Source organism: Pseudomonas sp. IT-P12 (assembly GCF_949767465.1).
Taxonomy (GTDB): Bacteria; Pseudomonadota; Gammaproteobacteria; order Pseudomonadales; family Pseudomonadaceae; genus Aquipseudomonas.
In genome coordinates, this window is sequence record NZ_CATKPY010000028.1 from 57672 (window position 1) to 114001 (window position 56330).

Here is a 56330-nt window from a genome sequence, read left to right on the forward strand (position 1 = left end):
GACGCCAGCGGCTTGAGCGCCTTGCCTGAATACCGCGAAGTGACGGAGGCCAAGGAATACATGGCCGGGACTGAGTCGGGCACCAAGACGGCCTGGGGTGCGGGTGGATCACTGTTGGGAGGCGCGGTCGGCTTTTTTTTCGGGGGCGTGCCTGGCGCGATTCTCGGCGCATCCATTGGCAGTGCTTCCAGCATGGCCGGTCGCAGCGCCAAGGCACGTTACGAAACCCATCAAGTGGTGGTGGGCGACAACCTGGAGGAGCAGCGCCAAGCCGCCCTCGATGCCTATGCCAATGCCGTCCCCACGTTGCTCGCCGAGCACGTCATGGGCCTGTACGAACCGGTACGCGCCGGCATGCAACGCTACTGCGAAGGACTCGTTACCGAGAGCAACCGCTTGAACGAACGACTCGATTACCTCGTTGAGACTCAACAGTCATGACTCAGCAACCTCCGATGTCCCACGTCCTGTCGCTCTACGACGACGTGGACGAACTGTGCGCCCTCTACAACCCCCAGGCCGTGCCGGCCATCCGCAAGATGGTCGCGGCCAGAAAAGCCAGCGCTGCGGCGACCATCATGGTCTACGGCGTGTACAACGCCGGCAAAAGCACCCTGATCAATGCGTTGCTCGGATCCGAGCAGGCGACGGTCGCCGACACGCCGGAAACCTACAAGATCCAGGGGTATCGCTGGGGTGACTTCGAGATCCTCGATACGCCGGGCATCGACGCCCCACAGGCCCATGAGCAGGTCACCCGCGAGCAGTTGTATGGCGCGGACGTGGTGATCTTCGTGGTCAACCCGCTGGGCGTCGTCGAAGAAGAAGCCACGCTGTCGGCGTTGCTCGAATTGGTCGAGCGCAACAAGCAGATCTTCCTGGTGCTGAACCGCAAAAACCCTTTGGAGCCACTGGAAGCCGAGCGGATCAAGGACCAGTTGCGTGAACGCCTCCAGCAAATGGCCCAGGCACGCGGTTTGCCGCAGGTGTTGCAGGCCATTCCGATTCTCGAGGTCAACGCCCGCTCAGCGCTCAAGGCCAAACTCGAGCACAAGGAAAACCTGTTGCAGAACTCGGGGTTTCCCAAGTTCGAAAGCGAGCTCAACCGCTTCTTTGCGTCGATCGAACAGCGCCAGATCGTTTCCGGTGTCGCCACTGACCTGAGCGGTTTTTTGAACGAAACCGTGGCATTGCTCGATCAACAATCCGACCAGGCGTCCGGCGCTCGCATCGACGCGTTCTATGCGCAGATTGCCCGGCGGGAGATCGACCTTCGCTCGCTGCTCAAAGCCTCGGTACAAGCCAGGGCGGCCGCTGTGGCCAAGGGCGCAGTGATGGCGATGAACCAGGACCCCGAAAACGCCCAGAGCAAAATCGACGGCCTCATCCGGCGCGCCAACGAACAGGTGTGTGGCGAACTGGATGATGAGCTCAAACGCCTGGCACTGGATGCGGCGCAATTGCTCGAAGAGATGCTCGAGTACATACAGGTCCAGCAGCCTGCCGGCTCCCGCGCCGACGCCTTGAACATTCCCGACGCCGGCGAGGGTGCGCCATCCGAAGTGCCAGGCAGTGCGGTCGACATGAGCCTGCTCGAAGCCGGGGTACGCCAGGCGGGCGGTGCGCTGAAGACCGAACACGTGGTCACCGTCATGAAGCTGGGCAAGGAATGGCTGCCGGCGCTGTTCAAGGGCATTGGCCCGGTGACCATGGGCAAAGTCGCCGAGCAGGTCGTTGGCAAGGTCCTGCCTGCTATCGGTGTCGTTTATCAGGTCGGCAAAATGCTTTACACCGCTTTCGCGGGCGACCCGGAGCAGCAGCGCCTGGAAGAGCAAGCCCGCCAGGAGCAGCAGGCGCGCGAGCGTCGCGACCAGGCGATCAAAAGCCTGGGCGACGACATTGCGTGGGAGTTCTCCCGGGCGTTGACCGAGGTGGTGGAAACCAACATCAAACACAACTTTGCCCAGGTCAACGACAGGCTCAAGGTGCTGCGCGGCAGCCTGAGCCAGACCGAACGCAAACTCAGCGAAGACCGCGAGCTGCTGGTGCAGTGCCAGGTCGCCCTGGACACCTATGTCTGACACCCGGCGGCCATTTCCCTGCAACCGCTGCATGCAGTGCTGCAAGCGCGTCAATCTGCTGCTGCAGACCGCAGGGATGGACCGCGGGGACGGGGTGTGCCGGCACCTGGACGAAGTCGAAGGTGGCTGTCGCATCTACGCCAGCCGCCCGGACATCTGCCGCATCGACCGGCAATACGAACTGATTTATCAACGAACGATGACCTGGGAAGCGTTCGTGGACGTAAACGTGGCGGCATGCAAGCAGCTGCAGACAATCTGAAGTGTTGACCTATTGAATCGTTAAGGAGGCTGTAATGGTGGAAGTAGCTGATCGGCAACAGGACGCAATCGAAGACGTCATTCGTGATGCGGTGCGCGGTGCCGGCAAGGTCAATATCGTCGTCGCCGGCAAGACCGGTGTGGGCAAAAGCACCCTGATCAACACCGTGTTTCGCGGGCAACTGGCGAAGACCGGTTCGGGTACGCCCGTAACGCAACAGATCGAGGAGATCACCAAGGAAGGTCACCCGATCACGATCATCGACAGCAAAGGTCTGGAGTTGAAAGACTACACGACCATTCTCAAGGACCTGGAAGACTTCCTGGCAGAGCGCGCTGGGCATCACGACGAGAACAAGCACATCCACGCCGCCTGGATTTGCATTCAGGAAGGTGGGGATCGGGTTGAACAGGCGGAGATCGATCTCTGCCGCGTGTTGATCGATCAGTCCATTCCAGTGGTGGCCGTTGTCACCAAAAGCATGTTCGCCAAGGACGTCGACTTCCACCTCAAGGTCAAGGAAATGCTTCCCGGTGCCTCGGCCGTCGTCCGCGTACGCGCAGAAGCTCAAGAGATCGAAGACGACGAAGGCAACGTGTTCAAATTCGGCATCAAAGGTGTTGACGAACTGATCACCGAGTCCGCGAAGTTGGTCCCCGAAGCAAAAAAGCGCGCATTCGCCAATGCATTGAGTTCGCGTCACCAAGCTTCCATGAAAATCAAAATCGAGCAGGCTGAAAAGGAAGTATTGGTCGCCAGCGGCCTGGCAGCGGCGGCCGGCGCAACGCCCATCCCGTTCTCCGACTCGTTCGTATTGGTCCCGATCCAGGTCGGCATGCTGGCCAAGATCGGCGTGACCTTCGGCATGGAAGTCAGCGCCAGCGCACTGACCACCCTGGTGGTCTCCGCCCTGGGCTCCAGCGCAGCCAGCCTGGTCGGACGAGCGCTCGTCACCGGCCTGCTGAAAATGGTTCCAGGCGTGGGCAGCGCCGTCGGCGGCACCATCGCAGCGACCACAGCGGCGACACTGACGAAAGGATTGGGCGCAGCTTACATCTCGGTGTTGACAGACTTCTGCAATAACAATCCGGGCAAGGAGCTGAACATTGCTTTGATTGGAGAGGAGTTGAAGAAGAAGCTCTCGTTCAATTAAGGGCCTGATCGACCTGCCGGCAGAGACTGGTAGGTTGAGAGCCGTGCTTGTCAGTCGCCCAACAAGTGCGGCCATCGCTTCCCCTCAAGAAGCCCCGAAATCTCGGGGCTTTCTCATTGACTGTTAGCGGCCGGTCTTCAGCGGCGGCCAACGACTCAACACCTTCTGCACATCATCGATCACCGCCTTGCTCATCGACGTCAAATGATGCGCCGCCCAGGCGTGACGGTCGCTGTCCCTGGAGTAAGCGGCATCGACGGTCAAAAGCCTGGCCAGGAAGAGCAGGTCTGAGACTTGTTCCAGGGCGTCTGCTACGGGTACGCCGCGATTTACTCGGAAGAGGGGTTCGTTGTTGCAGTAGTGGAAAGGGGTTAGGCCGATGGTGGTTAGGGGGTCGTCGGTGTTTTCGGGGGGTGAGGATGGATTGGTTTCAGGTGAATCGGGTGCTTGCTTGTGCATAGATAAAACTCCAAGTCAGAGAAACGGAGCCATCACACTCGCTACCAAACGAAGGGTGGCGGCCATACGCGGGTTGGTAGACCGGAGACTTGGAAACCGGCGCGCCCGAAAGCGCCCCACGCATGACCACCTCTGAAGACTCAAGCCAAGGCTTGGATCAGGTGATGCTATGCACGCAAGCCAGCCGGGCTACCAAACCCGATCGCTGTTTTTCAGCGACTGGGAAACGATAGGGCTCGGGTGAAATGTGGGCAAGCCGGCGGATTCTGGAGTGGGTGTAGGGGATGGCGCAAGGGGTTGTGGCTTTCGGGAAGTGTTTGAGGGGGCGGTTAAACATTGGTGTTTATGCGTTGGCGGGTAATTCGAGATCTATTGAAAATTTGCTGCGGACACGTAACTTTTGCGCCTGTAACCTTGGCGCGAGTGACTAGCACATCTGCATCTGCTGAACACTTGGTATTCGCTACATTTGAGAAACAAAGAAAGGCGCCGATCGACGTATTTGGATGACGAATCTTGAGCATGGGGTTTCACATCATGCTGACGAGGCTGGTGCCTGCGAGCAATGAGCGCATTGTGCGCACTGCTTGAAGATGGCCAACATGGAAGAGAAGTGAATATGGCGATTCCGGATTTTCAAAGCGTGATGCGCCCCGTGCTGAGCACAGTGCAGAACGGTACGCCGCTGCCGCTCAATGAGTTGCGCGAGCGAGTAGCCGATCAGTTTCAATTGGGCGAAGAGGAGCGGAAGGTGCGTCTGCCCTCGGGCCATCAGACGGTGATCAACAACCGCGTGGGTTGGGCCCGCACCTATTTGAACAAGGCTGGGCTCCTGACAATCCCTGCCAAGGGCATGGTGCAAATCACACCACGCGGCCTCGACGCGTTGGCGACTGGTCCGGAGCGCATCACGGTGAGCTGGTTGAAGCGGTTTCCTGAGTTTGCGGACTTCCATACCGCCAAATCGCAATCCGTTGACGAACCCGCCGGTTTGAACGTTGAGGTTGCCGCAACCACCCCGGATGAGCAGTTGGCCGAGGCGCATCAGGCGTTGGTGCAATCCCTCGCAGACGAACTGCTGGCGCAAGTCAGGGCAGCCTCGCCCAGCTTCTTTGAACAGTTGGTGGTCGATCTGATGATCGCCATGGGTTACGGCGGCTCACGCAAAGAAGCCGGTAAGGCGACCCAGGCGACCAATGATGGCGGCGTCGACGGCATCATCAAAGAGGACAAGCTCGGCCTCGACGTGATCTACCTTCAGGCGAAGCGTTGGGCCAACACGGTGCATCGTCCGGAGATCGATAAGTTCATCGGCGCACTGACTCGCCAGCGTGCACGCAAGGGCGTGTTTATCACCACTTCAGATTTCTCCGATGGTGCACGTACGGCAGCGCTTGGGTTGGATATCAAGGTGGTATTGATTGACGGTGTGGAGCTGGCGCGGTTGATGGTAGAGAACAACCTGGGCGTGAGCGTCAAGCAGGTTTACGAGGTGAAGCAGCTGGACAGTGATTACTTTGCTGGGGAGTGAGTGGTAATGCTTCCAGCCCACATGCCTTCGGTTTGTTTTGTAGTGGCTTGCCCGGAGGCAGGCTTAATCCCAGCCGCAAAAAAAGACGTCCGTGGACGTCTTTAGATGATGAAATGGTGGAGCCGGGGGGATTTGAACCCCCGTCCGCCAGTACTCCGCTGTCGGTACTACATGCGTAGCCGTGTCTATTAAGTTAACCCTCAGCGACCCGACGGGCAGGGTGCTTTGGGCGAGTTGTGTAAGTTTTAGCCGCTTCGTCCACAACGTACTGCACGGCGATTCTGTTCTATATGACAATCACTTTGGGTTTACAGACATCCCCTGGTGATTGCTGGACCCGAAGGTACCAGAAGCTCAGGGCTAAGGCTGCTTACGCAGCGAGAGCGTATTCCTGGCCGTAGGTTTCGTCATTGGCAACTATAAGAAGTTGCAACAGTGGATTTACGAGTTCTGTTACCAACTCGGCATGCACCTAAAGTTTCGCAACCGGCGTCGAATCCTAAACGGCCCCGAGCCTGATGCTCGGTGAATCATGTGAGCAACAGGCCTGTGCAGTGTACGCCAAAGCGGCCCGGAAGGCCAACCCGAAGGTTGGCCTGCGCGCCAGGTCAGCTGCTTTTGCCGTCTTTGTTGGTTTTCTGCAGTTCGGTGAGGGTCTGCTCGGTCTCGGTGATGCATTGCTTGATGCTGGTGTCATCACCTTTGTTCAGCAACGCCTTGGCTTTGTTGAGCGAGACTTCAATCTGCCCCTGCATGTCCGGCTTGACCTGTGCCTTGTTGTTCTCGATGGTTTTGATATTGGTTTCACACAGATTATCCGTCTTGCTCGCCGCAAACGAAGTGGACGCCATCATGGAAGCTGTAACGAACAGACCTAACAGTACAGAACGTTTCATGTGTATCTCCTTGAACTGAGGGTCCAGGCATTTGCTGGCCGTCAGCACGGGCTGCCGAGTTTGGGTATGGCCCGGCAATGTCCGGGCTTATTCGATGGACTACAGCAGCGCGTCAGGGTTCTATTTTTCTTCAGATGGCCCTCGCCCGGGTGACGCGATCCACGAGGTAGACCAGGCCGTGGTAGTCGATGCCGCCGTGTTGGGTCAGGCCGATTTCGCAGGTGCGGCTGGTGGAAATCCCTTCGCTGCAGGTCTGCACGGCGTCCTTGAGTGTGCGCAGCGAGTGGGCGTTCAGTTCCGGTGTGGTGAAGCCCTTGTCGCCGGCAAACCCGCAGCAATGAATCCCTTCGGGAATCACCACGTTTTTGCTGCATTGGCGGGCCAGGTCGATCAGCGCCTGGCTTTCGCCCAGGTGTTGGGTGCTGCAGGTGACGTGGACCGCGATCGGGGCTTCCTGGGGCATGAATTCGAGCCGGTCCATCAGGTGCGTACGGATGAAGCGCACCGGGTCGTACAGGTCGAGTCGGACATCGCCCAGGTCCTGGACCAGGCGCAGGGTGCAGGGGCTGGTGTCGCAGTAGATCGGATCGAGGCCGCCACGGCTGGCGTGCAGCAGGGCGCCCAGCATTTCCTGGCGCTTGTGTTCGGCCTGCTCGGCATAGCCTTTTGAGGCGAACGGCTGGCCGCAGCACAGGCTGTCGAGGTTGTCCGGAAGGACGACCTGGTAGCCGGCTTTTTCCAGCAGGCCACGGGTCTTTTCGTACAGCGACGTTTGCTCTTTGTCACCGGCCGCGGGCCCCATCACTCGCGAGACGCAAGCCGCCAGGTACACCACGCGCGGACGGGCGTCCGATACGCTCGGGCTGAAGCGAATGGCTTTCTCCGGCTGCGGCATGGCGTTGGTCCATTGAGGGACCTGGCCCTTGGACACCTTCGTCAGGGTCGCCGACAGTTTGGCCAGGCGTGGCGCCCCCAGCAGCATGCGCGCGCCGTTGGCCACGTGCAGGGTGAAGCGTGCGCCTTGCAGGGCGGTGGCGAAATTGCCTTCAAACCAGTTGGCGGTTTTCGTATGGGTGGCTGTACGGCCGCGCAGCTTTTTCACCAGGTCGCCGGTGTTGATGCCGACCGGGCAACGCTGGGCGCACAACCCGGTGGCGGCGCAGGTCTCGAGGCCGTGGTACTCATACGCGGCTTCCAGTTCGCGGGTGTCCACGCCGGCACGCTTTTTCGCCTGGATGTCACGCCAGATCACGATGCGCTGGCGCGGGCTCAGGGTCAGGCCTTTGGAGGGGCACACCGGTTCGCAGAATCCGCACTCGATGCACTTGTCGACGATCTCGTCGGCGGCTGGCAGCGGTTTCAGGTGCTTGAGGTGAATCTGCGAATCTTCGCTGAGCACCACGTCCGGGTTGAGAATGCCGTGGGGGTCTAGAAGGCGTTTGAGTTGCCACATCAACTGATAGGCGTCGCTGCCCCATTCCAGTTCGACGAAGGGCGCCATGTTGCGGCCGGTGCCGTGCTCGGCCTTCAGCGAGCCGCCAAACTCCACGGCGACCAATTGCGCGACGTCATCCATGAACGCCTGGTAGCGTGCGACTTCTTCCGGGTTGTTGAAGCCTTGGGTGAAGACGAAATGCAGATTGCCTTCCAGGGCGTGTCCGAAAAGGATTGCTTCGTCGTAGTGATGTTTGTCGAACAGCTCGATCAGGCGGTTCACGCCAATCGCCAGTTGTTCCACCGGGAAGGTCACGTCCTCGATGATCACTGTCGTGCCGGTTTTACGCACGGCGCCAACGGCGGGGAAGGTGTCCTTGCGGATGGCCCAGAGGCGGGCGTTTTCCACCGGGTTCTCGGTGAAGTCGACCTGTTTCTCCACTGGGAACGAGACCAGCGACGCCATGATCTGCGCCAGTTGTTCGTGCAGCAGGGTGGAGGATGCGGCGCGGGATTCGATCAACAGCGCGCAGGCATTGTCGGACAGGTGTTGTACGAAATCCGGCATGCCGGGCTTGTTCTGCACCGAGCGCAGGCTGCGCCGGTCGAGCAGTTCCACGGCCGACACCGGCTGGCTCTTCAACACGCTGACGGCGTTGCAGCAGGTCTCCACATCGGGGAACACGATCAGCGCCGAGGCTTTGTTCGGGTGGTCGATCACGGTGTCGTAGGTGACCGCGCTGATGAAGCCCAGCGTGCCTTCCGAGCCCACCAGCAGGTGGCTCAAGATATCCACAGGCTCGTCGAAATCCACCAGGGCATTGAGTGACAGGCCGGTGGTATTTTTCAGGCGATACTTGTGGCGGATCTTCGCGGCCAGCTCGCTGTTGGCGCGGGTTTCGCGGCCCAGCTGCGCCAGGCGATCCAGCAGTGCGCCGTGGCTTTGGCGAAACACCGCGACACTCGCCGCATCTTCGGTGTCGAGTCGGCTGCCGTCGGCCAGCACCAGGCGAATCCCGGCCAGCGTGTGGTAGGTGTTTTGCGCCGTGCCGCAGCACATGCCGCTGGCATTGTTGGCGACGATGCCGCCGATCTTGCAGGCGTTGATCGAGGCTGGGTCCGGGCCGATCTTGCGTCCGAACGGTGCCAGCCATGCGTTGGCCTGGGCGCCGATCACGCCCGGCTGCAGGCGGATTTGCGTGCCCTGGCCACGAATCTCGCGGCCGTTCCAGTTATCCCCCAGCACGATCAGCACCGAGCCGCTGATGGCCTGGCCGGACAGGCTGGTGCCGGCGGCGCGGAACGTCACCGGGACCTGATCCCGTTGTGCCAGCTTGAGCAGGGCAATCACCTCGTCCTCGGATTCGACGCGGATCACCAGTTTCGGAATCAACCGATAGAAACTGGCGTCGGTGCCGAAGGCCAATGTCGACAGCGGGTCGTCGAAACGGCGCTCTGGGGGGATCAGTTGCTGCGCATCTCGCAGGAAAGCGGCCGGTAGACTCATTGGTCCTCCAGAATCAAAACCACCAGGTCTTTCGGACCGTGGGCCCCATAAGCCAGGACTTGTTCGATGTCGGCGGTCTTCGACGGGCCGGACACCAGCAGCGCGTTGGTCGGCATGCCCTGGGCCCAGTTGAACTCCTGCTGCACCTGATAGAAGTTGTCGCGGATTTCACTGGCCTTGAGCAGGGCGAAATGCACCGAAGGCGCCAGGCTCATCAAGCGCGGCTCTTCCCGCGTCGGCCAGAGAATCAGGCTGCCTGTCGCCGCGATGGCCCCGAGCGTGCCGGTCAGGCTGGCCGGAGTGTCGTTGAACAACTCGGCTTTCCATTCCTCCACCGGACGGTCGTAGGATTTGAGTGCCGGCAACCCCGGATTGTTCGCCCAGTGCTGAGTGAGCTGTTGACCGTGAGCAGTCGTCGGCGCGATCAGCAGACTCGGCAACTGGCGCTCGCCGAGCAATTGCGCGAGCAACGCCGGCCAGCCTTCGCCCGAGGTCAGATGGATTTCCGTGTGCACCGCTTCCATCAGTTTGCGCAGTTGCGCAATGCGCTGTTCCGGCGCGTAGGTGTAGGGCGCAGTCACCAGTTCGACATCGAAGTTGTCGGGCACGGGTGTGGTGCCGGTCAGGCTTTTGCGCAATTTGCCGAGGATGTTTTGCTTGGCGCTCATCAGCGGTCTCCCTGTTTGCCCAGGTGTTCGCGGGCCATGTCGTGCAGTGAGCGGGCAGCGGGTTTCGGCGCGCTGTGGTTTTGCGTCCAGGGGCCGACGTTGCTCGGTGCGAGCGCACGCAGGCGCGTGGCGAGAAAGCCGAACAGACGGTACAGCGTCGGCGAGCTGTTGAGCCGCGCCCAGGCGTTCCAGATCAGGCGTTCCTTGCGCGAATACTTGCTGCCCTGGCCGCGCATGATCTGATGCGGGCTGTCCGGCGCCTTGACGTTCTCTTCCCGCAGGCGGCGCAGCAACGCGGGGATCGGGATCTTGACCGGGCACACCTCACCGCAGGCCCCGCACAGCGACGAGGCGCTGGGATGGTTCGGCACTTTCGCCAGGCCGACCATGTGCGGCGTGATGATTTTTCCGATAGGGCCGGGGTACACCTCCCCATAGGCGTGGCCGCCGATTCGGGTGTAGACCGGGCAATGATTCATGCAGGCGCCGCAGCGGATGCAATTCAGGGTCTGGCGTAACTCGCTGTCGGCAAAGGCCTGGCTGCGACCGTTGTCCAGCAACACCAGGTGCACTTCCTGCGGGCCGTCGAGCTCGTGTTCCTTGCGCGGGCCGGAGATCATGTTGACGTAGGTGGTGATCGGGATGCCCAGTGCGGAGCGGGTCAGCAACGACAGCAGCGGCACCACATCGCGCAGGTTTTCCACGACTTTCTCGATGCCGGTGACGGCGATGTGCACCGGCGGCACGGTGGTGGTCATGCGCCCGTTGCCTTCGTTTTCCACCAGCAGCAGGGTGCCGGTTTCGGCGACGGCGAAGTTGACACCGGAGACGCCAATGTCCGCTTCGAAGAATTTCTGCCGCAACACTTTGCGACCGATCTGAATGAGTTGGTCGACGTCCTTGGTGTATTCCACGCCAAGTTTGTCGTGGAACAAGGACGCGACCTGACCGGCATTCTTGTGGATCGCCGGCATAATGATGTGTGAAGGCTTCTCGTGGTCGAGCTGAACGATGTATTCCCCCATGTCCGACTCCAGGCATTCAATGCCTTGAGCTTCGAGGACATGGTTCATTTCCATCTCTTCGCTGACCATCGATTTGCCCTTGATCACTTGCCGCCCCTCGTGAGCGCGGATGATCGAGAGGACGATGTCATTGGCTTCGTCCACCGTTTCCGCCCAGTGCACTGTCACACCGTTGCGGGTCAGGTTCTGTTCAAGCTGTTCGAGCAGGTCGGGCAGCTTGGATAACGCACGGGCGCGGACCGCATTGCCCAGCGCACGCAAATGTTCCCTTTCGTGGGCATCGCCGAAAGACGCTGCCCGTTTTGTCATCAGAGAATCCATCGCCTTGCGAAAGTTGTTTCGCAGCTGCGGGTCACCCAGTGCCTTGTGCGCACGGGTGTGGAAATCTTCTTCTACGGCAACCGTAGGAATGATCGTGGAAGCGTTCATTGGCCGCCTCCGGTTCGTTGCCAGAGGAAACTGGCCAGGTGTTGGCCGCGCAACGCTTCCTGCTGTTTTTCCAGAGAGCCGTTGATGTTCATCAGGCATCCGCAGTCGGCACTGAGTACCTGATGCGCACCGGATTCCTTCAACGCGCGGGTCTTGTCAGCCACCATCGCTCCGGAAATATCCGGCATACGGACGCTGAAAGTCCCACCGAAGCCACAGCATTCGCTTTCACGCGTGTGGTCGACCCGCTCCACGTTGCCCAGTTGCGCCAACAGCTCGCGACCGTGCAGGTGGGTATTCATTTCCCGGCGCGCCGAGCACGACGTGTGCAGGGCCACCTTGACCGGGGCGCCATTGTCCTTGAGCTGCACCTTGCAGACAAACAACAGGAACTCGGCCAGCTCGTAGGTCCGGGCCGCCAGGGCCTGAACCTGTTTCAACGTGTGCGGCTCGTCCTTGAACAGGTCGGCGTAGTGTTCACGAATCATCCCCGCACAGGAACCCGACGGCACCACCACCGGATAGTCACCGGCAAACAATGCCAGTTGCGCACGCGCCACGGTCCGGGCCTGTTCGGTGTAACCCGAGGTGTAGGCCGGCTGTCCGCAGCAGCTCTGCCCTTGCGGGTACTCGACGCGAATACCTTCGCGCTCCAGCAGGTGGATCGCATCCATCCCGGCTTCCGGGTAGAACAGATCCACCACGCAGGTTCCGAACAGATAAACCCGGGACGGTTTTTCGCCGGGATACTGTCGAGGCTCGGGCAGGGGCGGGGCGACGCGGGTCGCGTTCGGCACGGCGTTGTAAAAAAGCTCGCTCATCAGGCGTGTCTCCGGGTGGGCCCGGTTATCCGTCCGCTGAGGCTGCTGAATATAGCGCGTGTTGCTTTCAGCAGCCTTACGGACCCGGTTGTGAATAGCTGACGCCGCAGGGGTGGTGCGGCGCCGGTACTTGCGTTGGGGCGTGGGTGACTCAGTGCACCAGCATGCCGGTGAACCAGTAGGCTTGAGCCAGGGTGATCAGGCCGACGATGGTGGCGAAGAACAGACTGTGCTTGAGGGTGAAGCGGAACAGATCCGATTCCTTGCCCACCAGGCCTGTCGCGGCGCAGGCCACGGCGATCGATTGTGGCGAGATCATCTTGCCGGTCACGCCGCCGCTGGTGTTTGCCGCGACCAGCAAGGTGTCATTGACGCCGATCTGATGTGCGGTGGTGGCTTGCAGCGAACTGAACAGCGCGTTCGACGACGTATCGGAACCGGTCAGGAACACGCCCAGCCAGCCGAGGAACGGCGAGAAGAACGGGAAGGCTGCGCCGGTGCCGGCCAGTACCAGGGCCATAGTCGAAGACATGCCCGAATAGTTGGTGACGAAGGCGAATGCCAGCACCATGCCGATGGACAGGATCGGCCAGCGCAGTTCGAAAAAGGTCTCTTTCAAAGTGGTCAGACCAGTTTTGACATTGATCTTCAGTACCAGCATCGAAATCAGTGCCGAGAAGAAAATCGCCGTGCCGGTCGCGGAGATCGGGTCAAGCTTGAACACCGCCGGAATGGCCGTCGGCGCAGCCACGATCGGTGCGGTCTTGATCACCAGTTGATCGAGGTGCGGGATGGCGAAGTTGAACACCCAGCTGTACATCGAGCCGCCGGCGGCAAACATCGCCTTGAACGGCTTCAGGGTCCAGATGGTGACCAGTACGGTGAGGATCAGGAACGGCGACCAGGCCTTGAAGATTTCACCCAGGCTGTAAGGCGACGCTTGCGTGGTGCGCGGTTGACCGAAACCACCGGCGCTGGCAGCAACGACCGAGGCGGAAACGGCGCCGGCCACGTGTTGGCCGGCGGCGCGTTTAGGCTGCCAGACTTTCAGGAACAGGGTCAGGGAAATCAGGCTGGCCAGGGCCGAGGTGATGTCCGGCAGTTCCGGGCCGATGAAGTTCGACGTGAAGTATTGGGTGATGGCAAAGCTCAAGCCCGCCACCAGCGCTGCCGGCCAGGTTTCACGTACGCCACGCAGGCCGTCCATCATGAATACCAGCCAGAACGGGACGAACAGCGACAGCAGCGGCAGTTGACGGCCGGTCATGGCGCCGATCTTGAAGGCGTCGATCCCGGTCACTTGCCCGGCCACGATGATCGGGATCCCCAAAGCACCGAAGGCCACCGGCGCGGTGTTGGCGATCAGGCACAGGCCAGCGGCGTACAGCGGGTTGAAACCCAGGCCTACCAGCAGGGCGGCAGTAATCGCCACCGGTGCGCCGAAACCGGCCGCCCCTTCAAGAAAGGCACCGAAGCAGAAACCGATCAGCAACACCTGCAGGCGCTGGTCGTCGGTGATCGAAAGGACCGAACTGCGGATCACCTCGAACTGACCACTCTTGACCGTCAGCTTGTAGAGGAAAACCGCGGCCACGATGATCCACGCGATCGGCCACAGGCCGTAGGCGAAGCCATAACCGGCGGCGGCGAATGCCATGTCGACCGGCATCTGGAACGCGAAGATGGCCACCAGGATGGACAAGGCCAGCGTAATGCTGCCGGCCACGTGACCCTTGAGGCGGAACACCGCCAACGCCAGAAAGAAAAACACGATGGGGATGACGGCCGCGAGGGCGGATAGGCCGAGACTGCCGAGCGGGCTATAGAGCTGTTGCCAGGTTTGCATGTGGGGTGGCCCCTAGTTGTTGTTGGTAGGCACTGGTCAGCGTTCTTGGTTAATTGGTAATACCAATTTACAATCGCTGTTCGCTAGGGTAAAAGCCTTGCCGGTGGTGTGTCAATTTGCAGCACTTAAACTTTTGTCGAATAAGGGCTGTACTGCCTGAGTGATTCGCTCGAACAAATGCCGTCTGATACGTGCCGGCCTGGCGCCGATAGGCCAGAATAGAGAGCCCGGCGAGCCGTCGGGATCGTGGAGAATTGAGTATGGGGTTTGATCAGATTCGTCAGCGCCGTTTGTCTGACGATATTGTCGAGCGGCTTGAGGGGATGATCCTCGAGGGTACGTTGAAGGCGGGAGAGCGTTTGCCGGCCGAGCGTGCGCTGGCCGAGCAGTTCGGCGTGTCACGCCCTTCGTTGCGCGAAGCGATTCAGAAGCTGGCCGCAAAAGGCTTGCTGGTCAGTCGCCAGGGTGGCGGCAATTATGTGGTGGAGTCATTGGGCACGACGTTCAGTGATCCGCTGCTTCATTTGCTGGAAAGCAATCCCGAAGCCCAGCGCGATCTGCTGGAGTTTCGCCACACCCTGGAAGCCTCCTGCGCCTATTACGCAGCCCTGCGTGCCACCGATGTCGACCGCGAACGCCTGACGGCAGCTTTCAACGAGCTGCAGGATTGTTACTCGCGCCACGACGAGGTCAGTCGCGCCGAAGAGGGGGCGGCGGACGCCAAATTCCACCTGGCCATTGCCGAAGCCAGCCACAACGCTGTCCTGCTGCATACCATCCGTGGGCTGTTTGACCTGCTCAAGCGCAACGTGGTGACCAACATTGGCGGCATGTACAAGCAACGCACGGAAACCCGCGACATGCTGATCACCCAGCACCGAGAGTTGTACATGGCGATTATCGAGGGCAGGGCGGAGCAGGCGAGGGAAGTGTCCAGCCGACACATCCTGTATGTGCAGGAAGTGCTGGAAGAGGTGCGCCAGGAAGTGCAGCGCGTGGCCCGGGCGGAGCGGCGCAAGGGGATGTAGCCCGGCAATTTGCGGCGACAGGGCACTTGCTGCCGTCGGAACGCCGCCCGGAGCAGGCTCGCTCCCACAGAGTCACATTCAACCTGTGGGAGCGAGCCTGCTCGCGATGGCGGCTTCAGGCAAAAGGAAGATCAGTCTTCCTTGCCCTTGTTGCGCACCGCACGCTGCAGCTCGCGACCGGCGTCGCGCTCGCGTTCGGTATCACGCTTGTCGTATTCCTTCTTGCCCTTGCCCAGAGCGATCTCGCACTTGACCATGTGCTTGCTCCAGTACCAGGACAGGCACACGCAGGCATAGCCCTTTTGCTGGACGGCGGCGGACAGTTTGTCCAGCTCGCGTCGGTTGAGCAGCAATTTGCGGGTGCGGGTCGGGTCGGCAATGACGTGCGTGCTGGCGGTCATCAGCGGCGTGATGTGACTGCCGAGCAGCCAGGCTTCGCCGTCCTTGAGCAGGACGTAGCTGTCCACCAGCTGCAGCTTGCTTGCACGCAGACTTTTTACTTCCCAGCCGGCCAGGACCAGACCAGCCTCGAACTTGTGCTCGATGAAGTAATCGTGTCGCGCCTTTTTATTCTGCGCGATGGTCCCTGTAGGGTGTTTCTTCTGTTTAGCCATAGGGGCGGCATTATAGGGAGTTGCAAGCGAGTCGGCTACGGTGATGCTGCGTGCTTGAGCAGGTTGATTGAATCCCGGACAATGCGCGCTCTTTTTGCAATGCTTGGACGTGACAACGATGTCGACAGACAAGGTTTCTGTCCACGGCAGCTGGGCCAGCCGCTGGGTCTTCATTCTGGCCGCAACCGGTTCGGCCGTGGGCCTGGGCAGCATCTGGAAATTCCCGTACATGGTCGGGATCTACGGCGGCGGGGCCTTTGTGTTGATGTTCCTGGCCTGTATCGCGCTGATCGGTGTGCCGGTCATGCTCGCGGAAACCCTGATCGGCCGTCGCGCCCGGCAGAGTCCGGCCAATGCCCTGAAGGTGTTGGCGCTGGAGGCCGGGCACTCGGCGAAGTGGTCCTGGGGCGCCTTCGCCGGCATGATCACGGCCTTGCTGATTCTGTCTTTCTATAGTGTCGTTGGCGGTTGGTCGCTGGATTACATCATCAACATGGGGCGTGGCGATTTCCAGGGCGTGACGCCTGATCAGGTCGGTGCGTACTTTGGCAAGGTGATCGCCGACCCCTGGCGCCTGACACTTTGGCACACGGTGTTCATGCTGCTGTCGGCGATTGTGATCGCCAAAGGTGTGGTGGCGGGGCTTGAACGCAGTTTGCGCATAATGATGCCGCTGCTGTTCGTCATGGTCCTGGTGTTGTTGGGCTACAGCATGACCACTGGCCATTTCATGGACGGCCTGCATTTCATGTTCGACTTCCACCCGGAAAAAGTCCTCGACGGCTTGTTGCCGGCAATGGGCCATGCGTTCTTTTCGTTGAGCGTGGGGGTGGGCTCGATCATGATCTACGGCGCCTACATGCCCAAGCAATCATCGATTTCCGGCACAGTGGTCGGCGTTGCGTTGCTCGACACCTTCGTCTCCCTGGTGGCTGGTCTGGCGCTGTTCCCCATCGTCTTTGCGGCCGGGCTGAATCCCAGCGAAGGCCCGGGGCTGATGTTCGTCAGCCTGCCCTTTGCCTTCGGTAACGTAGCATTTGGCCAGCTGATGGGCGTAGTGTTCTTCGTGCTGGTGGCGATTGCTGCGTGGAGTTCGGCCATTTCGTTGCTGGAGCCCATGGTGGCTTATCTGGTTGAGCGGACTAAGGTCAGGCGCGCCTGGGTGACGTTCTGGCTGGCGTTCACTTGCTGGTTCGTTGGCCTGGGGACGGTGTTTTCGTTCAACATCTGGAAGCCAGCCAGGTTTTTCGTGAACGAAGGCGGGGCGTTCCATCTCTATCAATGGGGGGCCGTCGGCGGTCTGGATTTCTTTGGTGTGATCGATTTCTTCACCTCGCGGATCATGTTGCCACTCGGTGGCTTGTGCTTCGTGTTGTTTGCGGGTTGGGTGATGGGGCGTGAAGCGGTGCGCGACGAATTGTCGATCCGCAACCCCAGGCTGTTCACGCTGACCCTGTTTTTGATGCGCTATGTGGCGCCCATCGGCATTCTCGTAGTGTTTGCCGCCCAGCTGTGGAAGTGACGCTGACATGACGACACACATTCAACGTTCGGCTTTGCTGCCGTATCCGGCGCAAGCGCTGTATGACCTGGTCAATGACGTAGCGCGTTACCCGGAGTTTCTGCCGTGGTGTTCATCGGCCGAGGTCCTGGAAAGCACCCCCGAATTCATGCGCGCAAGCGTCGGGGTGGCCAAGGGAGGGCTCAGCCAGCATTTCGTGACCCGCAACACCCTGGTTCCCGGGCAATCGATCGAGATGAACCTCGAAGAGGGCCCGTTCACCCAGTTGCACGGTATCTGGGTGTTCAAGGCCCTGACCGACAAGGCCTGCAAGATCAGCCTGGACCTGTCGTTCGACTACGCCGGGCCGATTGTTCGCGCCACCCTGGGGCCGTTGTTCAATCAGGCGGCCAACACCCTGGTCGATGCGTTCTGCCAGCGCGCCAAGCAGATGCATGGTTGAGGCCGTGATCGAGATTGAAGTGGTGTATGCCGCAGTGGATCGCCAGGTACTTCGCAGCGTGTCGGTGCCGGTGGGCACCACGGTGCGTTCCGCGCTGTTGAGTTCAGGGCTGGGCAGCGAGTTTGCGGAATTGAATCTGGTCGATTGTCCGGTCGGAGTGTTCGGCAAGGTGATTGTTGACCCGGACACTCGCCAGGTTCAGGCGGGGGATCGTCTGGAGATTTATCGGCCGCTGGTGGCCGATCCCAAGGAGGTTCGCCGGCTTCGCGCAGCCAGGGCTGCCGAGGCGAAGGCCCGGAATGCGTGATTGACTGAAAATCAGGCAATAAAAAACCCGGAAATTCCGGGTTTTTTATTACGTCGCAAATTATTGCGGCGAGGTGTCCAGCGGTTCTGGCGTCGGGACTGGAACGGTTTCTACGCCGTCGACGTCCTTCTGGATCTGGTCCAGCAATGAACCTGGCTTGGCCGGTTTTTCCGGTTTTGTCTTCTCGACGTTCTCGGCAGGAGCGGTCACGTTAGTGCCACTGTCCTGACCCAGAATGGCTTCATCTCGGCTCACGCCTGGCATGAAGTCGCCGGAGAGGCTGACAAGTTGATCATTTGGGTTGAAGATAACGCTAATGCGTTCCTGTTGGCGTTCACCGCCACCCGGTTGCAGGCTGTACAGGTAATCCCAGCGATCGGCATGGAACGTGTCGGTCAGCAGGGGGTTGCCCATGATAAACCGTACTTGCCGTCGGGTCATTCCGGGGCGTAACTGGTCTATCATGTCCTGCGTGACGACATTGCCCTGCTGGATGTCGATTTTGTAAACCCCGGGGAATGAACAACCGGCGAGTGCGAGCAGTCCCACAAAGGTGAAACTGGTTAGCAAGAGCTTGGTGTTTTGCATCGGTGGGCGACTTCCACTATCTTGGCTGGGACAACGTAAACGCCGATCATACCCGCATTAAGAGAAGCTGCGAAGCAGCATCGCGAGAAAGCTGACCATGGTTGAAAATAGCGAACTACGCAAAGCCGGCCTCAAAGTGACCCTGCCACGGGTCAAAATTCTGCAAATGCTCGATTCCGCCGAGCAGCGCCACATGAGTGCCGAGGATGTCTACAAGGCACTGATGGAGGCTGGCGAGGACGTCGGTCTGGCCACGGTCTACCGTGTACTGACCCAGTTCGAGGCAGCTGGCCTTGTGGTGCGGCACAACTTCGACGGGGGCCATGCGGTCTTCGAGCTGGACGACGGCAAGCATCACGACCATATGGTCAACGTCGAAACCAGTGAAGTGATCGAGTTCTTCGATCAGGAAATCGAAAACCTGCAGAAAGCGATCGTCGAGAAGTATGGCTTCGAGATGGTTGATCACAATCTGGTGCTGTATGTACGCAAGAAAAAGTAAGCATGTCGCGTGAGCTGCCAGGCTCGCGAAACGAACAAAGGCGACTCAAGAGTCGCCTTTGTGCTTTGCGCGGGAGCTAAATTTTCGCGGTTACCACCATTTTCTTGGCGTGAGCCAGAGACTCCTTCGTCAGGTCGATACCGCCCAGCATCCGGGCGACCTCTTCGACGCGATCATTTTTGCTCAGCTTGGAGACGGCCGTGTGGGTCGCTTTCTCGTCACGCACCTTGTGAACAAATAGATGCTGATGCCCCTGGGCCGCCACTTGTGGCAAGTGAGTCACCGTCAGCACCTGACCGCGCTCGCCCAGGCGGCGCAGCAACTGGCCGACAATCTCGGCTGTCGGCCCGCCGATCCCCACGTCCACTTCATCGAATACCAGGGTAGGTACTCGCGATGTCTGTGCGGTGATCACCTGGATGGCCAGGCTGATCCGCGACAGTTCACCGCCCGAGGCGACCTTGGCCAGGGCCTTCAGTGGCTGGCCGGGGTTGGCGCTGACCAGTAGCTCGACCTGCTCCAGGCCGTTGGGCAGCAGGTCGCCGCCGCTGTTGGGGCGTAACTCGATGGTGAAACGCCCACCCGGCATGCCCAGGCGTTGGATCTCCTGTTCGACGGCACTGGCCAGGCTGCTTGACGCCTGGTGGCGCAGATCGCTCAACTCCCGGGCCTTTTCCTGATAATGACGGGCGTAGGACGCCAGCTCATCGCCCAGGCGCTCGATCGACTCGTCGTTGGCATTCAGGGTCTCGATTTCATCCAGCAGCCGTTGCTGCATCTCAGCGACCTCGGTGGGCTGGATGCGGTGTTTGCGCGCCATGGTGTAGATCGCGTCGAGACGCTCTTCCAGGTACTGCAGGCGTGCCGGGTCGGCGTCGAAGTTGTCGAGGAAGCGATTCAGTTCGCCCACGGCCTCTTCGACCTGGATCTGTGCACTGGTCAACAGGCTGCTGGCTTCACCCAGCGCGCCAATCGAACTGTTGACGCTCGACAGCCGATTGAGGCTCGCGGTCAGGGCGTTCAGGACATTGCCTGAATCACTTTCGCTGCATTGCTCGACCACCTGCCGGCAGATGCCAAGCAGGGTTTCGGCATTGGTCAGGTTCTTGTGTTCCTGCTCCAGCTCCTCCAGTTCGTTTTCGCCAAGGCCGAGATTCTCTAGCTCTTCGAGCTGATAACTGAGCAACTGATGGCGGGCGCGCTGCTCGTCGCCCGAGTTGGTCAGGCGCTCCAGCTCCTGGCTGGTCTGGCGCCAGCGCTGGGCGGCGAGCTGAACCTGGCGGGCAAGGTCGGTGGCGCCGGCATACTCGTCGAGCAGGCGGCGGTGCGTATCGGTCTTGAGCAGGGACTGGTGTTCATGCTGGCTGTGGATGTCGATCAACAGCTCGCCAAGGGCCTTGAGGTCACCCAGCGGGCAAGGAGTGCCGTTGATATAGCCTCGCGAGCGACCTTCGGCGGTGATGACCCGGCGCAGGATGCATGGGCCGTCACTTTCCAGGTCGCGCTCGGCGAGCCAGGCACTGGCTTCCGGAATGTCGACCAGGTCGAACGTGGCCAGGATGTCTGCCTTGTCTGCGCCGGGACGGACCACGCCGCTGTCGGCACGATCCCCCAGGGTGAGCCCCAGGGCGTCGAGCATGATCGACTTGCCGGCGCCGGTTTCCCCTGTGATCACGCTCATCCCGCGATCGAGTTCGAGATCGAGATGTTCAACGATGGCGTAGTTGTGTACGGACAGGTGCACCAGCATGACGGCCGCTCCCAGGCTTTAGGTCTGGTTATTTATACAGTGTTTTATTTGCGACTGACAATGCCCTCCCTTAGCTCAATTTGCTTGGTCCGACGAAATCGTTAGTGCATCGGGGAATGACAATGCAGCTGTTTTTTGTAGGGTTAATTGTTGTCGGCCCTTGAAGCTGGTTTTTGCGGCCCCATATACCGGGACAGAAGCGCGAGTTGAGCTCGCGGACGTTATTGAAAGGAGAATTCTATGGCTGACGAACAGACAGTGGATACGCAAAACCCAGACGCCAACCAGGCGCCCGAGGCTTCGGGCGAAGACCTGGCGACTCGTGTGCAAGTGCTCGAAGAGCAACTGGCCAGCGCGCAGGATAACGCTTTGCGCGTAGCCGCCGATCTGCAGAACGTCCGCCGCCGTGCCGAGCAGGACGTTGAAAAGGCTCACAAGTTCGCGCTGGAAAAGTTCGCCGGCGACCTGCTGCCGATCATCGACAGCCTGGAGCGCGGCCTGGAGTTGTCCAGCCCGGACGACGAAAGCATCCGTCCGATGCGCGAAGGCATCGAGCTGACCCTGAAAATGTTCCAGGACACCCTCAAGCGCTATCAGCTGGAGGCGATCGACCCGCATGGCGAACCGTTCAACGCCAGTCTCCATCAGGCAATGGCCATGCAGGAAAGCGCTGACGTCGAGCCCAACAGCGTGCTCAAGGTGTTCCAGAAGGGTTACCAGCTCAGCGGTCGCCTGCTGCGTCCGGCGATGGTCGTGGTCAGCAAGGCCCCGGCTCCGGTTTCGCCATCTATTGATGAGCAGGCTTGAAATTAGCCGCAAGGCCCCCATTTAGAAGTCAAGCGTTTAAGTGCTACCGCAGTTAGCCACCACTGCTGCGGCAACCAAATCCAAAGTTTCGGGAGAGTGAACATGGGCAAAATTATCGGTATCGACCTGGGGACTACCAACTCCTGCGTCTCCGTGCTGGAAAACGGCCAGGCCAAAGTGATTGAAAACGCCGAAGGCGCGCGCACCACGCCTTCGATCATCGCTTACGCCAACGATGGCGAAATCCTGGTTGGCCAATCGGCCAAGCGTCAGGCTGTGACCAATCCGCACAACACCCTGTACGCGGTGAAGCGTCTGATCGGTCGTCGCTTCGATGAAGAAGTGGTACAGAAAGACATCCAGATGGTCCCTTACAAGATCGTCAAGGCTGACAACAGCGACGCCTGGGTTGAAGTGAACGGCCAGAAAATGGCTCCGCCACAAATCTCGGCTGAAATCCTGAAGAAAATGAAGAAGACCGCCGAAGACTACCTCGGCGAGCCTGTGACCGAGGCGGTGATCACCGTTCCGGCCTACTTCAACGACAGCCAGCGTCAAGCCACCAAGGACGCCGGTCGCATTGCCGGTCTGGACGTAAAACGTATCATCAACGAACCTACCGCGGCTGCTCTGGCCTACGGTATGGACAAGGCCAAGGGCGATCACACCGTGATCGTTTACGACCTGGGTGGCGGTACTTTCGACGTTTCCGTGATCGAAATCGCTGAAGTCGACGGTGAGCACCAGTTCGAAGTGCTGGCCACCAACGGCGACACTTTCCTGGGTGGTGAAGACTTTGACATTCGTCTGATCGATTACCTGGTTGACGAATTCAAGAAAGAAAGCGGTATGAACCTCAAGGGTGACCCGCTGGCCATGCAGCGCCTGAAAGAAGCGGCTGAAAAAGCCAAGATCGAGCTGTCTTCCGCTCAGTCGACCGACGTCAACCTGCCGTACATCACTGCAGACGCCACCGGTCCTAAGCACCTGAACGTGAAGATCTCCCGCGCCAAGCTGGAATCGCTGGTGGAAGACCTGGTTCAGCGCACCATCGAGCCTTGCCGCATCGCACTGAAAGACTCCGGCATCGACGTGGGTTCGATCAATGACGTGATCCTGGTGGGCGGTCAGACCCGTATGCCACTGGTTCAGAAGCTGGTGACCGAGTTCTTCGGTAAAGAAGCGCGTAAAGACGTGAACCCGGACGAAGCCGTTGCCATGGGTGCTGCCATCCAGGGTGCCGTTCTGGCCGGCGACGTGAAGGACGTTCTGCTGCTCGACGTCAGCCCGCTGACCCTGGGTATCGAAACCATGGGTGGCGTGATGACTGCGCTGATCGAGAAAAACACCACGATTCCTACCAAGAAATCGCAAGTGTTCTCGACGGCCGACGACAACCAGGGCGCCGTGACCATTCACGTGTTGCAAGGTGAGCGTAAGCAAGCGGCGCAGAACAAGTCTCTGGGCAAGTTCGACCTGGCCGAGATTCCACCAGCACCGCGTGGCGTGCCACAAATCGAAGTGACTTTCGACATCGACGCCAACGGCATTCTGCACGTGGGCGCCAAGGACAAGGCCACCGGCAAGACCCAGTCGATCGTGATCAAGGCCAACTCCGGTCTGTCCGACGAGGAAATCGAGCGCATGGTGCGTGATGCCGAGGCGAACGCCGAGGAAGACCGCAAGTTCGAAGAGCTGGCCGCTGCCCGCAACCAGGGTGATGCACTGGTTCACTCCACGCGCAAAATGGTCGCCGATGCTGGCGACAAGGTGAGCGCCGAAGAGAAGACTGCAATCGAAGCGGCCGTGGTTGCCCTGGAAGCCGCCGTCAAGGGCGACGACAAGGCTGCCATCGAAGCCAAGGTCGAAGAACTGTCGAAAGTCTCCGCTCCTGTGGCGCAGAAGATGTACGCCGAGCAGGCTCAACCTGCTGAAGGTGCTGCACCGCAAGGCGAATCGGCCGAGAAGGCTGACGACGTGGTCGACGCCGAGTTCGAAGAAGTCAAAGACAACAAGTAAGTTGTTGGTCGTCCGGTTGACTGCCTTCGGGCAGTGACTGGTAGGATGTCGCCGCGCGGGAGCCTGCTCCCGCGTTGGCGTGTCTGGAGTACACGAATTTTTACAGCATGCGACAACGCTCGCGTGTTGCAGGCATGGCCGGGGATGCTCCTGCTTTCCGCGCCGCAAATGCCACATCGAATCAAGACCAGGATCGTTGAATTGACGTGAGTTGGGTCCGGGCCTGTATTGGGGCTCAACGAGTTTGGCGAAGCTCAGGAGAGGTTGGCCGAACGTCCTCAAGGGTGCAGAAGACTTATGGCAAAGCGTGACTATTACGAAGTATTGGGTGTCGAGCGCGGCTCGAGCGAAGCGGACCTGAAGAAGGCCTATCGCCGTCTGGCGATGAAGCACCACCCGGACCGTAATCCTGATGACAAGGCGTCGGAAGAACTGTTCAAGGAGGCCAACGAGGCCTACGAAGTGCTGTCCGACTCCAGCAAGCGTGCCGCGTACGACCAGTACGGTCATGCCGGCGTCGACCCGAGCATGGGTGGCGGCGGTGCCGGTTTCGGTGGCCAGAATTTCTCCGACATCTTCGGTGATGTGTTCAGCGACTTCTTCGGTGGCGGTCGCGGCGGTGCCCGTGGCGGCGCCCAGCGCGGCAGCGACCTGCGCTACACCCTGGAGCTGAACCTGGAAGAAGCCGTGCGCGGCACGACGGTGAATATCCGCGTTCCGACGCTGGTCAACTGCAAGCCGTGCGACGGCTCGGGGGCCAAGAAAGGCTCCTCGCCGGTGACCTGCCCGACTTGCGGTGGTATCGGTCAGGTGAGGATGCAGCAAGGTTTCTTCTCGGTGCAGCAGACCTGCCCGCGCTGCCATGGCCAGGGCAAGATCATTTCCGATCCGTGCAGCTCCTGTAACGGTGACGGTCGTGTCGAAGAGTACAAGACCCTGTCCGTGAAAGTGCCGGCCGGTGTCGACACCGGTGACCGTATTCGCCTGTCCGGCGAAGGCGAGGCGGGCGCTCAGGGCGGGCCGACGGGCGACCTGTACGTGGTGATCAACGTGCGTGAGCACGCGATCTTCCAGCGTGATGGCAAGCATCTGTTCTGCGAAGTGCCGATCAGCTTCGTCGATGCGGCGCTGGGCGGCGAGCTGGAGATTCCGACCCTCGATGGTCGGGTCAAGCTGAAAATTCCCGAGGGGACTCAAACCGGCAAGCAGTTCCGTGTCCGTGGCAAAGGCGTTGCGCCGGTGCGTGGCGGCGGTGCGGGCGACCTGATGTGCCGCGTGGCCGTCGAAACCCCGGTCAACCTGGGGCGTCGGCAGCGCGAATTGCTGGAGGAATTCCGCAGCTCGCTGGCGGACGACAACAGCCACTCGCCAAAAACCACCGGTTGGTTCGAAGGCGTGAAGCGCTTCTTCGGCGACCTGTAAGGAGTGAGCATGCGACGTATAGCTGTCATGGGTGCCGCTGGCCGCATGGGCAAAATCCTGGTCGAGGCGGTGCAGCAACGCGCACCGCTGACCGGCCTCACCGCCGCCATCGTGCGCCCCGGCAGCACGCTGATTGGTGTGGATGCCGGTGAGCTGGCCTCGCTGGGGCGTATCGGCGTGCCGCTGTCCGGTAACCTGGATGCGGTGGCGGATGAGTTCGATGTGCTGATCGACTTCACGCTGCCGGAAGTCATGCTGAAAAACCTGGCGTTCTGCCGCAAGGCTGGCAAGGCCATGGTGATCGGCACGACCGGCCTGGATGCGGCGCAGAAGCAGTTGCTGGTCGAGGCGGGCAAGGACATCCCGATCGTGTTCGCCGCCAACTTCAGTGTCGGCGTGAATCTTTCGCTCAAGCTGCTCGACATGGCGGCGCGGGTGCTGGGTGACGACGCGGACATCGAAATCATCGAGGCTCATCATCGGCACAAGATCGATGCGCCTTCGGGCACCGCATTGCGCATGGGTGAAGTGATCGCCAGTGCGCTGGATCGCGATCTGCAGAAAGTCGCGGTGTACGGGCGTGAGGGGCATACCGGTGCGCGTGAGCGTGAAACGATCGGTTTTGCCACCGTTCGCGGCGGTGACGTGGTGGGCGATCACACGGTTCTGTTCGCCTGTGAGGGCGAGCGGCTGGAGATTACTCACAAGGCTTCCAGTCGCATGACGTTCGCCAAGGGAGCCGTGCGTGCGGCGTTGTGGCTGGATGCGCGCGAACCTGGCCTCTACGACATGCAAGACGTGCTCGAACTGCGTTAAGATGCGCCCCGGAATCGGGCTCAAATCCACGATTGGGCCCCGGTTTCATTACGCCAAGCGACGTCCTGTCGCATTCTCCGGCCTTTAGGGCTCATTGGCGGTAGACCAAAAACGCCTTTTTCTGTAAGCTACAGCTTTAGTGTGTCCACTAAAAGCGCGCAGAAATAATTCAGTGAAGAAGCGGGGTGACGTGTCCATACGTCACTCCGCTTTTTTACAACCTGCGATCGCCCTTTCAGGCTTTATTTACGGGAGGTCTTCTTGACTAAGCCAGCCATACTCGCCCTTGCTGATGGCAGCATTTTTCGCGGCGAAGCCATTGGAGCCGACGGTCAAACCGTTGGTGAGGTGGTGTTTAACACCGCAATGACCGGCTATCAGGAAATCCTTACCGATCCTTCCTACGCCCAACAGATCGTTACCCTGACTTACCCGCACATCGGCAACACCGGCACCACGCCGGAAGACGCCGAGTCGAACCGCGTATGGTCCGCTGGCCTGGTTATCCGTGATCTGCCACTGGTTGCGAGCAACTGGCGTAACACGATGTCCCTGTCCGATTACCTGAAAGCCAACAATGTCGTGGCGATCGCCGGTATCGACACCCGCCGCCTGACGCGCATCCTGCGTGAGAAAGGCGCGCAGAACGGCTGCATCATGGCCGGTGACAACATTTCCGAAGAAGCCGCCATCGCCGCAGCCCAGGGCTTCCCTGGCCTCAAGGGCATGGACCTGGCGAAAGTCGTCAGCACCAAGGACGCCTACGAGTGGCGCTCGACGGTCTGGGACCTGAAGACCGACAGTCACGCGACCATCGACGCGTCGCAGCTGCCGTATCACGTGGTCGCCTACGACTACGGCGTCAAGTTGAACATCCTGCGCATGCTGGTCGAGCGCGGCTGCCGTGTGACAGTGGTGCCTGCGCAAACACCGGCGGCCGATGTACTGGCAATGAATCCGGACGGCGTGTTCCTGTCCAACGGCCCTGGCGATCCGGAGCCTTGCGATTACGCGATCCAGGCGATCAAGGACGTGCTGGAAACCGAAACCCCGGTGTTCGGTATCTGCCTCGGCCACCAGCTGCTGGCCCTGGCTTCCGGCGCCAAGACCCTGAAAATGGGCCACGGCCACCACGGCGCCAACCACCCGGTCCAGGACCTGGACACCGGCGTTGTGATGATCACCAGCCAGAACCACGGTTTTGCGGTAGACGAAGCGACCCTGCCAGCCAACGTCCGCGCGATCCACAAGTCGCTGTTCGACGGCACCCTGCAAGGGATCGAGCGTACCGACAAGAGCGCCTTCAGCTTCCAGGGCCACCCGGAAGCCAGCCCTGGCCCGAACGACGTAGCGCCTTTGTTCGATCGCTTCATCAACGAAATGGCCAAGCGACGCTGATCGTTGGCCCTGATGCAGCAGCCCGGAGGCGGTCCCGATAGCGGCGGCCCCTCCAGGCTTCACAGATTGATCAAGACGGCTTGCCGACTGACCTGCGGATTTGAGTGACAACCCATGCCAAAACGTACAGACATTAAAAGCATCCTGATTCTCGGCGCTGGCCCGATCGTGATCGGCCAGGCCTGCGAATTCGACTACTCCGGCGCCCAGGCCTGCAAAGCCCTGCGCGAGGAGGGTTACCGCGTCATCCTGGTGAACTCCAACCCGGCCACCATCATGACCGACCCGGCCATGGCCGACGCCACCTACATCGAGCCGATCAAGTGGCAGACCGTTGCCAAGATCATCGAAAAAGAGCGTCCGGACGCGCTGCTGCCGACCATGGGTGGCCAGACCGCCCTGAACTGCGCCCTGGACCTGGAGCGCGAAGGCGTTCTGGAGAAGTTCGGCGTGGAAATGATCGGTGCCAACGCCGACACCATCGACAAGGCCGAAGACCGTTCGCGTTTCGACAAGGCCATGAAGGACATCGGCCTGGCCTGCCCGCGTTCCGGCATCGCCCACAGCATGGAAGAGGCCAATGCGGTCCTCGAGAAGCTGGGCTTCCCGTGCATCATCCGTCCGTCTTTCACCATGGGCGGCACCGGTGGCGGTATCGCTTACAACCGTGAAGAGTTCGAAGAAATCTGCGCCCGCGGCCTGGACCTGTCGCCGACCAAAGAGCTGCTGATCGACGAATCCCTGATCGGCTGGAAAGAATACGAGATGGAGGTTGTCCGCGATAAGAAGGACAACTGCATCATCGTTTGCTCCATCGAAAACTTCGACCCGATGGGTGTGCACACCGGTGACTCGATCACCGTGGCGCCAGCACAGACCCTGACCGACAAGGAATACCAGATCCTGCGTAACGCCTCCCTGGCGGTACTGCGCGAGATCGGTGTGGAAACCGGTGGCTCCAACGTTCAGTTCGGCATCTGCCCGAACACCGGCCGCATGGTCGTGATCGAGATGAACCCGCGTGTGTCCCGTTCCTCGGCCCTGGCTTCGAAAGCCACCGGTTTCCCGATTGCCAAGGTTGCCGCCAAACTGGCCGTGGGCTACACCCTCGACGAACTGTCGAACGACATCACCGGCGGCAAGACCCCGGCGTCCTTCGAGCCGTCCATCGACTACGTCGTCACCAAGCTGCCACGCTTTGCCTTCGAGAAATTCGCCAAGGCCGACGCACGCCTGACCACCCAGATGAAGTCGGTCGGTGAAGTCATGGCCATCGGCCGTACCTTCCAGGAGTCCCTGCAGAAAGCCCTGCGCGGCCTGGAAGTGGGCGTTTGTGGCCTGGACGAGAAGCTCGACCTGAGCAACCCGGAAAGCATGGGCATCCTCAAGCGCGAGCTGACCGTGCCTGGCGCCGAGCGTATCTGGTACGTGGCTGACGCGTTCCGCGCCGGCCTGTCGGTCGAAGACATCTTCGGCATGAACATGATCGATCCATGGTTCCTGGTGCAGATCGAGGACCTGATCAAGGACGAGGAGAAGGTCAAGACCCTCGGTCTGTCGGCCATCGACCGCGACCTGATGTTCCGCCTCAAGCGCAAGGGTTTCTCCGATCAGCGTCTGGCCAAACTGCTGGGTGTTACCGAGAAGAACCTGCGCACTCACCGTCACAAGCTGGAAGTGTTCCCGGTCTACAAGCGCGTCGACACCTGCGCGGCCGAGTTCGCCACCGACACTGCCTACCTGTACTCGACCTACGAGGAAGAGTGCGAAGCGGCGCCGTCCGGTCGCGACAAGATCATGATCCTCGGCGGCGGTCCGAACCGTATCGGCCAGGGTATCGAGTTCGACTACTGCTGCGTGCACGCGGCGCTGGCACTGCGCGATGACGGTTACGAGACCATCATGGTCAACTGCAACCCGGAAACCGTTTCCACCGACTACGACACCTCCGATCGCCTGTACTTCGAGCCGGTGACCCTGGAAGACGTATTGGAAATCGTGCGTGTCGAGAAGCCGAAAGGCGTGATCGTCCAGTATGGCGGCCAGACCCCGCTGAAGCTGGCGCGTGCCCTGGAAGCCGCCGGCGTGCCGATCATCGGTACCAGCCCTGACGCCATCGACCGTGCCGAAGACCGTGAGCGCTTCCAGCAGATGGTCGAGCGCCTGAACCTGCGTCAGCCGCCAAACGCCACCGTGCGCAGCGAAGACGAAGCCGTTCGCGCAGCCGCGAAGATCGGTTATCCGCTGGTAGTGCGTCCTTCGTACGTACTGGGTGGCCGGGCGATGGAAATCGTCTACAAGGAAGAAGAACTCAAGCGCTACCTGCGTGAAGCGGTGCAAGTATCCAACGACAGCCCGGTGCTGCTGGACCACTTCCTCAACTGCGCCATCGAGATGGACGTGGATGCGGTCAGCGACGGCAAGGACGTCGTGATCGGCGCGATCATGCAGCACATCGAACAGGCGGGCGTTCACTCCGGTGACTCCGCGTGCTCCCTGCCGCCGTACTCGCTGCCCGCGCACATCCAGGACGAGATGCGCGAACAGGTCAAGAAAATGGCCCTGGAACTGGGTGTGGTCGGCCTGATGAACGTGCAGTTGGCGCTGCAAGGCGAAGACATCTACGTCATCGAAGTCAACCCGCGCGCTTCGCGTACCGTACCGTTCGTTTCCAAGTGCATCGGTGTTTCCCTGGCCATGATCGCGGCCCGCGTGATGGCCGGCAAGACCCTGAAGGAACTGGGTTTCACCAAGGAAATCATTCCGAACTTCTACAGTGTGAAAGAGGCGGTGTTCCCGTTCGCCAAATTCCCGGGTGTCGACCCGATCCTCGGCCCAGAGATGAAGTCCACCGGTGAAGTCATGGGTGTGGGCGACACCTTCGGCGAAGCCTTCGCCAAGGCCCAGATGGGCGCCAGTGAAGTGCTGCCGACCGGCGGTACTGCGTTCATCAGCGTACGTGATGATGACAAGCCGCTGGTTGCAGGTGTGGCGCGTGATCTGATCAACTTGGGCTTCGAAGTGGTCGCCACTGCCGGTACTGCCAAGCTGATCGAAGCGGCAGGCCTGAAAGTGCGCCGTGTGAACAAGGTGACCGAAGGCCGTCCGCACGTGGTCGACATGATCAAGAATGACGAAGTCACGCTGATCATCAACACCACCGAAGGTCGTCAGTCGATCGCTGATTCGTACTCCATTCGTCGAAATGCCCTGCAGCACAAGATTTACTGCACCACCACCATTGCTGCGGGCGAGGCCATCTGCGAAGCGCTGAAGTTCGGTCCCGAGAAGACCGTGCGCCGCTTGCAGGATCTACATGCAGGATTGAAGGCATGAGCATAACGAAATACCCGATGACCGTTCAGGGCGCTCGCGCCCTGGAAGAAGAACATGCTCATCTGACCAAGGTCGTTCGTCCGAAGCTCAGCCAGGACATCGGTACGGCCCGCGAGTTGGGTGACTTGAAGGAAAACGCCGAATACCACGCTGCTCGCGAGCAGCAGGGTATGGTCGAGGCGCGGATCCGTGACATCGAAGGCCGCATGCAGAATGCGGTAATCATCGATGTCACCGCCATTCCTCACACCGGCAAGGTGATTTTCGGCACTACCGTCGAAATCGCCAACGTCGAGACGGATGAAAGCGTGACTTACCAGATCGTGGGTGAGGATGAGGCTGACATCAAACTCGGCAAAATCTCTGTCGGTTCGCCCATCGCCCGCGCCTTGATTGCCAAGGAAGAGGGTGATGTGGTTGCGGTCAAAACGCCAAGCGGCGTTATCGAGTACGAGATTGTCGAAGTTCGCCACATCTGAAGGCGGGCGCCCGTTTCGTGCGGGCGCCATGCTCTGGCAGCTGACCCAGATGCTCTGGGTGGGCGGCCTGTGGTTGTCGCATGTTGGTCTACCAGCGGTGCTGGGTCGAATTGGCCTGGCGCCGCTGCTGATCGACGAAATTGCAGGCATGCTGAATGCGCTGATGGTGGCATTCGCCGCAGCGTGTGTGATTTTTCAGGCGATGGTGCTGGTCCGGGCCGAAGGGCTGGCCAGTCTGTGGCGCGATATTCGTGGGCAGTTGCTGCTGATGGCGCTTTACGCGAGCGCGATGTTCTTTGCGGTGCTGCTCGGTTGGCCGGACGCCGTGCGTTGGCAGGTGTTCAGTTATCTTGTGCTGGGCTTTTCCGGACTGGTGCTGGTTCTGCAGCCGGTACCGGGATGGGGTGGCAGGGTGCGCGAAGCACACCCTTGACCCTTGCCGTCACTTGAAGCGATGGACGTTCGACAGCTGCTTGTTGACGCTGAAGTTCTTGCGGTAAATCAGTGCCATCTTGCCGATGACCTGAACCAGATCAGCCTTGCCAGCCTTGCACAGCTCTGCAATGGAGGCCAGGCGCGATTCGCGGTCGAGGATGTTGAGCTTGATCTTGATCAGTTCATGATCCGCCAGAGCGCGTTCAAGTTCGGCTAGCACACCTTCAGTTAAACCGTTGTCAGCCACAATCAAAACCGGTTTCAGATGGTGGCCAATGGATTTGTACTGTTTCTTCTGCTCTTGAGTGAGCGGCATAAATCTGACCCTTTCGTCTGGATTCTGTAAAATGGCGGCCATTTTACCCGAGGGCTCGTTGATCCGCCCAATTAATCACGACCCTAATCATCGAGGTGCCCAATGGCGCGTTCCAAGACAAGCCTTGGTTGGCTGAAACGACATGTCAATGATCCCTATGTGAAGCAGGCGCAGAAGGATGGATACCGCTCGCGTGCGAGTTACAAGCTTCTGGAAATCCAGGAGAAATACAAACTGATCCGTCCGGGCATGAGTGTGGTCGACCTCGGTGCGGCACCGGGTGGCTGGTCGCAGGTCACCAGCCGGCTGATCGGTGGTCAGGGGCGTCTGATCGCCTCGGACATCCTGGAAATGGACAGCATTCCGGACGTAACCTTCATCCAGGGTGACTTCACCGAGGACGAAGTGCTCGCGCGGATCCTCGAGGCCGTGGGTAATTCGCAGGTAGACCTTGTGATTTCCGATATGGCCCCCAATATGAGTGGTACGCCTGAAGTAGACATGCCCAAAGCGATGTTTCTTTGCGAGCTGGCGCTTGATTTGGCGGATCGGATCCTCAAACCCGGTGGCAATTTCGTCATCAAGATTTTTCAGGGCGAAGGGTTCGATGTTTACCTGAAGGACGCTCGCAAGAAGTTCGACAAGATCCAGATGATCAAGCCGGACTCTTCTCGTGGCAGTTCCCGCGAGCAATACATGCTGGCCTGGGGCTATCGTGGCAAGAGCGAGTGAAGCGAGGTTTTTGGTCGGGTCGATAGGTTTTTCATATTTCGCCCCGCGAGCAATAGCGAATATTGTGTGGAAAGTGTTTCACAAAGGGTTACAGACGGCGCCTGCCAAGCCGTACGTAATGTAGTAAGTTAGGCTGGTGAATATCATGCGAAGCGCGCGCCATTAGCGGAGCTTGCTTCAGAGGGTAGTTAATTGAACGATATGGCAAAGAATCTGATCCTGTGGTTGATCATCGCGGCTGTCCTGGTGACGGTGATGAACAACTTCTCCAGTCCTAACGAGCCGCAGACCCTCAACTATTCCGACTTCATCCAGCAGGTCAAGGATGGCAAGGTCGAGCGCGTAGCGGTTGATGGCTACGTGATCACCGGCAAGCGCAACGATGGCGACAGCTTCAAGACCATCCGTCCTGCTATTCAGGACAATGGCCTGATCGGCGATCTGGTGGACAACCACGTCGTGGTCGAAGGCAAGCAGCCGGAGCAGCAAAGCATCTGGACTCAACTGCTGGTCGCGAGCTTCCCGATCCTGGTGATCATCGCCGTGTTCATGTTCTTCATGCGCCAGATGCAGGGTGGCGCGGGAGGCAAGGGCGGGCCAATGAGTTTCGGCAAGAGCAAGGCACGCCTGCTGTCCGAAGACCAGGTGAAAACCACCCTGGCTGACGTCGCCGGTTGCGATGAGGCCAAGGAGGAAGTGGGCGAGCTGGTCGAGTTCCTGCGTGATCCGGGCAAATTCCAGCGCCTGGGCGGTCGTATTCCTCGCGGCGTACTGATGGTCGGTCCTCCGGGTACCGGTAAAACCTTGCTGGCCAAGGCGATTGCCGGCGAGGCCAAGGTGCCGTTCTTCACCATCTCCGGTTCCGATTTCGTCGAAATGTTCGTCGGTGTCGGCGCCAGCCGTGTTCGCGACATGTTCGAACAAGCCAAGAAGCACGCCCCGTGCATCATCTTCATCGACGAAATCGATGCGGTCGGTCGTCATCGTGGTGCGGGCATGGGCGGTGGTCACGACGAGCGCGAGCAGACCCTCAACCAACTGCTGGTTGAGATGGACGGCTTTGAAATGAATGACGGCATCATCGTCATCGCGGCCACCAACCGTCCTGACGTACTGGACCCGGCCTTGCTGCGTCCGGGCCGTTTCGACCGTCAGGTGGTGGTCGGTCTGCCGGACATTCGTGGTCGTGAACAGATTCTCAAGGTTCACATGCGCAAGGTGCCCATGGGTGACGACGTCGCTCCGGCGGTGATCGCGCGGGGTACTCCGGGCTTCTCCGGTGCCGACTTGGCCAACCTGGTGAACGAGGCGTCGTTGTTCGCTGCCCGTACCGGCAAGCGCATCGTCGAAATGAAAGAGTTCGAGCTGGCCAAAGACAAGATCATGATGGGTGCCGAGCGCAAATCCATGGTCATGTCCGAAAAAGAAAAACAGAACACCGCTTATCACGAGGCAGGTCATGCCATCGTCGGTCGCGTGGTTCCCGAGCATGACCCGGTCTACAAGGTCTCGATCATTCCGCGCGGTCGCGCGCTGGGTGTCACCATGTTCCTGCCGGAAGAAGATCGCTACAGCCTGTCCAAGCGCGCATTGATCAGCCAGATCTGCTCGCTGTACGGCGGCCGAATTGCCGAAGAGATGACCCTGGGCTTCGATGGCGTCACCACCGGTGCGTCCAACGACATCATGCGTGCCAGCCAGATTGCGCGGAACATGGTGACCAAGTGGGGCTTGTCGGAAAAACTCGGTCCGTTGATGTACGCCGAAGAAGAGGGCGAAGTGTTCCTGGGTCGCGGCGGCGGTGGTCAGAACGCCAGCTTCTCCGGCGAGACCGCCAAGCTCATCGACTCCGAAGTTCGCAGCATCATTGACCAGTGCTACGGCACCGCCAAGCAGATCCTCACGGATAACCGCGACAAGCTCGACGCAATGGCCGATGCCCTGATGAAGTACGAAACGATCGACGCCGATCAGATCGACGACATCATGGCGGGTCGTACCCCTCGCGAGCCTCGCGACTGGTCGGGTGGTACCGGTAGTTCCGGAACGCCTCCGGTGGTGCAGGATCCGCGTCCGGAAACACCGATCGGCGGTCCCGCTGCTGACGTTTAAGGTTTGAAATGACTTCTGTTCAGTCCTCGACCCGGTTGCCTTGCGGCAACCGGGTTCTTGATTTGGCCCATACGCATGTCATGGGCATTCTCAATGTCACTCCCGATTCCTTCTCCGATGGCGGCCAGTACAGCCAGCTCGATGCAGCCCTGCGTCACGCTGAGGCCATGGTGCTGGCAGGCGCAACGCTGATCGATGTCGGTGGTGAGTCGACCCGGCCAGGTGCCAGGGCGGTTTCCCCGATCGAAGAGCTGGAGCGCGTCGCTCCGATTGTCGAGCGCATCAATCGCGAGCTGGATGTGATTATCTCGGTCGACACCTCTACCCCGGCAGTCATGCGCGAAACTGCGCGGCTGGGAGCGGGGTTGATCAATGATGTTCGCTCGCTGCGCCGTGAGGGAGCCCTGGATGCGGCGGCAGACACTGGTTTGCCGGTCTGTCTGATGCACATGCTCGGTGAGCCGGGTGACATGCAGGACAATCCGCAGTATCAGGACGTCACCCAAGAGGTTGCCGGCTTCCTGGCCGAGCGCATGGCACAGTGCGCGGCGGCCGGAATTCCGGCGCAACGGATCATCCTTGATCCGGGATTTGGCTTCGCCAAGAACCTGCAGCACAATCTAAGCCTGTTCAAGCACATGGAAGCCCTGCATGTTTTCGGGCGGCCCTTGTTGGTTGGGGTTTCACGCAAGAGCATGATCGGTCAGACCTTGAATCGCCCAGTCGATGAACGACTGTCGGGTGGCCTGGCGCTCGCGGCGCTGGCATCTCTCAAGGGGGCGCGTATATTGCGCGTCCATGACGTGGCCGAGACTGTCGATGTGGTGCGCATGATCGCTGCAGTGGAATCAGCCGAATAAGAATGATGGAGCACTTATGACTAAGAAATACTTTGGCACCGACGGCATTCGTGGTCGGGTCGGCGAATATCCGATTACCCCTGAATTCATGCTCAAGCTCGGTTGGGCGGCAGGCATGGCATTCCGCAAAATGGGCGCCTGCAAGGTATTGGTGGGTAAGGACACCCGTATTTCCGGGTACATGTTCGAATCGGCGCTCGAGGCCGGACTGACGTCGGCAGGGGCTGACGTCATGCTCCTGGGGCCGATGCCGACGCCGGCCATCGCCTACCTGACGCGTACTTTTCATGCCGAAGCCGGCATCGTGATCAGTGCTTCGCACAATCCTCACGACGACAACGGCATCAAGTTTTTCTCCGGCCAGGGCACCAAGCTGCCGGATGAAGTCGAGCATATGATCGAAGAACTGCTCGATACCCCGATGACAGTGGTTGAATCGAGCAAGATCGGCAAGGTCTCGCGAATCAACGACGCTTCGGGTCGTTACATCGAATTCTGCAAGAGCAGCGTACCGACCGGGACCAGTTTCTCGGGCCTGAAGATCGTCATCGACTGCGCGCACGGTGCGACCTACAAGGTGGCTCCAAGTGTGTTCCGTGAGTTGGGTGCCGATGTCGTCGTGCTTTCCGCGCAACCGAACGGCCTGAACATCAATGACAACTGCGGTTCGACCCACATGGGTCCGCTGCAGGCGGCCGTGCTGGCCGAGCATGCCGATCTGGGCATTGCGTTCGATGGCGATGGTGACCGGGTTCTGATGGTCGATCACACGGGCGCGGTGGTCGATGGCGATGAGCTGCTGTTCATCATTGCCCGCGACCTGCATGAGCGCAACATGCTCAAGGGCGGTGTGGTCGGGACGTTGATGAGTAACCTGGGGCTGGAACTGGCCCTTGCGGACCTGTCGATTCCCTTCGTGCGTGCCAATGTCGGTGACCGCTATGTCATCGCCGACCTGCTGGAGCGCAATTGGCTGGTCGGTGGAGAGAACTCGGGTCATATCGTCTGCTTCAACCACACCACGACCGGTGATGCGATCATCGCGGCCCTGCAGGTTCTGATGGCGCTCAAGACGCGTTCCGAAACCCTGGGTCAGGCTCGCCAGGCGCTGCGCAAGTGCCCTCAGGTGTTGATCAATGTGCGATTCGGTGGCGGGGCAAGTCCGCTCGATCATGCGGCGGTCAAGGAAGCCAGTGAGCGTGTCACCCAGGCCATGGCGGGTCGTGGGCGTGTGCTGCTGCGCAAGTCCGGCACGGAGCCGTTGGTGCGTGTCATGGTCGAGGGTGAGGACGAATCCGTGGTTCGTGGTCATGCCGAGGCACTGGCAAAACTGGTTACTGAAGTTTCTGCCTGAATTCGGCTTGCCAGCCATGATTGTGTTGGGTAACATCTGCGCCCACTTTGACCGACGAGGTACAGCATGCGTCGCCCTATGGTAGCTGGTAACTGGAAGATGCACGGTACCCGCGCCAGCGTCGCTGAGCTGATCAACGGCCTGAGTCATCTGGCCTTGCCGAGCGGTGTAGATGTCGCGGTATTCCCGCCTTGCCTGCATATCAATCAAGTGATTGATGGCTTGAAAGGCCAGTCGATTTCGGTCGGCGCGCAGAACTCTGCGGTGGAATCCATGCAGGGTGCATTGACGGGTGAAGTTGCCCCGAGCCAGTTGGTGGATGCAGGTTGTTCCCTGGTACTTGTCGGGCATTCCGAGCGCCGCCAGATCATGGGTGAGCGGGATGAGATGCTGAACCGCAAGTTCGCGGCGGCACAGGCGTGTGGCTTGATTCCGGTGTTGTGTGTAGGGGAAACCCTCGAACAGCGTGAAGCCGGTAAAACTCTTGAGGTGGTCGGGCGTCAGCTGGGCTGCATCATCGAGGAGCTGGGTGTCGGTGCCTTTGCAAAGGCAATTATTGCTTACGAGCCTGTCTGGGCCATTGGCACCGGGCTGACGGCTTCGCCGCAACAGGCGCAGGATGTGCATGCAGCCATTCGCGCCCAGTTGGCGGCAGAGAATTCTGAGGTCGCACAAGGTGTGCGGCTTCTATACGGCGGCAGCGTGAAGGCGGCCAATGCGGTCGAACTGTTCGGCATGCCGGATATCGATGGGGGGCTCATTGGTGGAGCTTCCCTGAATGCAGATGAGTTCGGTGCGATTTGTCGCGCCGCGGGAAACTGAAAAAATGCTGGAAACAGTCGTAGTCGTTTTTCATCTGCTGGGCGCATTGGGCGTAGTTGCTCTGGTATTGCTGCAGCAGGGTAAAGGTGCGGATGCTGGCGCGTCTTTCGGAGCAGGTGCTTCAAATACTGTGTTCGGAAGCCAAGGTTCCTCTACCTTTCTTAGTAAGTTTACTGCTATACTTGCGGCCGGTTTCTTCATAACCAGCTTGGGGTTAGGTTACTTTGCTAAAGAGAAAGCTCACCAGCTGACTCAAGTAGGTTTGCCAAACCCGGCAGTGTTGGAAGTTCCAAAGCAACAACCGGCTTCTGATGATGTACCGGTGCTTCAAGAGCAAAAGTCGGCTACCCCAGCGACTGACGTGCCTCCAGCTCAAGAGCAGAAGTAAGAAGGGTTTCAAACGTAGTATTGCCGAGGTGGTGGAATTGGTAGACACGCAACCTTGAGGTGGTTGTGCCCATAGGGTGTAGGGGTTCGAGTCCCCTTCTCGGTACCAATTAGTCAGGAGAGCCCGCTGTTGCGGGCTTTCTTGCAGGTGGAAGGTTACATTGACCCTGTAGGGGATCGGTCGTATACTTCCGCCCCAGCTTTGTCGCGGGGTGGAGCAGTCTGGTAGCTCGTCGGGCTCATAACCCGAAGGTCGTCGGTTCAAATCCGGCCCCCGCAACCAGTTTCAGGAGCCCCTATTCAGGGGCTTTTTGTTAGCTGAATACTTTTTGACGCCGATGTTCAATGGCGATCTCATGTGGGCTTTTTGCCCATTTTTTATTTGCAAAGCATGCACAAGGGGGTTCAGGTGTCGAGCAAGCTAGAACAGCTGCAGGCCTTGTTGGCCCCGGTAGTCGAGGCTCTTGGCTATCAATGCTGGGGGATCGAATTCATCTCTCAAGGCAAACATTCGGTCCTGCGAATCTATATCGATAAAGAGGGCGGCATTCTGATTGATGACTGCACCGCAGTGAGCCATCAGGCCAGTGCAGTCCTCGATGTCGAAGACCCGATCAGTTCCGAATACACCCTTGAGGTGTCCTCTCCTGGCATGGATCGCCCACTGTTCACCTTGGAACAGTTTGCCTCGCATGCCGGTGAACAAGTGAAGATCAAGCTGCGCTCGCCTTTCGAAGGTCGACGCAACTTTCAGGGCCTTCTGCGTGGGGTAGAAGAGCAGGACGTCGTGGTGCAGGTAGATGACCACGAGTTCCTGTTGCCGATCGATATGATCGACAAGGCCAATATTATTCCCAGTTTTGACTGAGACGCGGATCCCGCGGATCCAATGGCTTGCGAAAGGCGAGGCGTACGATGAGCAAAGAAGTACTGCTGGTTGTTGAGTCGGTATCCAATGAAAAAGGCGTACCGCCCAATGTGATTTTTGAAGCGCTGGAGCTGGCTCTGGCCACTGCTACCAAAAAGCGTTTCGAGGACGAAGTCGATCTGCGTGTGGAAATCAATCGCCACACCGGTGCATACGAGACATTCCGTCGCTGGACAGTCGTCGAGGAAGATGACCTGGACGACCCGGCGATCGAAACCTGGCCGAGCAAGGTTGCCCAGACGCACCCTGGCGCCAAGGTTGGCGATGTCGTCGAAGAAAAGATCGAGTCCATCGAGTTCGGTCGCATCGCTGCGCAGACTGCCAAGCAAGTCATTGTGCAGAAGGTCCGCGAAGCCGAGCGTGCTCAAGTCGTTGACGCCTATCGCGAGCGCCTGGGGGAAATCATCTCCGGCACCGTGAAGAAAGTGACCCGTGACAACGTGATCGTCGACCTGGGTAACAATGCCGAGGCGTTGCTGGCCCGTGAAGACATCATCTCTCGCGAAACCTTCCGGGTTGGCGTGCGTTTGCGCGCACTGCTCAAGGAAATCCGCACCGAGAACCGCGGCCCGCAACTGATCCTGTCGCGTACCGCGCCGGAAATGCTGATCGAGCTGTTCCGCATCGAAGTGCCGGAAATTGCTGAAGGGCTGATCGAAGTCATGGCTGCCTCCCGCGACCCGGGTTCGCGCGCCAAGATCGCCGTTCGCTCCAAGGACAAGCGCATCGACCCGCAAGGCGCCTGCATCGGTATGCGCGGTTCGCGCGTCCAGGCAGTGTCGGGTGAGTTGGGCGGTGAGCGTGTGGACATCGTCCTGTGGGACGATAACCCGGCTCAATTCGTGATCAACGCCATGTCCCCGGCTGAGGTTGCGGCAATTATCGTTGACGAAGATGCCCACGCCATGGACATCGCCGTTGGCGCAGACAATCTGGCTCAGGCCATCGGTCGTGGGGGGCAGAACGTGCGTCTGGCCAGCCAGTTGACTGGCTGGACCCTGAACGTCATGACCGAATCGGACATCCAGGCCAAGCAGCAAGCAGAAACCGGCGATATCCTGCGCAACTTCATCGACGAGCTGGAAGTCGACGAAGAGCTGGCACAGGTGCTGGTAGATGAAGGCTTCACCAGCCTGGAAGAGATTGCCTACGTACCGTTGGAAGAAATGCTCAACATCGACGGCTTTGACGAAGAGATCGTCAACGAGCTTCGCGCTCGTGCCAAGGATCGTTTGTTGACCAAAGCCATCGCTACTGAGGAAAAGCTGGCAGACGCCCATCCGGCCGAAGACCTGCTCTCGCTTGAGGGTATGGACAAGGATTTGGCGATGGAACTGGCGGTGCGCGGCGTAATTACCCGCGAAGACCTGGCCGAGCAGTCTATTGACGACCTGCTCGACATCGACGGCATCGACGATGATCGTGCCGGCAAGTTGATCATGGCCGCCCGAGCCCACTGGTTCGAGTAATTAGGCGCGGCCTGAGGAGAGAAGTGCATGACGCAAGTCACGGTGAAACAACTGGCCGATGAGGTCAAAACACCGGTAGAGCGCCTGTTGCAGCAGATGCGTGAGGCAGGTCTGCCGCACACCGCCGCCGAAGAACATGTGACTGACAGTGAGAAGCAATCCCTGCTGACTCACTTGAAAAGCAGCCACAAGGCGAAAGTGGAAGAACCACGCAAGATCACACTGCAGCGTAAAACCACCAGCACCTTGCGTGTTGCTGGCAGCAAAAGCATCAGTGTTGAAGTTCGTAAAAAGAAAGTGTTCGTACAGCGCAGCGCGGAAGAAATCGAAGCCGAGCGCAAACGCGAGCAGGAAGAGCGTCGTGCAGTAGAAAATGCTGCTCGTCAGAAGGCTGAAGAAGAAGCCAAGCTTCGCGCCGAAGAAGAAGCGCGTCGCCAGCCTGCTCAGGTTGAAGCGCCTGTTGCTGCGGCCGAGGCGGTTGCAGCGCCTGCTGCTGTCGAGCCTGTGCGTGAAAGCGTGCCGGCCGTCGCGGCTGCTCCGGCACCTGCGGCCGATACCCGCAAGCGCGACGAACAGCGCCGTCCGGACAAACCACGTGCCGACGATAACAGTCGTCGCGGCGGTGGCGATGGCGAGCGCAAGAACGCTCCGCATCGTGCTTCGGTTAAAGAGAAAGCGCCTGCTCCACGTGCGGCGCCACGTACCACCGACGAAGAAAGCGATGGCTTCCGTCGTGGTGGTCGCGGCAAGGCCAAGCTGAAAAAGCGCAACGCCCACGGTTTCCAGAGCCCTACCGGCCCTGTCGTGCGCGAAGTGAAGATCGGCGAGACCATCACTGTGGGCGATCTGGCCCAACAGATGTCGGTCAAGGCTGCCGAGATCATCAAGTTCATGTTCAAACTGGGTACTCCAGCGACCATCAACCAGGTACTGGATCAGGAAACTGCCCAACTGGTTGCCGAAGAGCTGGGCCACAAAGTGACCCTGATCAGCGACACTGCCCTGGAAGATTCCCTGGCCGAGTCCCTGAAGTTTGAAGGCGAGGCAGTTTCCCGTGCGCCGGTCGTGACCGTAATGGGCCACGTTGACCACGGTAAAACCTCCCTGCTCGACTACATCCGTCGTGCCAAGGTGGCTGCTGGCGAGGCCGGTGGCATTACTCAGCACATCGGTGCGTACCACGTTGAAACCGACCGTGGCATGGTGACGTTCCTCGATACCCCGGGTCACGCCGCGTTTACCGCGATGCGTGCCCGTGGTGCCAAGGCGACCGACATCGTGATCCTGGTGGTTGCAGCGGACGACGGCGTGATGCCGCAGACCGTTGAAGCTGTTCAGCATGCCCAGGCCGCCGGTGTTCCGCTGGTCGTGGCAGTGAACAAGATCGACAAGCCGGGCGCCGATCTCGATCGCATCCGCAGCGAATTGTCGGTACACGGCGTGACGTCGGAAGAATGGGGTGGCGACACGCCTTTCGTTCCGGTTTCGGCGAAGATGGGTACTGGCGTCGACGAACTGCTCGAAGCCGTGTTGCTGCAGGCCGAAGTGCTGGAACTGACTGCAACTCCGTCGGCTCCTGGCCGTGGTGTCGTGGTTGAATCGCGCCTGGACAAGGGCCGTGGCCCGGTGGCTACCGTTCTGGTTCAAGACGGTACCCTGCGCCAGGGCGACATGGTCCTGGTCGGTTCGAACTATGGCCGTGTTCGCGCCATGCTCGACGAGAACGGCAAGCCTATCAAGGAAGCCGGTCCGGCCATCCCTGTCGAGATCCTCGGCCTGGACGGTACCCCGGACGCTGGCGACGAGATGAGCGTGGTTGCAGACGAGAAGAAAGCCCGTGAAGTGGCTCTGTTCCGTCAAGGCAAGTTCCGCGAAGTCAAACTGGCTCGGGCTCACGCCGGCAAGCTGGAAAACATCTTCGAAAACATGGGTCAGGAAGAGAAGAAGACGCTCAACATCGTCCTCAAATCCGACGTCCGTGGTTCGCTGGAAGCTCTGCAAGGCGCTCTGAATGGCCTGGGCAACGACGAAGTGCAAGTGCGCGTAGTCGGTGGCGGCGTCGGTGGTATCACCGAGTCCGACGCCAACCTGGCACTGGCCTCCAACGCTGTACTGTTCGGCTTCAACGTGCGTGCCGATGCCGGTGCTCGCAAGATCGTCGAGCAGGAAGGTCTGGATATGCGTTACTACAACGTGATCTACGACATCATCGAAGACGTCAAGAAAGCCCTGACCGGCATGCTCGGCAGCGATGTTCGCGAGAACATCCTGGGTGTGGCCGAAGTGCGTGACGTGTTCCGCTCGCCGAAGTTTGGCGCGATCGCCGGTTGCATGGTGATCGAAGGTGTTGTTCACCGTAACCGTCCGATCCGTGTATTGCGTGAAGACATCGTTATCTTCGAAGGCGAGCTGGAATCCCTGCGCCGCTTCAAGGATGACGCGTCCGAAGTGCGTGCCGGCATGGAATGCGGTATCGGCGTGAAGAGCTACAACGACGTCAAAGTCGGTGACAAGATCGAAGTCTTCGAGAAGGTTCAGGTTGCTCGCAGCCTCTAACTCGCGCACTTCAGGGGCCACGCCACGCCGCTGCATGTCAATGCGCGGCACGGTGTCAGTGCTCTGAACGCAACGCCCGGTCTGGCTTTTTGCCAGGCCGGGCGTTTGCCGCTTTCAGACCCTTCGGATTTCACCGTGGGGCAGTAACAGGTAACAAGACATGGCAAAAGAATACAGCCGTACCCAGCGTATCGGCGATCAGATGCAGCGTGAGCTGGCACAACTGATCCGTCGTGAAGTCAAAGATCCACGCGTCGGTCTGGTGACCATTACCGCTGTTGAAGTCAGCCGTGACGTCGGTCACGCCAAGATCTTCATCACCGTGATGGGCCAGGACAACGCCGAAGACATCGCGCAAAGCATCAAGGTGCTCAACTCCGCTGCCGGTTTCCTGCGCATGCAACTGGCCCGCGAAATGAAGTTGCGCAGCGTTCCACAGCTGCACTTCCACTACGACGAAAGCGTCGTGCGGGGCGCGCACCTGTCGGCTCTGATCGAGCGTGCGGTGGCTGAGGACAGTCAGCACCCGGTTGCGGCAGAAGCCGAAGACACCAAGGAGTAACCGGTGGCTCAGGTCAAACGTATCCGTCGTAACGTCAGCGGCATCATCCTGCTCGACAAGCCGCTGGGGTTTACCTCGAACGCGGCCTTGCAGAAGGTTCGCTGGCTGCTCAACGCCGAGAAGGCGGGGCACACTGGCAGTCTCGACCCGCTGGCGACCGGCGTGTTGCCGTTGTGTTTCGGCGAGGCCACCAAGTTCTCGCAATACCTGCTCGATTCCGACAAGGGGTACGAAACCCTGGCGCAACTGGGCAAGACCACCAGCACGGCGGATGCCGAAGGTGAAGTTTTGCAGGAACGCCCGGTGACCGTTGGTCGATCCGATGTCGAAGCGGTGCTGCCGAAATTTCGTGGCCAAATCAGTCAGATACCGCCGATGTATTCAGCGCTCAAGCGTGATGGGCAGCCGTTGTACAAGCTCGCTCGTGCAGGTGAAGTAGTGGAGCGCGAACCGCGTTCTGTTACTATTGCGCGCTTGGAATTGCTGGCCTTCGAAGGTGATACTGCTCGGCTTGCGGTGGATTGCAGCAAAGGCACCTATATCCGTACCCTGGTGGAGGATATTGGTGAGCAACTCGGTTGTGGCGCTTACGTGGCAGAACTGCGACGTACCCAGGCCGGGCCTTTCACGCTGGCGCAGACGGTCACGCTCGAAGAGCTGGAAGCGGTGCATGCCGAAGGCGGCAACGAAGCGGTCGATCGCTTCCTGATGCCATCGGACAGCGGCTTGCTGGATTGGCCGCTGTTGCAGTTCTCGGAAGCGAGTGCGTTCTACTGGCTCAACGGCCAACCGGTACGTGCCCCGGACGCCCCGAAATTCGGCATGGTGCGGGTACAGGATCACAATGGTCGCTTCATCGGTATCGGTGAAGTGAGCGAAGACGGGCGCATTGCGCCGCGTCGACTGATTCGGTCGGAATGACCGAAACCGGTCTGTGTAAAAGCAGGCCGGCGAGGGTGGCTGTTAGCAGGCACGGTCACAACTCATTTTTAGATACAGGGATTTGTCCCTGGCCTGTTGAAGCTGTTTCCCTGAAACAGTTTCCTGATAAAAGGATTGCCTCATGGCTCTCGACGTTCAAGAAAAAGCTCAAATCGTAGCTGACTACCAGCAAGCTGTTGGTGACACTGGTTCGCCAGAAGTGCAAGTTGCACTGCTGACCCACAACATCAACAAACTGCAAGGTCACTTCAAGGCCAACGGTAAAGATCACCACTCCCGTCGTGGTCTGATCCGCATGGTAAACCAGCGTCGCAAGCTGCTGGACTACCTGAAAGGCAAGGACGTGAGCCGTTACAGCGCTCTGATCGCTCGCCTGGGTCTGCGTCGCTAATCAGCGATTGCGCTAGAGGTTGGTTGTCTGTCGCACGTCAGTGGGTTTCCCGCTGGCTTGCGACAGGCTCCCAGCCTCAAGTTTTATCTGGATGCACGTTTTACCCTGGACAGGCGTTGGGCCGATTCCCGACATTGCCCAAGAATTTCGCAAGAAGACAAGTTCCCCCAAGAGCCACAAAAGAAGGTAGGACACCGTGAACCCGGTAATCAAAAAATTCCAGTTCGGTCAGTCGACCGTTACCCTCGAGACTGGCCGTATCGCCCGTCAGGCCTCCGGCGCAGTACTGGTCACCGTTGACGACGACGTCAGCGTATTGGTGACCGTAGTCGGTGCCAAGCAAGCCGATCCAGGCAAGGGCTTCTTCCCTCTGTCCGTTCACTACCAGGAAAAGACTTACGCTGCCGGTAAGATCCCTGGCGGTTTCTTCAAGCGCGAAGGCCGTCCTTCCGAGAAAGAGACCCTGACTTCCCGACTGATCGACCGTCCGATCCGTCCGCTGTTCCCGGAAGGCTTCATGAACGAAGTGCAGGTTGTCTGCACCGTCGTTTCCACCAGCAAGAAAACCGATCCGGACATCGCTGCGATGATCGGTACTTCGGCTGCGCTGGCCATCTCCGGTATTCCTTTCGATGGCCCGATCGGCGCCGCCCGCGTCGCTTTCCATGAAAGCACCGGCTACCTGCTGAACCCGACCTACGAGCAATTGGCGGCTTCCAGCCTGGACATGGTCGTTGCCGGTACCGAAGAAGCCGTGCTGATGGTTGAATCCGAAGCCAAAGAGCTGACCGAAGACCAGATGCTGGGCGCCGTGCTGTTTGCCCACGATGAGTTCCAGTCGGTCATCAAGGCTGTCAAGGAACTGGCTGCCGAAGCAGCCAAGCCAACCTGGACCTGGGCTCCACAGGCAGAAGCCACCGAACTGCTGGGCGCGATCCGTGCCGAGTTCGGCGAAGCGATCTCCCAGGCCTACACCATCACCGTCAAGGCCGACCGCTACGCTCGCCTGGGCGAGCTGAAGGACCAGGTCGTTGCCAAGCTGGCCCGCGAAGACGGCCAGCCTTCCGCTGCCGACGTCAAAGCGGCTTTCGGTGAAATCGAATACCGCACCGTTCGCGAAAACATCGTCAACGGCAAGCCACGTATCGACGGTCGCGACACCCGCACCGTCCGTCCGCTGAACATCGAAGTCGGCGTGCTGCCGAAGACCCACGGTTCGGCGCTGTTCACCCGTGGTGAAACCCAGGCGCTGGTCGTTGCAACCCTGGGCACCGCCCGTGACGCGCAACTGCTGGACACCCTGGAAGGCGAGAAGAAAGACCCGTTCATGCTGCACTACAACTTCCCTCCGTTCTCGGTGGGCGAGTGTGGTCGCATGGGTGGCGCCGGTCGTCGTGAAATCGGTCACGGCCGTCTGGCCCGCCGTTCGGTTCAGGCCATGCTGCCGGCCGCCGACGTGTTCCCGTACACCATTCGCGTGGTGTCGGAAATCACCGAGTCCAACGGTTCGAGCTCCATGGCCTCGGTCTGCGGCGCTTCCCTGGCCCTGATGGACGCTGGCGTTCCAATGAAGGCACCGGTGGCCGGTATCGCCATGGGTCTGGTCAAGGAAGGCGAGAAGTTCGCCGTCCTGACTGACATCCTGGGTGACGAAGACCACCTGGGCGACATGGACTTCAAGGTAGCCGGTACCGCCAAGGGCGTGACCGCGCTACAGATGGACATCAAGATCAAGGGCATCACCGAAGAGATCATGGAAATCGCCCTGGGCCAGGCCCTGGAAGCGCGCCTGAACATCCTCGGCCAGATGAACCAGATCATTGGCCAGTCGCGTACCGAGCTGTCGGCCAACGCTCCGACCATGATCGCGATGAAAATCGACACCGACAAAATCCGTGATGTCATCGGTAAAGGCGGCGCGACCATTCGTGCGATCTGTGAAGAGACCAAGGCTTCGATCGACATCGAAGATGACGGCTCGATCAAGATCTTCGGTGAAACCAAGGAAGCGGCTGAGGCAGCACGTCAGCGCGTTCTGGGGATCACTGCCGAGGCCGAAATCGGCAAGATCTATGTCGGCAAGGTTGAGCGCATCGTCGACTTCGGCGCATTCGTCAACATCCTGCCTGGCAAGGACGGTCTGGTTCACATCTCGATGCTGAGCGATGCTCGCGTCGAGAAAGTGACCGACATCCTGAAAGAAGGCCAGGAAGTGGAAGTACTGGTACTGGACGTGGACAACCGCGGCCGTATCAAGCTGTCCATCAAGGACGTTGCCGCCGCCAAGGCTTCGTGCGTTTAATCACCCGCCACGCCTGACGGCTTCATCGTCATGAAAATGCCCCGCAGTGAACGCTGCGGGGTATTTTTTTGCCTGCATGAAAGGCAAACGCATCGTGAAGTTGCCTGGCTTTACCGTCAGTGCTAGGTTTAGCCCACTGCCCGTGTAGCTCAGTCGGTAGAGCAGCGCACTCGTAACGCGAAGGTCGCAGGTTCGATTCCTGTTTCGGGCACCACCTCTCCTATTTCACCTTCCTGCTCAAGTCTTCGACGGTTCGTTTGAGCTGATCGATGGCCCGGTCCTGATCGCTGACTTTCTGTTTCAGGCTGGAAATCTCGCTGTTGCTCGAACTCGAACTGGAGCCGCTGCTGCGCTTGAGCTCCTCGATCTGTTTGCGCTGGTTGTCCAGGTCGCGCTCCTGCTCCTTGACGGTACGCTTGAGTTCATCGATCTCCTTGTTGCTGGAACTGGAGCTGGACCCACTGCTGCGCTTGAGTTCTTCGAGCTGGCGCCCATGATCGTCGAGCGTTTCGCGCATTTTCCTGAGGTCAGTGACGTCGATATCGGTTCTGATCAGCACTTCCTTGCCGTACTGACTTTGAGTGGCGATCATTTTGTCGCCGTATGTCGCAGAGCCCGTGTTGCTCAGTTCAATGCCGGCCATTGCCATTCCTGGCAGGGCCAGGAGGCTCAACAGGGTCGCGAGCGTGGTGGTGGACAGAGCAGGGGAAAGCTTCGGGTAGCCAGGCATCACAAAGGTTCCTTGGGACGTGCGGAGATGGCACATCGCTATGACTCGGGCTTTCGACTTATGTTCCCGGTCGACCGCACGGCCCTGTGGTTTTTTGCGCGGCGGATGTAAAGAGGCGTGTAAATCGACCGACAAACATCCTATATTCGGAACTTGCCCGGGATTGTCCCAGGTGTTTTCAAATGATCCCCGAATGGTTCTGAAGGCCAGATAACCCGACGGTTCGCGGTTTTTTGCGTCAGAGAGATCCTTGATGATCCAGATCCATCTTCCATTCCCTCGATCAGCGAGAACGACATGACCGTAACAGCATTGAGCCAGGAAGCCCGGCACGAAGAAGCGCTTAAAAAGTACCTGCTTGAGTCCCCTCAATTGGCCGACGAGATCAAGGACCTGCCCGCCGACGATCAGAAAGACCAGCTCCAGTGGGCATTCGAGGATGAGGCTGAGGCCCAGGGCTTGCAGCCGTGGGAGTTGACGCTCAAGTACACCTCGAGCCCGGAGGAGTTCGAGGCGGCACGGCTGGCTCTGCACCGGGAGGCGGCCGAGGTATTGGGCGTCGAGTGGGAAGAGTACTGCGAGATGAACAACCTGGTGGTTTGAGCCCCCTTGCGGCGCCAAACCTGTGGGAGCGCGCTTGTTCGCGAAGCGCTGTGTCAAACGACGAAATAGTTGCCTGACACACCGCTTGCGCGAGCAAGCCCGCTCCTACCCCTTGGTTCAGAGGCTGAGTCGCATCGACAGATCGACCGCCTTCACATCCTTGGTCATCGCACCGATCGAGATGTAGTCCACACCGGTTTGTGCAATCGGCAGCAACGTCGTTTCGTTGATACCGCCACTGGCCTCCAGTTTCGCCTTGCCGCCGTTCAGGCGAACGGCTTCGCGCATATCGTCCAGGCTCAACTCGTCCAGCATGATGATGTCGGCGCCGGCCTCAAGGGCCTCCTTGAGTTCTGTCAGGCTTTCCACTTCGATTTCCACCGGCTTGCCCGGGGCGATCTTGTGCGCGGCGTTGATCGCTTGCGCAATGCCACCACAGGCGGCGATGTGGTTTTCCTTGATCAGGAAAGCGTCGTAGAGGCCGATGCGGTGGTTGTGGCAGCCGCCGCAGGTCACGGCGTACTTTTGTGCCATACGCAAACCTGGCAGGGTTTTGCGAGTATCGAGCAACTTCACCTGGGTCTGGGCAACGAAATCCGCCAGGTATTGCGCACGTGTGGCCACGCCGGACAGCAATTGCAGGAAGTTCAGGGCGCTGCGTTCACCCGTCAACAGCGAGCGTGCAGGGCCTTCGAGATGGAACAGGGGTTGATTGGGTTTCACTCGCTCGCCGTCGCGCACCTGCCAGTGCACCGCTACACGCGGGTCCAGTTGCCGGAACACTGCGTCCACCCAGGCTGTACCGGCGATGACAGCGTCGTCGCGGGTGATGATGGTGGCTTTGGCCAGGCGCTCGGCCGGGATCAGTTGCGCGGTGATGTCGCCGCTGCCGACGTCTTCGAGCAGCGCGCGGCGCACGTTGGCTTCGATTTCGGCGGTCAGGTCGGCGAGACGTAGATTCGGCATAACGGACTCCACAAACAAAGTGGCCCGATTATAGGGCCTTGGCGCAAGGCAACCCAAGGCGTGAGAGGCCTTTCGGTCGCTCCGGCTGCGTTTATTTGCTCGATCCGTCGGAGCAATTGGCGTTCAGCGATGGTCAATCTCCTGCCTCTGTTTTCAAGAGGGCACAGAGTCTGCTGGCACACGGGACATCTTTTGCAAGATAATGCGCCTTGCATTTGACGCCATGGCTTTGACGGGTACGGGAGGGCAGGATGCACAATGACGGGAATGTGGTGCCTTTGCACAAGGCCGCTACCGATACGGCGAGTTCCTCGCCGCTCGCCCGTGTGCCCGTCATTTTGCTTCAGGTTCGCGACAAGGCCGTGCTTCAGCTGCGCCATGGCTTGCAGGAACTGTTCGATAATGCCGACGACACTTTGTTTGAAATGGCCGACCGCGCCAGCAATGACGTCGAACAGAACATCTTCTTCCAGGCCATGCGCGATTTGCGCCTCAAGCGCAAAAGCATCGAACGGGTGTTTTTCGAGCATGTCCTGGAGGCATTCGTCAGTCTCACCCGGTACAGCGCCGCTGCGATTGCCGCGCCTGTGGCGCCGGTCCTCGATGCGATGTCCGGCGATGAGCTGGAGCGCAGCGTGGCGGTGCAAGCCATGGTCAACAAAGTGCTGAACCGCGACGGTTTCGCGCTCGACCAACTGACAGCCAGGCTCAGCACCCTGATCGGCAAGAAACTGGTGACCCAGCATAATCCGCTGGGTCCGGCGATGCTCTGCGAGTACTTCATGCGGGCCGGGCGCAATCTCGGCGTGGAGATCAAGGTCAAGCTGATCGTCCTCAAGCTTTTCGAGCGCTATGTGCTCAGCGACGCCGACCAGCTCTACACCGAGGCCAATGAGTTGCTGATCGCCACCGGCATATTGCCCGACCTCAAGTCTGCCCCGGGGCGGCGCGCCCTCGACCGTGCCCAGGCCAGCGTCAATGCGCAACCCGTCGAAGCCAGCGCGCCGCTCGACGAGGGTGTGCAGGAAGTGTTCGCCGCGCTTCAGGCGCTGCTGCTTCAAGTGCGTGGCAGTGTGGCGCCGACACTGGAACCCCGTGCGCCGGCACAACCGATCTCCACCCGTGACCTGCTGCGAATGCTCTCGCACTTGCAGCAATACGTGCCGCCCCTGGCGGTGCAGGACGATTTCGACCTGCGCGCCCAACTCGAGCAGTTGTTGACCCGAATCAGCGTCAAAAGCGGCAAGTCACGGGTGGTTGGCGTCGCCGATGAGGACGTGATCAACCTGATCGCCCTGCTGTTCGAGTGCATCCTCGATGACCGCAATTTGCCGGACTCGCTCAAGGCGCTGATTGCCCGCCTGCAAATTCCGATGCTCAAGGTGGCCGTGCTGGACAAGAGTTTCTTCAGTCGCAGCACCCATCCGGCCCGGCGCCTGCTCAACGAAATTGCCGCGGCGGCCATGGGTTGGGGCGATTGCGACGATCATCAGCGCGACAGCCTGTACCTGCGGATCGAGCAGGTGGTGCAACGGCTGTTGAACGACTTCGTCGATGATCCGGCGATTTTCTCCGAGTTGCTGGCGGATTTTCTGGCCTTCACCAGCGATGAACGCCGTCGCAGCGAGCTGCTGGAACAGCGCACTCGCGATGCCGAGGAGGGCCGGGCCAGAACCGAACTGGCACGCCGGCGGGTCGAACAGGCCTTGAATACCGTGGTGTTGGGCAAGGTGCTGCCGCAGCAGGTGCTGGCGTTTGTTCAGGACACCTGGAGCCAGGTCCTGCTGCTGACGTGTCTCAAGCACGGCGAGCTGTCTGATGAGTGGCGTGCCGACGTGCAGACCCTGGAGCAATTGGTCTGGAGCGTGCAGCGCCATGACGAACCGGATACCGAACAGCGGCTGTTGGCGCTGGTGCCGGGGTTGCTCAAGTCGTTGCGTAGCGGCTTGAGCCGGTCGGCGTTCGATCCGTTCGCCACCGCCGAGTTCTTCAGCGTGCTGGAAAGCCTGCATCTGCAATTGTTCGAGCGCACGGATCAGGCCGTGGCCTCCGTCGGCGAGGCCGACACGCCGCTGATGGTGCAGGTGCAGGAGCAGATCCAGTTGCGCACCGCCGACGAAGGACCGGTCGAGGCAGCCTCGACACGCTTGTCGGTGGATGATGAAAGTTTGGTTCAGGTCGATCGATTGACGCTGGGGTGCTGGGTCGAGTTCCGGGAAGACGAGGACAACACCCTGCGCTGCAAACTGGCCGCGATCATCGACGCCACGGGCAAATACATCTTCGTCGACCGCACCGGCATGAAGGTGCAGGAGCGCAGTCGCGCCGGCCTGGCATTGGATTTTCGCCAGGGAGTGGTGCGAGTCCTGGACGATACCCTGCTCTTCGACCGCGCCCTGGAGTCGGTGATCGACCACCTGCAACGCCTCAATCGCGGCAAGTGATCGCACGCCGGGGGGCTATCGCGGCATACTGGGCGCCAACACAGTCGACGTTGAAGGAACCTGTATGCAGTTGGACCCCGCGAGCGGTTGGTGCCTGGGCGTGAATACCTGCCCCTCTCCCAACTTCAATGCGCGCCCCACGGGCGAAGTTTCCCTGCTGGTGATCCACAACATCAGCCTGCCGCCGGCGCAGTTCGCCACCGGCAAGGTGCAGGAATTCTTCCAGAACCGGCTGGATGTCACAGAGCATCCCTACTTTGAGGGGATCGCTGACCTGCGGGTGTCCGCGCATTTCCTGATCGAGCGTGACGGCACGGTCACGCAATTCGTCTCGTGCCTGGAGCGTGCCTGGCATGCCGGCGTGTCGTGTTTCGAAGGCCGGGAAACCTGTAACGATTTTTCCGTGGGCATCGAGCTGGAAGGCACGGATGATCTGCCGTTCACCGACGCCCAGTACGAGGCGTTGGTTGCCTTGACGTTGCAACTGCAAGGCGCCTTCACGGCCATTACCCCGCAACGCATCTGCGGTCACAGCGACATCGCGCCCGGACGCAAGACTGATCCGGGGCCGGCGTTCGACTGGGCGCGTTATCGATCCGCCCTGGCTAAAGAGGTACAACGATGAGTTTTCTGGTGTTGCTGTTGGCGGTGTGGATCGAGAAGTTCTCGGCCCTGCGCCATCGGATTCAACGTGACGGCGGTTGGGTGCGCGAGCTGCACAAGCTCGAGGCCAGCCCGCGCCTGATCAATCACCCCTGGTGGGTATTGCTGATCCTGGTGTTGCTGCCGGTGGCATTGCTGGGGCTGTTGCTGGTGGTGCTGGAGCCGGTCGCGTATGGGTTGCTGGCGTTGCCGGTGCATTTGCTGGTGGTGATTTACAGCCTGGGACGAGGTGATCTGCAGGGCGGTCTCGGGCCGTTTCGGGATGCCTGGCGCCGGGAGGACCTGCAAGCGGCCGCCCACGTGGCCAAGCGTGACCTCGATATCTGCGCCGACAGCGGCGAGCAGTTGCTGGAGCGGGTCCAGGGCCATCTGCTATGGCAGGCCTACCAGAGCTTTTTCGCGGTGATTTTCTGGTACTTCCTCCTCGGTCCGGTGGCCGCATTGAGTTACCGATTGCTCGCCCTGGCCGAAACGCATGGAAAAAACCCGGCCGTCGTCGAGTGCGCGACGCAACTGCGCCATGCGTTCGACTGGGTGCCGGTGCGCCTGCTGGCGGCGAGCTTCGCCCTGGTCGGCAATTTTGTCGCGGTGAGCCGGGTCATGCTGCATGAATTGTTGAACTGGAATATCAGCGCCGCGCAACTGATCGAGAGAATCGGGCTGGTGGCGGGTGAAATTCCTGCCCCGGTGGCCGGGCCGGACGGCATCAATAACCTTGATCGACTCTGGGAGTTGCTGCTGCGCGCGGCGGTGCTCTGGTACGCCGGTTTCGCTTTGTGGACGGTCCTGCCCTGAAGCCGATTGCCTAGCCGCAGGGCAAGCCTGCGTCTGCCGGTTTGAGCCCGTTCCCGTTAACTTTAAGTTACAAAACCCCCTGACGATTTGAGTTATACAACGATAGCGCTCAATGGTGGCTATCTGCTGTCGATGCGCGCCTGCCAATAAAAATAAGAAATCGAAAGGGGGGACTTCCAGTGAAGAGCTTGCTCTATCCCGCTGTCGCGCTGATGAACCGCCTGAGCTTCGGCATGAAGTTCAGCCTGATCAGTATCCTGTTCCTGGTGCCGATGTTGGTGACCAACTTTTACCTGGTGCGCGATTCCTATCGTGAATTCCAGGGCACTCAGGTGGAACTGCAAAGCCTCGACCTGCTGGGCAGCAGCCTGACCCTGCGACGCGACCTGGAAACCCTGAATAACCTGGTGCAGATCAACGTCGTGCTCGGTCAGGCCGGCAAGGCCGGTGACGTCGAATCCAGGATCACGGCCCTTGAACAGGGTGTGCTGGCCCGTCTGCAAGGGTTGACGGCAATGACCATCGATCCTGAGCAGGTCGCCGTGTTCGATGGCAAGCGGGATGAAATGATCGGCGCGTTCAAGGCCCAGCAGACGGAAAACTCGTTGCAGAGCAAAAGTGCGCTGATCGGCAAGCTGCTGGGCAATGCACAGATTTTCAGCCAGATCATCGCCAGCCAGGCGGGGTTGAGCCGTGACACCCAGGGCGACATGCGCCAGCTCACCGAACTCATCACCAACATCACACCACCTGTCACCCAGTTGCTGGGCGACGGTCGCGCCATGGGCGCCTACTCCCTGGGACAGGGGTTTCTCAATTCGTCGTCGAGTACGCGGTTCGATGAGTTGTTGGCGCAGATCGAAAAGCAGCAGGCGGAATACGGCCTGAAACTCCAGGATGCGCTGGGCTCGAGCAAGGCAGCGCGTGAAACCCTGGCGGCCCAGGCCGAGATCAGCAAGGCGTCGTTGAAAAAGGCCAGTGAACTGTTCGAAGAGCAGGTGGTGATGGCCGATACCCTCGAGGCGCCGTGGCAGGCTTTCTACGATCAGGTCAGCGGCCTGATGGAGCAGACCTACCAGCTCAACGACGCGACCCTGAAATTCCTCGATACCCAGTTGCAGCAGCGCCTGATCCAGAACCGCACCCACATGCTCTTGCAGGCCATCGCGCTGTCGGTGGTGTTCGTGCTGATTTTCTACCTCTACGGCGGTTTCTATGCTTCGACGCGCACCACCCTCAAGCGCCTGGGCGCGATGATGGACAAGGTGGCGGCCGGCGACATGACGGTGACCTTCAACGCGAACAGCCGTGATGAACTGGGCGAGTTGGGCGAGGTGTTCAACGGCACCGTGAAGAAAATCCATGACCTGATCGAGCGGGTTGGCCAGACCGTCGCGGAAGTCGAGCGTCAGGCCGGGCAGGTCGAGACCGTCTCCGCCCGCAGCAACCAGGCTGTCGCGGGGCAGCGTACACAGATCGAACAGGTGGCGACGGCAATGAACCAGATGTCGGCCACGTCCCAGGAGGTGGCTCGCAGTGCGGCCGCAGCGGTCAGCAGTGCCCACAGCGTCAATGACGAAACCATCAACGGGCGCGGCCTGGTGGAGTCGCAGCAGGGCAGCATTGCGGCTTTGGCCGGCGAGATCGATCAGTCGGTGCGGGTGATCAACCAGTTGGCCAGCGACAGCCAGTCCATCAGTACGGTGCTGGAGGTGATCAAAAGCATTGCCGAGCAGACCAACCTGCTGGCGCTCAACGCAGCCATCGAGGCGGCGCGGGCAGGGGAACAGGGGCGCGGTTTTGCCGTGGTGGCGGACGAGGTCCGGACCCTGGCCAAGCGCACCCAGCAATCGACCGAAGAAATCGAACAGATGATCGCCAGGCTGCACAGCGGCGTCGGTGCTGCGGTGAAGGCCATGGGCAGCAGTCATCAAATGGCCAGCGGTACGGTTGGTCAGTCGGAAAAAGTCCAACAGGCGTTGGAAAACATCCTCGGTGCCGTAGGAATGATCGTCGATCAGAACCAGCAGATCGCTGCCGCCGTCGAACAGCAGACGGCCGTGGCGCACGACATCGACCAGAACATCGTCGAGATCAACCGGGCCGGCGAGCGCACTGCCGAAGGCGCACACCAGACCGAGGACGCCAGCCGGGCGTTGTCGGTGCAGGTGCTGGAGCTCAAGCAACTGATCAACGCGTTCCGGGTGTAAGGCCTGCTGGACCCGCAGGAGCGAGCGTGCTCGCTCCTACAGATTTCTGTGCACATTTTGTAATACTTGTTACCCCGCCGCGTCGGCCCTATCTGGTTTTCCTCCAGGCTCTGGTTTTTGCTCTTCAATGAAGGATGATCCACAACCCTGACCTACCTTGAGGAGGCTCGGTTATGTCCGTCGCTATCACTGGAATCCACGGCCAATGCGCCCATTGCGCAAGCATTTGTCTGCTTGCACCCTGGCAGCTCAACGCCATCGCCATCAATGAAGCCTTTCCCTGTTCCCACTGCCACAAAGCCTTGCAATTGAGTGACCCGAAACAGATCAGGCGGATCAAGTCGCTGGACTCGCTCGCGCTGCTGCGCGCCAGTACCTTGGTCATGGTTTGCACCGCGATGCTGGTGGCATTGGTGATGGAGTGGGTCGGGTTGCTCAGCGTGATCGAGCAGATCAACTTTACCCTGGTGGCGATTCTGATCTATCTGGTCGTTGTGCAATACGCGAGGCACCGGCAACACATCACGCTGATTCTGGAAGCGGCCAGGGCACACGCCGACTGACGCTACCAGTTGAACAGCTCGCAGGCATTGGCCGTGCTCGCAGCGG

General features: G+C 59.9%; 50 protein-coding genes, 3 tRNA genes, 1 other RNA gene and 2 pseudogenes (2 of these 56 cut by a window edge). 41 read left to right on the forward strand and 15 right to left on the reverse strand.

Annotation, left to right across the window (positions count from 1 at the left end; all coding sequences use genetic code 11):
- The 4 genes in view from ACM6IM_RS28605 to ACM6IM_RS28620 are tightly spaced (at most 34 nt apart) and all read left to right on the forward strand, a layout consistent with a single transcriptional unit that may run on beyond the window.
- On the forward strand, positions 1–441 hold the 3' end of the coding sequence (locus ACM6IM_RS28605) for a dynamin family protein (protein ID WP_414866952.1). Its footprint begins 1323 nt before the window's first position; only the last 441 of its 1764 coding nucleotides appear in the window; its start codon lies beyond the left edge, outside the window; its stop codon occupies positions 439–441.
- Positions 438–2081: a GTPase gene (locus tag ACM6IM_RS28610; protein WP_414866953.1), complete on the forward strand. Its 1644-nt coding sequence runs from the start codon at positions 438–440 to the stop codon at positions 2079–2081. The genes ACM6IM_RS28605 and ACM6IM_RS28610 overlap by 4 nt, the downstream gene beginning before the upstream one ends.
- Entirely contained in the window at positions 2074–2343 is a 270-nt protein-coding gene (locus ACM6IM_RS28615) for a YkgJ family cysteine cluster protein (protein ID WP_414866954.1), read from the forward strand. Before ACM6IM_RS28610 ends, ACM6IM_RS28615 begins: the two co-directional genes overlap by 8 nt.
- Positions 2344–2377: 34 nt before the next feature.
- Complete coding sequence (locus ACM6IM_RS28620; protein ID WP_414866955.1) at positions 2378–3496, forward strand: GTPase; 1119 nt, start codon at positions 2378–2380, stop codon at positions 3494–3496.
- A gap of 123 nt (positions 3497–3619) precedes the next feature.
- Here ACM6IM_RS28620 and ACM6IM_RS28625 read toward each other — a convergent pair whose 3' ends face one another.
- On the reverse strand, positions 3620–3955 hold the full coding sequence (locus ACM6IM_RS28625; protein WP_414866956.1) for a DUF3077 domain-containing protein: 336 nt from the start codon (positions 3953–3955) through the stop codon (positions 3620–3622).
- Positions 3956–4520: 565 nt separating this feature from the next.
- On the opposite strand from ACM6IM_RS28625, the gene ACM6IM_RS28630 reads away from it, so the two are divergent.
- Complete coding sequence (locus ACM6IM_RS28630) at positions 4521–5486, forward strand: restriction endonuclease (protein WP_414866957.1); 966 nt, start codon at positions 4521–4523, stop codon at positions 5484–5486.
- Between the two features lie 114 nt (positions 5487–5600).
- Here the strand turns inward: ACM6IM_RS28630 and ssrA are convergent.
- The 7 genes from ssrA to ACM6IM_RS28665 form a co-directional block, all read right to left on the reverse strand.
- Positions 5601–5997, reverse strand: a transfer-messenger RNA (tmRNA) gene (gene ssrA, locus ACM6IM_RS28635).
- A gap of 97 nt (positions 5998–6094) precedes the next feature.
- Positions 6095–6382 (reverse strand): hypothetical protein, encoded by a 288-nt coding sequence (locus ACM6IM_RS28640; RefSeq protein WP_414866958.1) that lies wholly within the window; start codon positions 6380–6382, stop codon positions 6095–6097.
- A gap of 130 nt (positions 6383–6512) precedes the next feature.
- The gene (locus ACM6IM_RS28645; protein ID WP_414866959.1) at positions 6513–9323 is read right to left on the reverse strand and encodes an FAD-binding and (Fe-S)-binding domain-containing protein; all 2811 of its coding nucleotides are present in this window, start codon (positions 9321–9323) and stop codon (positions 6513–6515) included.
- Positions 9320–9991, reverse strand: a complete 672-nt coding sequence (locus ACM6IM_RS28650; RefSeq protein WP_414866960.1) for a LutC/YkgG family protein — start codon at positions 9989–9991, stop codon at positions 9320–9322. The genes ACM6IM_RS28645 and ACM6IM_RS28650 overlap by 4 nt, the downstream gene beginning before the upstream one ends.
- Positions 9991–11445: a LutB/LldF family L-lactate oxidation iron-sulfur protein gene (locus ACM6IM_RS28655; protein WP_201194557.1), complete on the reverse strand. Its 1455-nt coding sequence runs from the start codon at positions 11443–11445 to the stop codon at positions 9991–9993. The genes ACM6IM_RS28650 and ACM6IM_RS28655 overlap by 1 nt, the downstream gene beginning before the upstream one ends.
- Positions 11442–12266 (reverse strand): (Fe-S)-binding protein, encoded by an 825-nt coding sequence (locus ACM6IM_RS28660; RefSeq protein ID WP_192309494.1) that lies wholly within the window; start codon positions 12264–12266, stop codon positions 11442–11444. The genes ACM6IM_RS28655 and ACM6IM_RS28660 overlap by 4 nt, the downstream gene beginning before the upstream one ends.
- 151 nt (positions 12267–12417) lie before the next feature.
- Positions 12418–14112 carry a lactate permease LctP family transporter gene (locus ACM6IM_RS28665; protein WP_414866961.1) on the reverse strand — a complete coding sequence of 565 codons (1695 nt, stop codon included), beginning with the start codon at positions 14110–14112 and terminating at the stop codon, positions 12418–12420.
- A 260-nt stretch (positions 14113–14372) separates the two neighbouring features.
- Between ACM6IM_RS28665 and ACM6IM_RS28670 the strand changes: the two genes are divergently transcribed.
- Positions 14373–15140, forward strand: coding sequence for a GntR family transcriptional regulator (locus ACM6IM_RS28670; RefSeq protein WP_192309498.1), 768 nt, complete (start codon positions 14373–14375; stop codon positions 15138–15140).
- 131 nt (positions 15141–15271) lie between these two features.
- Here the strand turns inward: ACM6IM_RS28670 and smpB are convergent, their stop codons facing one another.
- Positions 15272–15754 carry an SsrA-binding protein SmpB gene (gene smpB, locus ACM6IM_RS28675; protein ID WP_192309500.1) on the reverse strand — a complete coding sequence of 161 codons (483 nt, stop codon included), beginning with the start codon at positions 15752–15754 and terminating at the stop codon, positions 15272–15274.
- 118 nt (positions 15755–15872) lie between these two features.
- Here smpB and ACM6IM_RS28680 point away from each other — a divergent pair, with 118 nt between their 5' ends.
- From ACM6IM_RS28680 to ACM6IM_RS28690, 3 genes are read left to right on the forward strand one after another with little or no spacing between them, the layout of a single operon-like run.
- Positions 15873–17276, forward strand: a complete 1404-nt coding sequence (locus ACM6IM_RS28680; RefSeq protein WP_414866962.1) for a sodium-dependent transporter — start codon at positions 15873–15875, stop codon at positions 17274–17276.
- 7 nt (positions 17277–17283) lie between these two features.
- Positions 17284–17718, forward strand: a complete 435-nt coding sequence (locus ACM6IM_RS28685; protein WP_201194562.1) for a type II toxin-antitoxin system RatA family toxin — start codon at positions 17284–17286, stop codon at positions 17716–17718.
- A complete protein-coding gene (locus tag ACM6IM_RS28690; protein WP_414866963.1) occupies positions 17711–18025 on the forward strand; it encodes an RnfH family protein in 315 nt (104 codons plus the stop codon). The genes ACM6IM_RS28685 and ACM6IM_RS28690 overlap by 8 nt, the downstream gene beginning before the upstream one ends.
- Before the next feature lie 60 nt (positions 18026–18085).
- Here ACM6IM_RS28690 and ACM6IM_RS28695 read toward each other — a convergent pair whose 3' ends face one another.
- A complete protein-coding gene (locus tag ACM6IM_RS28695; RefSeq protein WP_414866964.1) occupies positions 18086–18613 on the reverse strand; it encodes an outer membrane protein assembly factor BamE in 528 nt (175 codons plus the stop codon).
- A 97-nt stretch (positions 18614–18710) separates the two neighbouring features.
- On the opposite strand from ACM6IM_RS28695, the gene fur reads away from it, so the two are divergent.
- Positions 18711–19115, forward strand: coding sequence for a ferric iron uptake transcriptional regulator (fur, locus tag ACM6IM_RS28700; RefSeq protein WP_110966279.1), 405 nt, complete (start codon positions 18711–18713; stop codon positions 19113–19115).
- Positions 19116–19191: 76 nt separating this feature from the next.
- Here fur and recN read toward each other — a convergent pair whose 3' ends face one another.
- Positions 19192–20865, reverse strand: a complete 1674-nt coding sequence (gene recN, locus ACM6IM_RS28705; protein ID WP_201194565.1) for a DNA repair protein RecN — start codon at positions 20863–20865, stop codon at positions 19192–19194.
- Between the two features lie 240 nt (positions 20866–21105).
- Here recN and grpE point away from each other — a divergent pair, with 240 nt between their 5' ends.
- The 8 genes from grpE to ACM6IM_RS28745 all read left to right on the forward strand — a co-directional run bounded on the left by grpE (position 21106) and on the right by ACM6IM_RS28745 (position 31575).
- Complete coding sequence (gene grpE / locus ACM6IM_RS28710) at positions 21106–21672, forward strand: nucleotide exchange factor GrpE (RefSeq protein WP_192309512.1); 567 nt, start codon at positions 21106–21108, stop codon at positions 21670–21672.
- A gap of 102 nt (positions 21673–21774) precedes the next feature.
- Positions 21775–23691, forward strand: a complete 1917-nt coding sequence (dnaK, locus tag ACM6IM_RS28715; protein ID WP_192309514.1) for a molecular chaperone DnaK — start codon at positions 21775–21777, stop codon at positions 23689–23691.
- 297 nt (positions 23692–23988) lie between these two features.
- Positions 23989–25113 (forward strand): molecular chaperone DnaJ, encoded by a 1125-nt coding sequence (gene dnaJ / locus ACM6IM_RS28720; RefSeq protein ID WP_201194573.1) that lies wholly within the window; start codon positions 23989–23991, stop codon positions 25111–25113.
- 9 nt (positions 25114–25122) lie between these two features.
- Positions 25123–25929: a 4-hydroxy-tetrahydrodipicolinate reductase gene (gene dapB, locus ACM6IM_RS28725; RefSeq protein WP_414866965.1), complete on the forward strand. Its 807-nt coding sequence runs from the start codon at positions 25123–25125 to the stop codon at positions 25927–25929.
- Positions 25930–26190: 261 nt separating this feature from the next.
- Complete coding sequence (gene carA / locus ACM6IM_RS28730; RefSeq protein WP_414866966.1) at positions 26191–27327, forward strand: glutamine-hydrolyzing carbamoyl-phosphate synthase small subunit; 1137 nt, start codon at positions 26191–26193, stop codon at positions 27325–27327.
- A gap of 114 nt (positions 27328–27441) precedes the next feature.
- Positions 27442–30663 carry a carbamoyl-phosphate synthase large subunit gene (carB, locus tag ACM6IM_RS28735; RefSeq protein ID WP_192309523.1) on the forward strand — a complete coding sequence of 1074 codons (3222 nt, stop codon included), beginning with the start codon at positions 27442–27444 and terminating at the stop codon, positions 30661–30663.
- Positions 30664–30665: 2 nt separating this feature from the next.
- Positions 30666–31142 (forward strand): transcription elongation factor GreA, encoded by a 477-nt coding sequence (gene greA / locus ACM6IM_RS28740; protein ID WP_192309880.1) that lies wholly within the window; start codon positions 30666–30668, stop codon positions 31140–31142.
- Between the two features lie 28 nt (positions 31143–31170).
- A complete protein-coding gene (locus ACM6IM_RS28745; RefSeq protein WP_192309883.1) occupies positions 31171–31575 on the forward strand; it encodes an MFS transporter in 405 nt (134 codons plus the stop codon).
- A gap of 9 nt (positions 31576–31584) precedes the next feature.
- Here ACM6IM_RS28745 and ACM6IM_RS28750 read toward each other — a convergent pair whose 3' ends face one another.
- Positions 31585–31893 carry a YhbY family RNA-binding protein gene (locus tag ACM6IM_RS28750; RefSeq protein WP_017336468.1) on the reverse strand — a complete coding sequence of 103 codons (309 nt, stop codon included), beginning with the start codon at positions 31891–31893 and terminating at the stop codon, positions 31585–31587.
- 102 nt (positions 31894–31995) lie between these two features.
- Here ACM6IM_RS28750 and rlmE point away from each other — a divergent pair, with 102 nt between their 5' ends.
- The 16 genes from rlmE to ACM6IM_RS28830 all read left to right on the forward strand — a co-directional run bounded on the left by rlmE (position 31996) and on the right by ACM6IM_RS28830 (position 47524).
- On the forward strand, positions 31996–32625 hold the full coding sequence (gene rlmE, locus ACM6IM_RS28755) for a 23S rRNA (uridine(2552)-2'-O)-methyltransferase RlmE (protein WP_192309525.1): 630 nt from the start codon (positions 31996–31998) through the stop codon (positions 32623–32625).
- Between the two features lie 201 nt (positions 32626–32826).
- The gene (ftsH, locus tag ACM6IM_RS28760) at positions 32827–34737 is read left to right on the forward strand and encodes an ATP-dependent zinc metalloprotease FtsH (RefSeq protein ID WP_192309527.1); all 1911 of its coding nucleotides are present in this window, start codon (positions 32827–32829) and stop codon (positions 34735–34737) included.
- 8 nt (positions 34738–34745) lie between these two features.
- Complete coding sequence (gene folP / locus ACM6IM_RS28765) at positions 34746–35597, forward strand: dihydropteroate synthase (RefSeq protein WP_414866967.1); 852 nt, start codon at positions 34746–34748, stop codon at positions 35595–35597.
- Between the two features lie 16 nt (positions 35598–35613).
- Positions 35614–36951 carry a phosphoglucosamine mutase gene (gene glmM, locus ACM6IM_RS28770; RefSeq protein ID WP_192309532.1) on the forward strand — a complete coding sequence of 446 codons (1338 nt, stop codon included), beginning with the start codon at positions 35614–35616 and terminating at the stop codon, positions 36949–36951.
- A 66-nt stretch (positions 36952–37017) separates the two neighbouring features.
- Positions 37018–37773 (forward strand): triose-phosphate isomerase, encoded by a 756-nt coding sequence (tpiA, locus tag ACM6IM_RS28775; protein WP_192309534.1) that lies wholly within the window; start codon positions 37018–37020, stop codon positions 37771–37773.
- A 4-nt stretch (positions 37774–37777) separates the two neighbouring features.
- A complete protein-coding gene (gene secG / locus ACM6IM_RS28780; RefSeq protein WP_017336473.1) occupies positions 37778–38161 on the forward strand; it encodes a preprotein translocase subunit SecG in 384 nt (127 codons plus the stop codon).
- A gap of 22 nt (positions 38162–38183) precedes the next feature.
- A tRNA-Leu gene (locus ACM6IM_RS28785) sits at positions 38184–38269 on the forward strand.
- 97 nt (positions 38270–38366) lie between these two features.
- Positions 38367–38443: transfer RNA gene (locus ACM6IM_RS28790), tRNA-Met, on the forward strand.
- A gap of 126 nt (positions 38444–38569) precedes the next feature.
- Complete coding sequence (gene rimP, locus ACM6IM_RS28795; RefSeq protein WP_085578886.1) at positions 38570–39028, forward strand: ribosome maturation factor RimP; 459 nt, start codon at positions 38570–38572, stop codon at positions 39026–39028.
- A gap of 47 nt (positions 39029–39075) precedes the next feature.
- Complete coding sequence (gene nusA, locus ACM6IM_RS28800) at positions 39076–40557, forward strand: transcription termination factor NusA (RefSeq protein ID WP_192309536.1); 1482 nt, start codon at positions 39076–39078, stop codon at positions 40555–40557.
- A gap of 27 nt (positions 40558–40584) precedes the next feature.
- Positions 40585–43113 carry a translation initiation factor IF-2 gene (gene infB, locus ACM6IM_RS28805; protein WP_414866968.1) on the forward strand — a complete coding sequence of 843 codons (2529 nt, stop codon included), beginning with the start codon at positions 40585–40587 and terminating at the stop codon, positions 43111–43113.
- A gap of 160 nt (positions 43114–43273) precedes the next feature.
- Complete coding sequence (gene rbfA, locus ACM6IM_RS28810) at positions 43274–43675, forward strand: 30S ribosome-binding factor RbfA (RefSeq protein ID WP_192309540.1); 402 nt, start codon at positions 43274–43276, stop codon at positions 43673–43675.
- A 3-nt stretch (positions 43676–43678) separates the two neighbouring features.
- Positions 43679–44596, forward strand: coding sequence for a tRNA pseudouridine(55) synthase TruB (truB, locus tag ACM6IM_RS28815; RefSeq protein ID WP_192309542.1), 918 nt, complete (start codon positions 43679–43681; stop codon positions 44594–44596).
- A 142-nt stretch (positions 44597–44738) separates the two neighbouring features.
- On the forward strand, positions 44739–45008 hold the full coding sequence (gene rpsO, locus ACM6IM_RS28820; protein WP_003197723.1) for a 30S ribosomal protein S15: 270 nt from the start codon (positions 44739–44741) through the stop codon (positions 45006–45008).
- Positions 45009–45204: 196 nt separating this feature from the next.
- Positions 45205–47310, forward strand: coding sequence for a polyribonucleotide nucleotidyltransferase (gene pnp / locus ACM6IM_RS28825; RefSeq protein ID WP_414866969.1), 2106 nt, complete (start codon positions 45205–45207; stop codon positions 47308–47310).
- A 138-nt stretch (positions 47311–47448) separates the two neighbouring features.
- Positions 47449–47524, forward strand: a tRNA-Thr gene (locus ACM6IM_RS28830).
- Between the two features lie 6 nt (positions 47525–47530).
- Here ACM6IM_RS28830 and ACM6IM_RS28835 read toward each other — a convergent pair.
- Positions 47531–48040: a hypothetical protein gene (locus ACM6IM_RS28835; protein ID WP_201194579.1), complete on the reverse strand. Its 510-nt coding sequence runs from the start codon at positions 48038–48040 to the stop codon at positions 47531–47533.
- Between the two features lie 297 nt (positions 48041–48337).
- Here ACM6IM_RS28835 and ACM6IM_RS28840 point away from each other — a divergent pair, with 297 nt between their 5' ends.
- Positions 48338–48643, forward strand: coding sequence for a DUF6388 family protein (locus ACM6IM_RS28840; protein WP_201194581.1), 306 nt, complete (start codon positions 48338–48340; stop codon positions 48641–48643).
- A gap of 117 nt (positions 48644–48760) precedes the next feature.
- Here ACM6IM_RS28840 and nadC read toward each other — a convergent pair whose 3' ends face one another.
- A complete protein-coding gene (nadC, locus tag ACM6IM_RS28845; protein ID WP_192309552.1) occupies positions 48761–49609 on the reverse strand; it encodes a carboxylating nicotinate-nucleotide diphosphorylase in 849 nt (282 codons plus the stop codon).
- A gap of 251 nt (positions 49610–49860) precedes the next feature.
- Here nadC and ACM6IM_RS28850 point away from each other — a divergent pair, with 251 nt between their 5' ends.
- The 6 genes and pseudogenes from ACM6IM_RS28850 (at position 49861) to ACM6IM_RS28875 (ending at position 56284) form a co-directional block, all read left to right on the forward strand.
- A complete protein-coding gene (locus ACM6IM_RS28850; RefSeq protein WP_414866970.1) occupies positions 49861–52053 on the forward strand; it encodes a DUF1631 domain-containing protein in 2193 nt (730 codons plus the stop codon).
- A gap of 64 nt (positions 52054–52117) precedes the next feature.
- Complete coding sequence (gene ampD / locus ACM6IM_RS28855; protein ID WP_414866971.1) at positions 52118–52678, forward strand: 1,6-anhydro-N-acetylmuramyl-L-alanine amidase AmpD; 561 nt, start codon at positions 52118–52120, stop codon at positions 52676–52678.
- A complete protein-coding gene (ampE, locus tag ACM6IM_RS28860; protein ID WP_414866972.1) occupies positions 52675–53511 on the forward strand; it encodes a regulatory signaling modulator protein AmpE in 837 nt (278 codons plus the stop codon). Before ampD ends, ampE begins: the two co-directional genes overlap by 4 nt.
- A gap of 1148 nt (positions 53512–54659) precedes the next feature.
- Positions 54660–54863, forward strand: a pseudogene (locus tag ACM6IM_RS28865) (HAMP domain-containing protein); the annotation flags it as partial.
- 285 nt (positions 54864–55148) lie between these two features.
- Positions 55149–55721 (forward strand): annotated as a pseudogene (locus ACM6IM_RS28870) (methyl-accepting chemotaxis protein); the annotation flags it as partial.
- 173 nt (positions 55722–55894) lie between these two features.
- Positions 55895–56284, forward strand: a complete 390-nt coding sequence (locus tag ACM6IM_RS28875; RefSeq protein WP_414866973.1) for a hypothetical protein — start codon at positions 55895–55897, stop codon at positions 56282–56284.
- Positions 56285–56286: 2 nt separating this feature from the next.
- Here the strand turns inward: ACM6IM_RS28875 and ACM6IM_RS28880 are convergent, their stop codons facing one another.
- Positions 56287–56330 carry the final stretch of a TatD family hydrolase gene (locus ACM6IM_RS28880; protein WP_201194595.1) on the reverse strand. The gene runs 733 nt beyond the window's last position, so only the last 44 of its 777 coding nucleotides appear in the window; its start codon lies beyond the right edge, outside the window — the gene reads right to left on this strand; it ends in the stop codon at positions 56287–56289.

Excerpts from the sequence above, each read along its gene's own strand:
- ACM6IM_RS28610 (WP_414866953.1), top strand. The coding sequence starts at position 438 with ATGACTCAGCAACCTCCGATGTCCCACGTCCTGTCGCTCTACGACGAC.
- ACM6IM_RS28615 (WP_414866954.1), top strand. The coding sequence starts at position 2,074 with ATGTCTGACACCCGGCGGCCATTTCCCTGCAACCGCTGCATGCAGTGC.
- ACM6IM_RS28620 (WP_414866955.1), top strand. The coding sequence starts at position 2,378 with ATGGTGGAAGTAGCTGATCGGCAACAGGACGCAATCGAAGACGTCATT.
- ACM6IM_RS28625 (WP_414866956.1), bottom strand. The coding sequence starts at position 3,955 with ATGCACAAGCAAGCACCCGATTCACCTGAAACCAATCCATCCTCACCC.
- ACM6IM_RS28630 (WP_414866957.1), top strand. The coding sequence starts at position 4,521 with ATGAGCGCATTGTGCGCACTGCTTGAAGATGGCCAACATGGAAGAGAA.
- ACM6IM_RS28640 (WP_414866958.1), bottom strand. The coding sequence starts at position 6,382 with ATGAAACGTTCTGTACTGTTAGGTCTGTTCGTTACAGCTTCCATGATG.
- ACM6IM_RS28645 (WP_414866959.1), bottom strand. The coding sequence starts at position 9,323 with ATGAGTCTACCGGCCGCTTTCCTGCGAGATGCGCAGCAACTGATCCCC.
- ACM6IM_RS28650 (WP_414866960.1), bottom strand. The coding sequence starts at position 9,991 with ATGAGCGCCAAGCAAAACATCCTCGGCAAATTGCGCAAAAGCCTGACC.
- ACM6IM_RS28655 (WP_201194557.1), bottom strand. The coding sequence starts at position 11,445 with ATGAACGCTTCCACGATCATTCCTACGGTTGCCGTAGAAGAAGATTTC.
- ACM6IM_RS28660 (WP_192309494.1), bottom strand. The coding sequence starts at position 12,266 with ATGAGCGAGCTTTTTTACAACGCCGTGCCGAACGCGACCCGCGTCGCC.
- ACM6IM_RS28665 (WP_414866961.1), bottom strand. The coding sequence starts at position 14,112 with ATGCAAACCTGGCAACAGCTCTATAGCCCGCTCGGCAGTCTCGGCCTA.
- ACM6IM_RS28670 (WP_192309498.1), top strand. The coding sequence starts at position 14,373 with ATGGGGTTTGATCAGATTCGTCAGCGCCGTTTGTCTGACGATATTGTC.
- smpB (WP_192309500.1), bottom strand. The coding sequence starts at position 15,754 with ATGGCTAAACAGAAGAAACACCCTACAGGGACCATCGCGCAGAATAAA.
- ACM6IM_RS28680 (WP_414866962.1), top strand. The coding sequence starts at position 15,873 with ATGTCGACAGACAAGGTTTCTGTCCACGGCAGCTGGGCCAGCCGCTGG.
- ACM6IM_RS28685 (WP_201194562.1), top strand. The coding sequence starts at position 17,284 with ATGACGACACACATTCAACGTTCGGCTTTGCTGCCGTATCCGGCGCAA.
- ACM6IM_RS28690 (WP_414866963.1), top strand. The coding sequence starts at position 17,711 with ATGGTTGAGGCCGTGATCGAGATTGAAGTGGTGTATGCCGCAGTGGAT.
- ACM6IM_RS28695 (WP_414866964.1), bottom strand. The coding sequence starts at position 18,613 with ATGCAAAACACCAAGCTCTTGCTAACCAGTTTCACCTTTGTGGGACTG.
- fur (WP_110966279.1), top strand. The coding sequence starts at position 18,711 with ATGGTTGAAAATAGCGAACTACGCAAAGCCGGCCTCAAAGTGACCCTG.
- recN (WP_201194565.1), bottom strand. The coding sequence starts at position 20,865 with ATGCTGGTGCACCTGTCCGTACACAACTACGCCATCGTTGAACATCTC.
- grpE (WP_192309512.1), top strand. The coding sequence starts at position 21,106 with ATGGCTGACGAACAGACAGTGGATACGCAAAACCCAGACGCCAACCAG.
- dnaK (WP_192309514.1), top strand. The coding sequence starts at position 21,775 with ATGGGCAAAATTATCGGTATCGACCTGGGGACTACCAACTCCTGCGTC.
- dnaJ (WP_201194573.1), top strand. The coding sequence starts at position 23,989 with ATGGCAAAGCGTGACTATTACGAAGTATTGGGTGTCGAGCGCGGCTCG.
- dapB (WP_414866965.1), top strand. The coding sequence starts at position 25,123 with ATGCGACGTATAGCTGTCATGGGTGCCGCTGGCCGCATGGGCAAAATC.
- carB (WP_192309523.1), top strand. The coding sequence starts at position 27,442 with ATGCCAAAACGTACAGACATTAAAAGCATCCTGATTCTCGGCGCTGGC.
- ACM6IM_RS28745 (WP_192309883.1), top strand. The coding sequence starts at position 31,171 with ATGCTCTGGCAGCTGACCCAGATGCTCTGGGTGGGCGGCCTGTGGTTG.
- ACM6IM_RS28750 (WP_017336468.1), bottom strand. The coding sequence starts at position 31,893 with ATGCCGCTCACTCAAGAGCAGAAGAAACAGTACAAATCCATTGGCCAC.
- rlmE (WP_192309525.1), top strand. The coding sequence starts at position 31,996 with ATGGCGCGTTCCAAGACAAGCCTTGGTTGGCTGAAACGACATGTCAAT.
- ftsH (WP_192309527.1), top strand. The coding sequence starts at position 32,827 with ATGGCAAAGAATCTGATCCTGTGGTTGATCATCGCGGCTGTCCTGGTG.
- folP (WP_414866967.1), top strand. The coding sequence starts at position 34,746 with ATGACTTCTGTTCAGTCCTCGACCCGGTTGCCTTGCGGCAACCGGGTT.
- glmM (WP_192309532.1), top strand. The coding sequence starts at position 35,614 with ATGACTAAGAAATACTTTGGCACCGACGGCATTCGTGGTCGGGTCGGC.
- tpiA (WP_192309534.1), top strand. The coding sequence starts at position 37,018 with ATGCGTCGCCCTATGGTAGCTGGTAACTGGAAGATGCACGGTACCCGC.
- secG (WP_017336473.1), top strand. The coding sequence starts at position 37,778 with ATGCTGGAAACAGTCGTAGTCGTTTTTCATCTGCTGGGCGCATTGGGC.
- nusA (WP_192309536.1), top strand. The coding sequence starts at position 39,076 with ATGAGCAAAGAAGTACTGCTGGTTGTTGAGTCGGTATCCAATGAAAAA.
- infB (WP_414866968.1), top strand. The coding sequence starts at position 40,585 with ATGACGCAAGTCACGGTGAAACAACTGGCCGATGAGGTCAAAACACCG.
- rbfA (WP_192309540.1), top strand. The coding sequence starts at position 43,274 with ATGGCAAAAGAATACAGCCGTACCCAGCGTATCGGCGATCAGATGCAG.
- rpsO (WP_003197723.1), top strand. The coding sequence starts at position 44,739 with ATGGCTCTCGACGTTCAAGAAAAAGCTCAAATCGTAGCTGACTACCAG.
- ACM6IM_RS28835 (WP_201194579.1), bottom strand. The coding sequence starts at position 48,040 with ATGCCTGGCTACCCGAAGCTTTCCCCTGCTCTGTCCACCACCACGCTC.
- ACM6IM_RS28840 (WP_201194581.1), top strand. The coding sequence starts at position 48,338 with ATGACCGTAACAGCATTGAGCCAGGAAGCCCGGCACGAAGAAGCGCTT.
- nadC (WP_192309552.1), bottom strand. The coding sequence starts at position 49,609 with ATGCCGAATCTACGTCTCGCCGACCTGACCGCCGAAATCGAAGCCAAC.
- ACM6IM_RS28850 (WP_414866970.1), top strand. The coding sequence starts at position 49,861 with ATGCACAATGACGGGAATGTGGTGCCTTTGCACAAGGCCGCTACCGAT.
- ampD (WP_414866971.1), top strand. The coding sequence starts at position 52,118 with ATGCAGTTGGACCCCGCGAGCGGTTGGTGCCTGGGCGTGAATACCTGC.
- ampE (WP_414866972.1), top strand. The coding sequence starts at position 52,675 with ATGAGTTTTCTGGTGTTGCTGTTGGCGGTGTGGATCGAGAAGTTCTCG.
- ACM6IM_RS28875 (WP_414866973.1), top strand. The coding sequence starts at position 55,895 with ATGTCCGTCGCTATCACTGGAATCCACGGCCAATGCGCCCATTGCGCA.